This is a genomic window from Prevotella sp. HUN102 (assembly GCF_000688375.1).
Taxonomy (GTDB): Bacteria; Bacteroidota; Bacteroidia; order Bacteroidales; family Bacteroidaceae; genus Prevotella.
Genome location: NZ_JIAF01000004.1, coordinates 921,564 through 979,234 on the forward strand (window position 1 = coordinate 921,564; position 57,671 = coordinate 979,234).

At 43.8% G+C, this 57,671-nt stretch carries 50 protein-coding genes and 2 pseudogenes (1 of these 52 only partly in view); 38 read left to right on the plus strand and 14 right to left on the minus strand.

What is annotated here, in order from left to right; all coding sequences use genetic code 11:
• Positions 1 to 1,367: the 5' portion of an aspartate ammonia-lyase gene (locus P150_RS0108785; RefSeq protein ID WP_036932154.1), read on the minus strand. The gene continues 52 nt to the left of window position 1, outside the view; only the first 1,367 of its 1,419 coding nucleotides appear in the window; its start codon is at positions 1,365 to 1,367; the stop codon falls past the left edge of the window.
• A gap of 70 nt (positions 1,368 to 1,437) precedes the next feature.
• On the opposite strand from P150_RS0108785, the gene P150_RS0108790 reads away from it, so the two are divergent.
• The 6 genes from P150_RS0108790 (at position 1,438) to P150_RS0108820 (ending at position 5,709) form a co-directional block, all read left to right on the plus strand.
• Complete coding sequence (locus P150_RS0108790) at positions 1,438 to 1,686, plus strand: hypothetical protein (protein ID WP_028897360.1); 249 nt, start codon at positions 1,438 to 1,440, stop codon at positions 1,684 to 1,686.
• Between the two features lie 249 nt (positions 1,687 to 1,935).
• Positions 1,936 to 2,400: a thioredoxin-dependent thiol peroxidase gene (gene bcp, locus P150_RS0108795; protein WP_028897361.1), complete on the plus strand. Its 465-nt coding sequence runs from the start codon at positions 1,936 to 1,938 to the stop codon at positions 2,398 to 2,400.
• A gap of 3 nt (positions 2,401 to 2,403) precedes the next feature.
• Positions 2,404 to 3,210 carry a TIGR02757 family protein gene (locus tag P150_RS0108800; protein ID WP_028897362.1) on the plus strand — a complete coding sequence of 269 codons (807 nt, stop codon included), beginning with the start codon at positions 2,404 to 2,406 and terminating at the stop codon, positions 3,208 to 3,210.
• A gap of 863 nt (positions 3,211 to 4,073) precedes the next feature.
• The gene (locus P150_RS0108810; protein ID WP_028897363.1) at positions 4,074 to 4,934 is read left to right on the plus strand and encodes an OmpA family protein; all 861 of its coding nucleotides are present in this window, start codon (positions 4,074 to 4,076) and stop codon (positions 4,932 to 4,934) included.
• Positions 4,935 to 4,936: 2 nt separating this feature from the next.
• The gene (locus P150_RS17605; protein ID WP_155952980.1) at positions 4,937 to 5,080 is read left to right on the plus strand and encodes a hypothetical protein; all 144 of its coding nucleotides are present in this window, start codon (positions 4,937 to 4,939) and stop codon (positions 5,078 to 5,080) included.
• A 287-nt stretch (positions 5,081 to 5,367) separates the two neighbouring features.
• Positions 5,368 to 5,709, plus strand: coding sequence for a hypothetical protein (locus P150_RS0108820; RefSeq protein WP_028897364.1), 342 nt, complete (start codon positions 5,368 to 5,370; stop codon positions 5,707 to 5,709).
• A gap of 138 nt (positions 5,710 to 5,847) precedes the next feature.
• Here P150_RS0108820 and P150_RS0108825 read toward each other — a convergent pair whose 3' ends face one another.
• A complete protein-coding gene (locus tag P150_RS0108825) occupies positions 5,848 to 6,477 on the minus strand; it encodes a helix-turn-helix domain-containing protein (RefSeq protein WP_028897365.1) in 630 nt (209 codons plus the stop codon).
• Positions 6,478 to 6,692: 215 nt separating this feature from the next.
• Between P150_RS0108825 and P150_RS0108830 the strand changes: the two genes are divergently transcribed.
• The 8 genes and pseudogenes from P150_RS0108830 (at position 6,693) to P150_RS17115 (ending at position 20,153) form a co-directional block, all read left to right on the plus strand.
• A complete protein-coding gene (locus P150_RS0108830; protein WP_028897366.1) occupies positions 6,693 to 8,939 on the plus strand; it encodes an inorganic phosphate transporter in 2,247 nt (748 codons plus the stop codon).
• Positions 8,940 to 9,927: 988 nt separating this feature from the next.
• The gene (locus P150_RS0108840; protein ID WP_028897367.1) at positions 9,928 to 11,202 is read left to right on the plus strand and encodes a glycosyltransferase family 4 protein; all 1,275 of its coding nucleotides are present in this window, start codon (positions 9,928 to 9,930) and stop codon (positions 11,200 to 11,202) included.
• Positions 11,199 to 11,981, plus strand: a complete 783-nt coding sequence (locus P150_RS0108845; RefSeq protein ID WP_028897368.1) for a glycosyltransferase family 2 protein — start codon at positions 11,199 to 11,201, stop codon at positions 11,979 to 11,981. The genes P150_RS0108840 and P150_RS0108845 overlap by 4 nt, the downstream gene beginning before the upstream one ends.
• A gap of 16 nt (positions 11,982 to 11,997) precedes the next feature.
• Positions 11,998 to 12,414, plus strand: a complete 417-nt coding sequence (locus tag P150_RS0108850; protein ID WP_028897369.1) for a hypothetical protein — start codon at positions 11,998 to 12,000, stop codon at positions 12,412 to 12,414.
• Between the two features lie 803 nt (positions 12,415 to 13,217).
• Complete coding sequence (purL, locus tag P150_RS0108855; RefSeq protein ID WP_028897370.1) at positions 13,218 to 16,961, plus strand: phosphoribosylformylglycinamidine synthase; 3,744 nt, start codon at positions 13,218 to 13,220, stop codon at positions 16,959 to 16,961.
• Between the two features lie 377 nt (positions 16,962 to 17,338).
• The gene (locus tag P150_RS0108860; protein WP_028897371.1) at positions 17,339 to 17,950 is read left to right on the plus strand and encodes a chromate transporter; all 612 of its coding nucleotides are present in this window, start codon (positions 17,339 to 17,341) and stop codon (positions 17,948 to 17,950) included.
• 14 nt (positions 17,951 to 17,964) lie between these two features.
• On the plus strand, positions 17,965 to 18,540 hold the full coding sequence (locus P150_RS0108865) for a chromate transporter (protein ID WP_028897372.1): 576 nt from the start codon (positions 17,965 to 17,967) through the stop codon (positions 18,538 to 18,540).
• A 50-nt stretch (positions 18,541 to 18,590) separates the two neighbouring features.
• Positions 18,591 to 20,153: pseudogene (locus P150_RS17115) on the plus strand (endonuclease).
• Positions 20,154 to 20,310: 157 nt separating this feature from the next.
• On the opposite strand, the gene P150_RS0108875 reads toward P150_RS17115, so the two are convergent.
• Both P150_RS0108875 and P150_RS0108880 read right to left on the minus strand, forming a co-directional pair.
• The gene (locus P150_RS0108875; protein ID WP_028897373.1) at positions 20,311 to 20,679 is read right to left on the minus strand and encodes a desulfoferrodoxin family protein; all 369 of its coding nucleotides are present in this window, start codon (positions 20,677 to 20,679) and stop codon (positions 20,311 to 20,313) included.
• A gap of 166 nt (positions 20,680 to 20,845) precedes the next feature.
• Entirely contained in the window at positions 20,846 to 22,174 is a 1,329-nt protein-coding gene (locus tag P150_RS0108880; protein ID WP_028897374.1) for an ATP-binding protein, read from the minus strand.
• 365 nt (positions 22,175 to 22,539) lie between these two features.
• Between P150_RS0108880 and P150_RS0108890 the strand changes: the two genes are divergently transcribed.
• A complete protein-coding gene (locus P150_RS0108890) occupies positions 22,540 to 23,055 on the plus strand; it encodes a hypothetical protein (protein ID WP_155952981.1) in 516 nt (171 codons plus the stop codon).
• A 504-nt stretch (positions 23,056 to 23,559) separates the two neighbouring features.
• Here P150_RS0108890 and P150_RS16275 read toward each other — a convergent pair.
• The 3 genes from P150_RS16275 to P150_RS0108900 all read right to left on the minus strand — a co-directional run bounded on the left by P150_RS16275 (position 23,560) and on the right by P150_RS0108900 (position 27,233).
• Positions 23,560 to 24,687 carry a thiol-activated cytolysin family protein gene (locus P150_RS16275; RefSeq protein ID WP_051617611.1) on the minus strand — a complete coding sequence of 376 codons (1,128 nt, stop codon included), beginning with the start codon at positions 24,685 to 24,687 and terminating at the stop codon, positions 23,560 to 23,562.
• Between the two features lie 10 nt (positions 24,688 to 24,697).
• A complete protein-coding gene (locus tag P150_RS17825; RefSeq protein WP_197018070.1) occupies positions 24,698 to 25,006 on the minus strand; it encodes a hypothetical protein in 309 nt (102 codons plus the stop codon).
• Positions 25,007 to 25,328: 322 nt separating this feature from the next.
• Entirely contained in the window at positions 25,329 to 27,233 is a 1,905-nt protein-coding gene (locus P150_RS0108900; protein WP_028897376.1) for an Omp28-related outer membrane protein, read from the minus strand.
• Positions 27,234 to 28,398: 1,165 nt separating this feature from the next.
• Here P150_RS0108900 and P150_RS0108905 point away from each other — a divergent pair.
• The 9 genes from P150_RS0108905 to P150_RS0108945 all read left to right on the plus strand — a co-directional run bounded on the left by P150_RS0108905 (position 28,399) and on the right by P150_RS0108945 (position 41,343).
• Positions 28,399 to 28,881, plus strand: coding sequence for a T9SS type A sorting domain-containing protein (locus P150_RS0108905; protein WP_028897377.1), 483 nt, complete (start codon positions 28,399 to 28,401; stop codon positions 28,879 to 28,881).
• Complete coding sequence (locus P150_RS0108910; protein ID WP_028897378.1) at positions 28,878 to 30,188, plus strand: hypothetical protein; 1,311 nt, start codon at positions 28,878 to 28,880, stop codon at positions 30,186 to 30,188. The genes P150_RS0108905 and P150_RS0108910 overlap by 4 nt, the downstream gene beginning before the upstream one ends.
• A 162-nt stretch (positions 30,189 to 30,350) precedes the next feature.
• Positions 30,351 to 30,635, plus strand: a complete 285-nt coding sequence (locus tag P150_RS0108915) for a transposase (RefSeq protein ID WP_255327171.1) — start codon at positions 30,351 to 30,353, stop codon at positions 30,633 to 30,635.
• A gap of 255 nt (positions 30,636 to 30,890) precedes the next feature.
• Entirely contained in the window at positions 30,891 to 33,905 is a 3,015-nt protein-coding gene (locus P150_RS0108920; protein WP_028897379.1) for a T9SS type A sorting domain-containing protein, read from the plus strand.
• Positions 33,906 to 34,039: 134 nt separating this feature from the next.
• Positions 34,040 to 35,818, plus strand: coding sequence for an Omp28-related outer membrane protein (locus tag P150_RS0108925; protein ID WP_197018075.1), 1,779 nt, complete (start codon positions 34,040 to 34,042; stop codon positions 35,816 to 35,818).
• A 64-nt stretch (positions 35,819 to 35,882) separates the two neighbouring features.
• Positions 35,883 to 38,435: a C10 family peptidase gene (locus P150_RS0108930; protein ID WP_028897381.1), complete on the plus strand. Its 2,553-nt coding sequence runs from the start codon at positions 35,883 to 35,885 to the stop codon at positions 38,433 to 38,435.
• 271 nt (positions 38,436 to 38,706) lie between these two features.
• On the plus strand, positions 38,707 to 39,411 hold the full coding sequence (locus P150_RS0108935) for a NigD-like C-terminal domain-containing protein (RefSeq protein ID WP_028897382.1): 705 nt from the start codon (positions 38,707 to 38,709) through the stop codon (positions 39,409 to 39,411).
• A gap of 22 nt (positions 39,412 to 39,433) precedes the next feature.
• Positions 39,434 to 39,997: an RNA polymerase sigma factor gene (locus P150_RS0108940; protein WP_028897383.1), complete on the plus strand. Its 564-nt coding sequence runs from the start codon at positions 39,434 to 39,436 to the stop codon at positions 39,995 to 39,997.
• On the plus strand, positions 39,994 to 41,343 hold the full coding sequence (locus P150_RS0108945; protein ID WP_028897384.1) for an outer membrane beta-barrel protein: 1,350 nt from the start codon (positions 39,994 to 39,996) through the stop codon (positions 41,341 to 41,343). Before P150_RS0108940 ends, P150_RS0108945 begins: the two co-directional genes overlap by 4 nt.
• Before the next feature lie 414 nt (positions 41,344 to 41,757).
• Here P150_RS0108945 and P150_RS0108950 read toward each other — a convergent pair whose 3' ends face one another.
• On the minus strand, positions 41,758 to 42,759 hold the full coding sequence (locus tag P150_RS0108950) for a relaxase/mobilization nuclease domain-containing protein (protein ID WP_028897385.1): 1,002 nt from the start codon (positions 42,757 to 42,759) through the stop codon (positions 41,758 to 41,760).
• Entirely contained in the window at positions 42,725 to 43,153 is a 429-nt protein-coding gene (locus P150_RS0108955) for a ribbon-helix-helix protein, CopG family (RefSeq protein WP_028896756.1), read from the minus strand. Before P150_RS0108955 ends, P150_RS0108950 begins: the two co-directional genes overlap by 35 nt.
• Before the next feature lie 41 nt (positions 43,154 to 43,194).
• Here P150_RS0108955 and P150_RS17610 point away from each other — a divergent pair, with 41 nt between their 5' ends.
• On the plus strand, positions 43,195 to 43,389 hold the full coding sequence (locus P150_RS17610; RefSeq protein ID WP_155952947.1) for a hypothetical protein: 195 nt from the start codon (positions 43,195 to 43,197) through the stop codon (positions 43,387 to 43,389).
• Here P150_RS17610 and P150_RS0108960 read toward each other — a convergent pair.
• Both P150_RS0108960 and P150_RS16280 read right to left on the minus strand, forming a co-directional pair.
• Positions 43,386 to 43,892: a DUF3408 domain-containing protein gene (locus tag P150_RS0108960; protein WP_028896755.1), complete on the minus strand. Its 507-nt coding sequence runs from the start codon at positions 43,890 to 43,892 to the stop codon at positions 43,386 to 43,388. The two genes, P150_RS17610 and P150_RS0108960, sit on opposite strands and share 4 nt — an antisense overlap.
• Positions 43,893 to 43,895: 3 nt before the next feature.
• Positions 43,896 to 44,846: a toprim domain-containing protein gene (locus P150_RS16280; protein WP_036932156.1), complete on the minus strand. Its 951-nt coding sequence runs from the start codon at positions 44,844 to 44,846 to the stop codon at positions 43,896 to 43,898.
• 251 nt (positions 44,847 to 45,097) lie between these two features.
• On the opposite strand from P150_RS16280, the gene P150_RS0108970 reads away from it, so the two are divergent.
• From P150_RS0108970 to P150_RS0109015, 10 genes are all read left to right on the plus strand, one after another.
• Positions 45,098 to 45,304 carry a hypothetical protein gene (locus P150_RS0108970; protein ID WP_028897386.1) on the plus strand — a complete coding sequence of 69 codons (207 nt, stop codon included), beginning with the start codon at positions 45,098 to 45,100 and terminating at the stop codon, positions 45,302 to 45,304.
• A 209-nt stretch (positions 45,305 to 45,513) separates the two neighbouring features.
• Complete coding sequence (locus tag P150_RS0108975; protein ID WP_028897387.1) at positions 45,514 to 45,786, plus strand: helix-turn-helix domain-containing protein; 273 nt, start codon at positions 45,514 to 45,516, stop codon at positions 45,784 to 45,786.
• 8 nt (positions 45,787 to 45,794) lie between these two features.
• Positions 45,795 to 46,082, plus strand: coding sequence for a helix-turn-helix domain-containing protein (locus P150_RS0108980; RefSeq protein ID WP_028897388.1), 288 nt, complete (start codon positions 45,795 to 45,797; stop codon positions 46,080 to 46,082).
• A 179-nt stretch (positions 46,083 to 46,261) separates the two neighbouring features.
• Positions 46,262 to 47,830, plus strand: a complete 1,569-nt coding sequence (locus P150_RS0108985; RefSeq protein ID WP_028897389.1) for a rhomboid family intramembrane serine protease — start codon at positions 46,262 to 46,264, stop codon at positions 47,828 to 47,830.
• A gap of 67 nt (positions 47,831 to 47,897) precedes the next feature.
• Positions 47,898 to 48,290 (plus strand): hypothetical protein, encoded by a 393-nt coding sequence (locus tag P150_RS0108990; RefSeq protein WP_155952984.1) that lies wholly within the window; start codon positions 47,898 to 47,900, stop codon positions 48,288 to 48,290.
• Positions 48,291 to 48,310: 20 nt separating this feature from the next.
• Positions 48,311 to 48,916 (plus strand): hypothetical protein, encoded by a 606-nt coding sequence (locus tag P150_RS0108995; RefSeq protein ID WP_155952985.1) that lies wholly within the window; start codon positions 48,311 to 48,313, stop codon positions 48,914 to 48,916.
• Positions 48,917 to 48,952: 36 nt separating this feature from the next.
• Positions 48,953 to 49,165 carry a hypothetical protein gene (locus P150_RS0109000; RefSeq protein WP_028897392.1) on the plus strand — a complete coding sequence of 71 codons (213 nt, stop codon included), beginning with the start codon at positions 48,953 to 48,955 and terminating at the stop codon, positions 49,163 to 49,165.
• 244 nt (positions 49,166 to 49,409) lie between these two features.
• Complete coding sequence (locus P150_RS0109005; RefSeq protein WP_155952986.1) at positions 49,410 to 49,964, plus strand: hypothetical protein; 555 nt, start codon at positions 49,410 to 49,412, stop codon at positions 49,962 to 49,964.
• A 199-nt stretch (positions 49,965 to 50,163) separates the two neighbouring features.
• Complete coding sequence (locus P150_RS0109010) at positions 50,164 to 50,667, plus strand: Imm26 family immunity protein (RefSeq protein ID WP_028897394.1); 504 nt, start codon at positions 50,164 to 50,166, stop codon at positions 50,665 to 50,667.
• A gap of 68 nt (positions 50,668 to 50,735) precedes the next feature.
• Complete coding sequence (locus tag P150_RS0109015; RefSeq protein WP_155952987.1) at positions 50,736 to 51,302, plus strand: DUF416 family protein; 567 nt, start codon at positions 50,736 to 50,738, stop codon at positions 51,300 to 51,302.
• A 124-nt stretch (positions 51,303 to 51,426) separates the two neighbouring features.
• Here P150_RS0109015 and P150_RS0109020 read toward each other — a convergent pair whose 3' ends face one another.
• Positions 51,427 to 52,332: an IS982 family transposase gene (locus tag P150_RS0109020; RefSeq protein ID WP_028897396.1), complete on the minus strand. Its 906-nt coding sequence runs from the start codon at positions 52,330 to 52,332 to the stop codon at positions 51,427 to 51,429.
• Positions 52,333 to 52,459: 127 nt separating this feature from the next.
• Here P150_RS0109020 and P150_RS0109025 point away from each other — a divergent pair, with 127 nt between their 5' ends.
• From P150_RS0109025 to P150_RS0109035, 3 genes are all read left to right on the plus strand, one after another.
• A complete protein-coding gene (locus tag P150_RS0109025) occupies positions 52,460 to 52,900 on the plus strand; it encodes an Imm12 family immunity protein (RefSeq protein WP_028897397.1) in 441 nt (146 codons plus the stop codon).
• A 3-nt stretch (positions 52,901 to 52,903) separates the two neighbouring features.
• A complete protein-coding gene (locus P150_RS0109030) occupies positions 52,904 to 53,302 on the plus strand; it encodes a hypothetical protein (RefSeq protein WP_155952988.1) in 399 nt (132 codons plus the stop codon).
• Positions 53,303 to 53,467: 165 nt separating this feature from the next.
• On the plus strand, positions 53,468 to 54,346 hold the full coding sequence (locus P150_RS0109035) for a hypothetical protein (RefSeq protein WP_155952989.1): 879 nt from the start codon (positions 53,468 to 53,470) through the stop codon (positions 54,344 to 54,346).
• A gap of 228 nt (positions 54,347 to 54,574) precedes the next feature.
• Here P150_RS0109035 and P150_RS16285 read toward each other — a convergent pair.
• A pseudogene (locus P150_RS16285) lies at positions 54,575 to 55,737 on the minus strand (tyrosine-type recombinase/integrase).
• Between the two features lie 123 nt (positions 55,738 to 55,860).
• Positions 55,861 to 57,090, minus strand: a complete 1,230-nt coding sequence (locus P150_RS0109045) for a site-specific integrase (protein WP_028897400.1) — start codon at positions 57,088 to 57,090, stop codon at positions 55,861 to 55,863.
• Between the last annotated feature and the right edge of the window lie 581 nt (positions 57,091 to 57,671).

A 57,671-nucleotide genomic window follows, 5' to 3' on the forward strand; every position in this document is an offset into this window, starting at 1 on the left:
TCGAGCTTTTCTTTTGTGAGAATACCCTTCTCAAGAACGAGATCGTAGACAGAACCACCTGTTTCGAGTGCTTCCTTGGCAATCTTTGTGCTGTTCTTGTAGCCGATGTATGGGTTCAAGGCTGTAACGATACCGATAGAATTCTTCACGGTAGCAAGGTTGTGCTCGCGATTTACCGTGATTCCATCGATACACTTCTCGCGCAATGTATCCATAGCATTGCCCAACCAAGTGATGTCTTCAATCAAGCACTCAATGATAATTGGCTCCATAACGTTCAACTGCAACTGACCTGCTTCGGCAGCAATCATTACTGTTGTATCGTTACCAATCACCTTGAAGCAAGTCTGGTTTGTAATCTCAGGAATAACTGGGTTTACCTTACCCGGCATGATGCTTGAACCCGGTGCCATTGGAGGAAGATTGATTTCGTTCAAACCACAACGAGGACCTGAAGCCATCAAACGGAGGTCGTTACAAATCTTAGAAAGCTTAACAGCCAAACGCTTCAAAGCACTGCTGTAACTTACGTATGCACCTGTGTCAGGTGTAGCCTCAACGAGGTCTTCGCCTGCAACAAACTCCATACCTGTGAACTCGCTCAGCTTTTCAGCACAAATCTTTGGGAAACCCGGTGCTGCATTCAAGCCTGTACCGATAGCTGTACCCCCCATATTGATTTCGTGGAGAAGCGCAGCATTACGGTTGAGGTTCAATACCTCTTCCTGCAATGTGTTCGCATAGGCTGTAAACTCCTGACCACTGGTCATTGGAACTGCATCCTGCAACTGTGTGCGACCCATCTTGATGGCATCCTTGAACTCTTCACCCTTCTTACGGAAAGAAGCAATCAGCTTTTCGAGCGTTGCAGTAAGGGTCTTGTTCATACGAATCAAGGTCAGACGGATGGTCGTTGGGTAAACGTCGTTGGTAGACTGGCCGCAGTTTGCGTGGTCGTTTGGAGAGCAATACTGGTGTTCGCCCTTCTTGTGGCCGAGGATTTCGCAAGCACGGTTGGCAATAACTTCGTTTGCATTCATATTAACAGAAGTACCTGCACCACCCTGTACCATATCTGTAACAAAGTCTTCGTGCATCTTGCCGTCGATGATTTCGCGGCAAGCCTGTGCCATAGCGTCGCAAATCTCGTCGTTGATTTCGCCGAGTGCGCGGTTTGTCTCAACGGCAGCGAGCTTTACATAAGCAATTGCGATTACGTAGTCAGGATAATCGCACATTCTCTTGCGGGAAATGTGATAGTTGTTCACTGCACGCTGTGTCTGCACGCCATAGTAAGCATTAGCCGGCACTTGGAGTTCACCTAAAAGGTCGCTTTCAACGCGGAAAGCCTGTTCGTTGTTGTTCATTACGATAGTAATTTAAGATTATAAAATGTAAATTCAAATTTTCATAGTTACTTATTCCTCCCACTTTAAAGTGGTACAGGTTTTCGTCTATTTCATCGACTTCAGCCCCTCTTTTCGTAAAGCACATTCCCCTGTTTCAGCCTATTGGCGCACGCTTCTGCAAACCGCGCTTTCCACGCAGGCAAATGTATCTTTCGGCAGGCTGACATTCACGCTGAAGAATAAGGATATAGCTTTTTCTTCTACGCAGGGATTAAACTTCAGTCTGTCGATATGCAAATATAGCCATTATAATGTTTCGGCACTCTATTTAATCTAAAAAAGATGATGCGATTAACACTGTTTAACGCCAGATCGAAAACAACAAAACAACCATAAGTTCAAGAGACGAAAAAGAAGTGTGCAAAACGTAAGGCTTTTAGGGATAAAATTAGTTTTTTATAGCTCATTCGCCACAAAGATTAACTTTCTTTCAAAAGTATGAAAGTTTCATTATAAAGTTTGTAAAGTATACAAAAGAGGAAGTTTTTGCTTATCTTTGCACAAACAACACTAACATTTTAAAATTATGAACATAGGAGACAAAGCACCCGAGGTTCTCGGCACAGACCAAGACGGTAAGGAAATCAAACTTAGTGATTATAAAGGCAAAAAGATTGTCTTGTACTTTTACCCGAAAGATTCCACTTCGGGCTGCACAACACAGGCCTGCAACCTGCGCGACAACTATGAAGAGATGACGAAACGAGGTTTTGCAGTAATCGGCGTAAGCGTTCAGGACGAGAAGTCGCACAAGAAATTCATCGAGAAGAACAATCTTCCCTTCCCCCTGATTGCCGACGTTGATAAGAAACTCAACGAAGCATTCGGCGTCTACGGCGAAAAGAAAATGTACGGACGCACCTATATGGGCACTTACCGAACCACGTTTATCATCGATGAAAACGGCGTTGTTGAGCAAATCTTCACACCGAAGCAGATCAAGGTAAAGGAGCACGCAGAGCAGATTTTCGCCTTTGCAGAAGCAAAATAAGCAATGGCGAGAAAAAGACGTTTGAGCATTACGGTAAAAGAACACCTTATAACCTTCGCCAGCTTCTACGAACGGAAAGACTTTCTAAACGGTGATCCATCGTGGTTTATGCACCAAGTGAAGGGAAAGAACAATCAGGAGACGATGGCTTTCATCGCCTCCTGTTTAAGTTATGGCTCCCGCACGGTCTTCCTGAAGAAAATTCAATTCCTTTTGGACGTTTCCAAGGGAGAACCTTACGATTGGATTAAAAACGGCGGTTTCATCGATGAAATTCCTGATAACTCCGTTTGTTTTTACAGACTATACACCAACCATACGATGTACGTTTTCTTTATGGCTCTTAGAGAAATGCTCCTCACGTATGGCAGCATCGGAGAATACGTAAAGGCGTATGCACAAATTGCCGATGACGCTGAAAACGGAAAGAAAACAGAAGCCATAACAGCCATCGAAGCTATCTGCTCGTTCTTTGCTGAAAGAAACATATCGGGCATTGTGCCTAAAAATGTAAAATCGAGCTGCAAGCGTGTGTGTATGTTTCTCAGATGGATGGTGCGCGATGGATCGCCCGTTGATTTGGGAATTTGGTGCGATTTCATCGACAAAAAGTCATTGATTATTCCGCTCGATACGCACGTGGTAAATCAAGGAATAAAACTCAACCTCATCAACAGCAGAACTTCCTCTATGTCTGTCGCCCGAAAGCTCACCGACGAGCTTCTCCGAGTTTTCCCTGACGACCCTTTGAAGGGCGATTTCGCTTTGTTCGGTTATGGCGTGGCGAACAAAGGGAGATGGGAGACGTGAGATGGAAAATGGGAGACGTGAGATGGGAAATGGAAAATGTGAAATGGGAGAGGGAAGATGGGAGATGGAGAAGGAGAAAGAGGAAATAAAACTATTTTGAATATGAAGAAACCTACTGCTCCACTCGTATTCTTGTCCACTCGTGCAACTATCCCAATCTTGGCAAAATATTGTCATAATCTTTTACAATAGTGCTTTCATAACTTCAATATTTTGAAAAAAATATTTTTTGTTTGCAAATATGCGAGTTATACGCCTTGCTGCAAGCTGCTATTATTCAGGGATTTACAAAAATGCAAGGTTTAAACGAAAAAATACTTCTTTATTTTAACCAGAATATAGAACAAAAACAGTCTCAAATTGTCCCATTTCGCACTTCGCTTATCGCTATCTTGCACTATATTCTTCGCAAAAACGCATTCCATTCTTCGTAAGATTGCATTGCAATCTTCGCAGTTTTGCATTTCAATTCTCCGAAAAACGCTTTATGAACGATTGAGAAGGACTTTATTTTCTCTGGATTGATGAAAAATAATGTGCGTTTTTTGGTAATTGTTTATTACAAATCAACAAAGAACAGGCAGATGTTCGGAATCAGATGCATGCCTATTTATAATGCCGAAGCATCTTGTCCGTTTTTAAGAATATGTGCAGACGCACGCTTCCTGTTATTGTCTTGTTTTTTAAGCAAATAAAGTAAAAAGAGCAGGAAAGAGGTTAAAATTACCTAAAGGCTTTATGCTTTCCTTGTAAATTACAGTCAAAAGAATAACTTTGCAAAAGCATACCCTGCAACACGTGTTGTGCTGAGTATGGAAAACAGGCATCAACTATTCTAAAACATTAACAAATAAAGACAGTATATGAAAAAGACCCTATTAACTTTTACGTTGGTTGTCGGAGCATTGGTACTTACCGGCTGCGCAAGCAAGAAGGATTTGGAAAATTGTCAGACGGAAAATCAAAGATTGTCCGGCGAATATCAGAGTGCTAAGGAAACTATTGCAGCCAACAACGCTCGAATCAAGAGTCTCGAAGACCAGTTGGCGCAGGCTAAGGAAAGTGCTGCTGCGTTGCAGGGCAGTCTCGATAAGAGTTTGAACAATGCCAATTCAAACAATATCAACATTTCCAAGTTGGTGGACCAAATTAACGAAAGCAACCAGTACATCCGTCATTTGGTGGAAGTGAAGAGCAAGAGCGATTCATTGAATTTGGTGTTGCAGAACAACCTGACGCGCAGCCTCAGCAAGGAAGAGCTGAAAGAGGTGGATGTTCAGGTGCTGAAGGGTGTTGTCTACATCTCTTTGGCAGACAATATGCTCTATAAGAGTGGTTCGTATGAAATCAACGACCGTGCCGAGGAAACACTGAGCAAGATTGCAAAAATCATTACCGACTACAAGGACTACGATGTTTTGATTGAAGGTAATACGGACAACGTGCCTGTAAACACACAGAGCGAAAAGATGAAGAACATCCGTAACAACTGGGATCTTTCTGCTCTCCGTGCATCTTCGGTAGCACAGTATCTCCAGACTCGCTTCGGTGTTGATCCCAAACGCTTGACTGCCGGTGGTCGTGGCGAATACAACCCATTGGTTTCCAACGACACGGAATTCGGAAAGCAGCGCAACCGCCGCACGCAGATTATCATCACTCCTAAACTCGACCAGTTTATGGATTTGATCGGCGAGGCACCTGAGACAGAGGATACCAAGTAGTGATGGGAGTAGTGGTTAATCGTCTGCTCGAATGGGCTTATGATAATCCCCGTACTTCAAAGTCTATCTTGGTTTTTCTTTCCGCTGCTGCGATTTTCAAGGCAGGAGAGGCTTTCGGAGAAGCCTTGTGGTATATGCTGCATTGATTAATTAGCACATAAAATATCGACCTGCACGCTGCTCGTTTCAATTGAGTGGGTGCAGGTTATTTTAATTTGAGCGCATTCAGACAGTTAGTTGCAGTACGTGTAATCCTGTTACACTATTCAACATTGGCTTTGCCGGTGGCACAATATAGATAAAATAATTAACAAAACTGGCACTGAAAAATCTGCAATAAAACTGTGTAAGGCAATAGCTATGCTAAATATGGGTATGGTGGGAGTTGCTTTCGCGATTTATAGATTTGTGGATTGTATAAATTAAATAATCTATGGATGAGCAAATTCACGAAGACGAGCATCCTATTTGGGACGCTTTGCTGATTGTCGATATTTTCACAGCACTTGGAATAGATATATCGAGGTATATTAGAAACTGGACGGTGGTGCAGGTGTTCCTTGTGATTCTGATGTTGGTGCTTGTTTCGTTGGCGTCCGTAGCTCTGTATGATGCTTATAAAAGTATAGCTGCAAAGAAACGTTTAAGAGCCAAAAGAATGAGAACCGTATTGGGATCATTCTTAGGAGCCATTTTCCTTGTGTATTTAATTGCCCGTTCGATGATAGATGGTCAAGTCTTTTGGCCCAGTCTTGACATATTAACGTACAGATAAGACAAAGATAAAAAGAAAAAAGTATAATGGTTGCAGATTGCAACCATTATACTTTTAAAAACAGCATCAGTACCTCATTGAGGGATTGATATAACTTCTTGCTCTTTTACAAGGACAATTATTTATAATCTTGTGCAATTACGCTATCTCAAAACTGAATTTATCGTCGGCATAATTGCATTTGACGATACCGTATCTTACGAGGCGTGCAAGCGTGGTAATGACCGTATATCGGTTTATCTTGGACAGGCGCACCAGTTTGTTTAAGGTTTCGTCAGGATGTTCTTTGATTATTGCCAGCAAGTGCTGTGTCTTTTCCGTGTATTCCATCATACTCTTAGGCTGCTGTTCCTGTTTCCACATCTCCAAATGAAGCGACGAAGCAGCAATATTCTCGTCCTTAATACGGATATATGCGCATCTTTCGCCCGTTTCATCAATGGCGTGAATAGGCTTATCGGGGGTCGGAGGAATCGTTGCAATAACAACAGTGCGACCTTCCACGTGGAGCGTTGAGAACGAAATGTCGCTTTCCGGCGAACAATATTTATATGCTGCCGCGTGCATCATAAAGATTTCCTCTTCCGATTTCACGCCCGATATATGGCCGTCGTCGCGCACACCTATCAATAATCGCCCTCCTTCCGTATTGGCAAAGGCTGAAACGGATTTAGCCAACTTTACTGCGTCCTGTATTTTATACTTGAAGTCCTGCTGTTGGTGCTCGCCTTGGGCAATGAGCTCATGTAAATATTTATCCGGTAACATTGTCTATTGTCATTATTTATCTGCAAAGATACTTATTTTTAGATTAAGACCGATTCCAAAAGCTGTATTTGATGTATTTTTGTTTTCAGTCGGATGGATTTCAGCAACTAATTCCCGTTGTAACATAATTGTAATATGTGTTTAATCGTCTTGTAATATGCGCTGTATAACTTTGCCGACAAAAGATTTTAAAAGTATTACAGTAAAGTTACAAGATGGAAACAGTGTATCTTTGTATCGTCGTCTTTCTGCTCTGTTTGGCAGTATTCGACTTGTTTGTGGGCGTCAGCAATGACGCAGTTAATTTTCCTCAATCTTCCGTGGGTGTGAAGGTTGCAAATTACCGTACAATCGTGATAATTGCTTCAATCGGTGTTTTCCTCGGAGCCGTGATGTCGTCGGGAATGATGGACGTGGCCCGACACGGCATTATGACACCGAGTCAATACTCTTTTGAGGAAGTAATGACGATATTTTTGGCTGTGATGGTTACTGATGTCATCATTCTCGACGTGTTCAATACGCTCGGAATGCCTACATCAACCACGGTTTCGCTTGTGTTTGAGCTGCTTGGAGGTACATTTGTCATTGCCTGCATCAAGATGTTTGGCGACGGCGCCCTGATGTTCTCCGACCTGATGAACACCGAACAGGCATTGAAGGTAATCATTGCCATCTTCGTTTCGGTGGCGATTGCATTCGTTTTCGGTGTCATCGTGATGTGGCTGTCGCGTCTTGTCTTTACCTTTAATTACAGAAAGCACTCCCGTTACTCTATCGGAATCTTCGGTGGCATTGCCTTCACGGCACTCTCCTATTTTATTTTTATGAAGGGTCTCGGCAAGAGTCCGTATATTTCTGCCGAAGTAAGAGAATATATCGATGCAAACACAAAGTTTCTTCTGCTTGCTATCTTTGTGGTTTCCACGATTCTGATGCAGATTCTTCACTTCTGTAAGGTCAATATATTCAAGTTGGTGGTTCTTTTGGGCACCTTCGCCCTTGCGATGGCATTTGCCGGAAACGACCTTGTGAACTTTATCGGCGTTCCTCTCGCAGGTTTGTCTTGCTATCAGGACTTTACTGCCAATGCAAACGGAGCCAGCGACACAACATTTATGATGACTTCGCTGATGGAAAGTGCGAAGACCACGCCGATATGGCTGCTGGGGGCTGGTGTGATTATGATCATTGCAATGGCAACATCGAAGAAAGCGCAGAACGTTATCAAGACAAGTGTCGATTTGAGTCGTCAGGACGAAGGCGACGAAATGTTCGGAAGTTCGAGAGCTGCCCGCGCAATCGTGCGTTTCTCACAGAATATGAATGGTTCAATATCGAGCGTTGTTCCGGCCGGCGTGTCCGATTGGGTGGACTCTCGTTTCTCAAAGAAGGAAGCTGATCCAAAAGATCAGGAACTGGCATTCGACGTTGTTCGTGCTGCCGTAAACCTTGTACTTGCTTCAATGCTCATCACAATCGGTACGAACCTGAAACTGCCTCTTTCAACGACTTACGTTACCTTTATGGTGGCAATGGGTTCAAGCCTTGCCGACCGTGCTTGGGGACGTGAAAGCGCAGTCTTCCGTGTAACGGGCGTGCTCTCGGTAATCGGTGGATGGTTCATCACGGCAGGTGCGGCATTCATTGTCAGTGCAGTAGTCTGCCTTGCAATGTTCTATGGAGGCATCGTCATCAAGGTTGCATTTATGGCATTGGTCATCTATCTGCTCATCCGTTCCAATCAGGCTTACAAGAAAAAGATGTCTTCTGAAAACACAGATAACATCTTCCAGTTGATGATGCGCACACGCGATCCGGAACTGGTTTGGGATATGCTTCAGCGGCAGGTGTCCCGCACGCAGTCCTACGTCTGCAAATTCTCCCTAGAACAGTTCAATCTCATCGTGGACGGATTCCAGAATGAGAACCTCAAAGACCTTCGCCGTTCGGCAAGAGAACTGAAACAGGAGACCAACGAACTGAAGAAGTTCCGCCGTCAGGAAATGCTTGGACTGAAGAAATGCCCACCTGAAGTGGCAGTAGAGCGAAACACTTGGTTCCATCTTGGCGCAAACAGCAATCAGCAGTTCGTCTATGCCCTGCGTCGTATGCTCGAACCCATCAAGGAACATATCGGAAACAGCTTCAATCCTGTTCCACAGGAATTTGTAGACGAGTTTGAGCCTATTCAGCGCAAGATAAACGAGCTGATGAAACTGACGGAAAACTTTATATCCACCAACAGATTTGAAAGCTATCGTGATGTCCTTGCCGATGCAGACCAGTTGAAGGACGAGCTTTCAGTACTCCGCAAGCAGCATTTAGACCGTATGCAGAAAGCAAACGGCAACGCAGATTTCCAAGTTTCATTGGTTTATCTGAACTTATTGCAGGAGAGTCAGCAGTTCCTCAGTGCTATGCGCCATCAGTTGCGTGCAGCCAAGAAGTTTGCAGAATAGGATTTTCAGAAGTCTGCAAATCAACAATAAGCAGAAATAGTTAGGTAAATTTAGATATGAATTTGTATCTCGGATAATGCGAAGAGGGTTAAGACGTGATGTCTTAATCCTCTTTTTGATTGCACGATGCAAGCCATCCCGCCCTGTTCCAACCTCTTCTATTATATGTTTCAGTCAAATCTGAATCTAAGTTAGCACATTTACATTCTTTGTTTTGCAAATCATTGAAAATCAGCGTATTGAAAACTGATTTCCAAACGTGCGAAGATTGCCGTGCAATCTTCGCAAAAACGCAGCGCATTCTTCGTACGTTTGCAACGCATTTATGCGAAGATTGCAAAACAACTGTACGGAAGAGAATTTCTGACGGTATTTCCGACTGAAAAGTTTGTTAGCAGACAAGAAGACAAGGGAAGAGGTTCAGGGATGGATTTGCCTGCATATAATAAGGTAACTTATGTGCAAGTCCGCACCCCTGTTCCTTCATTAGCGTGCTTTCTTGGCAGAAAAGGCAAAAAATAAACGCTGAGACTCTCAACGAGTTTCAGCGTTTGATTATGTTTAACTAAAATGTTCTTTTGTTGAAGGGGGCCTCACAGCAACCTTTGTTATCCAACTTACAATCGTTAAACTTTACCTTAAATAACTAAAAACCTAAATCTATTACTACTAACCTAAACAATCTATTAACCTTTTGACGATGCAAAGGTAGTAGGTTTTACACTTCCTCGCAAAACTTTTAATGCAAAAGTTCAGAAAATCTGCGCATTCTTGACATACGTCAAAGGAGAGGAAAAGATATAAAGGCAACAAGGAGACAAGGGAGAGAACGAGCGAACAAGGAGAGTTCTTTGGAATACAAAAAGCAAAACACCCATTCACTCGTTTACGTCTTAACCCGTCTGCTATCATAGTTTCAGCTTAATTAATATTCATTTCGTATGTTTTTTCCCTCTTTCTCCGTATCTTTGCAGAAATACAATAACAGATGCGTGTACTGATTGTAAATACAAGTGAGAAGACGGGAGGCGCCGCCGTGGCTGCAAACCGTCTGAAAGACGCCCTCAACCAGAATGGAGTGAAGGCAAAAATGCTGGTGCGCGACAAGACTACCGACGACATCACCGTGGTAAGTATGAAGCAAGGCATCGTTTCGCAATGGCACCTGCTTTGGGAAAGATGGTGCATTTTCCGGCACCTGCGCTTTTCCCGCAAGCATCTTTTCGAGATAGACATTGCCAATGCCGGCACGGACATTACGAAACTCAGGGAGTTTCAGGAAGCCGACATCATTCATCTGTCGTGGATCAATCAGGGAATGCTCTCGCTTGGCAGCATCCGTAAGATTCTAAATTCGGGCAAACCAGTTGTATGGACTATGCACGATCTCTGGCCGGCATCGTCCATCTGCCACTACGCACACGGTTGCGACGGCTTCAGGAAAGACTGTGGGCACTGCCCTCTTCTGCCAAACGGAGGCAGCACGAACGACCTTTCGGCAAAAGTTTTCAGACAGAAGAAAGCCGTTCTGAAGAACCACAGCATCTGGTTTGTGGCTTGCAGCCAGTGGCTGGCAGGTCAGGCACGCAAGAGCAGTCTGCTCACTGACCAGTTCGTAACCAACATCCCCAACCCTATCGACACGCATTTCTTCTGTCCTCAAAACAAAAAAGAAGCACGTACACGCATCGGACTGCCTACCGACAGGCGTATCATCCTCTTCGTTTCGCAGCGCGTTACGGACAAACGTAAGGGTATGGACTATTTTATAGACGCCGTGGGCAAGTTCGCCGAGCAGCATCCGGAATGGAAGAACAGCACGGGCATCGCCATTCTCGGCGGACATTCCGAGGAACTGGAGCATCAGCTCGCACTCCCGGTCTATCCGATAGGCTACGTGAGCGACCCAAAGAAAATCAGAGACGTGTATAATTCGGCAGACGCATTCGTACTGCCATCTCTCGAGGACAATCTCCCGAACACCATTATGGAGTCGATGGCGTGCGGAATCCCCTGCGTGGGTTTCCGTGTGGGCGGCATTCCCGAAATGATAGACCACCGAGTGAACGGCTACGTAGCTGCCGAGAAGGACGCCGACGACTTGGCCGTGGGCATTCACTGGGTGCTCGACGCTGAAAATTACGAAAGACTATCTGCCGCCGCCGTGAGCAAAGTGCTCCGATGTTATTCAAGGCACAGCGTGGCAATGAAATACATTGAAGTTTACAATCAAGCTATGGCCATCAAGAACTACCAACTATGATTACAATATCCATTGTTACGATAACCTACAACGCCTCGAAAGTGCTGCAACCTACGCTCGACAGCGTGCTGATGCAGGACTTTCCCCACGTGGAACACCTTATTATAGATGGTGCTTCCACCGACGACACGGTGCAGATGGCGCAGGCATACAAGCAGATTTCCGATGAAGCCGAGAACGAACACGTGGTAAGAATCCAGAGCGAACCCGACAAAGGGCTATACGATGCGATGAACAAAGGACTGCGAATGGCTACGGGCGACTACATTCTGTTCCTGAACGCAGGCGACAGACTCGCTGCTGCCGACACATTAGAGCAGGTTTCGCTCTTCTGTGAGGGTGGCGACGGAGAAGAAAGCCCCGCCGTGGTGTATGGCGATACGGACATTATCAACGAAGACGGCATATTCCTCTATCACAGAAGGCTTCAGCCGCCCGAGACACTCACGTGGAAATCGTTCAGGAATGGTATGCTCGTATGCCATCAGGCATTTTATGCCCGACTGGACATTGCTCAAAACATTCCTTACGACACACAATATAAATACTCTGCCGACGTTGATTGGTGCATCAAAGTGATGAAAGCGAGCGAGGAGAAAGGACTTTCGCACAGAAACGTTCACGCCGTTGTGGCAAACTATTTGCAGGAGGGGCAGACAACCCTCCATCACAGTGATTCGCTCAAGGAGCGTTTCCGAGTAATGAGCCGCCATTACGGACTTCTCAACACCGTCTTTCGGCATGCGTGGTTCGTAATAAGAAAGTTTATCAGGAAATAAATTAAAACAGAGAGTTATGAAGAAAAACATCGTATTTGCAGCACTCATCCTCGCTGCATTGTTGTTCGCATCCGAGGCATCGGGTCAAACCAATGCCGTGCTGAACTATCCCGTAAAGAAAACCACTACAAGGACAGCCGTAAGAACAGAAACTTCAAAGAGCGCATCCGTTTCCGACAGTACGAAAAAAGCCTCCAAAGCAGTTGATGAAAGCAAGGAGGCCACGAAAAACAGAAAAGATTCAGCCGAACTTCAGATAAAGGAAGGCTTGAAAAACATATCTTCCGGTGCCGAAAAGTTCTTCCAACGCGAGGGCGAGGCCATTGAAAAAGTGGCAAGGAAAGTAGGCGATGGTGCCAAAAAGCTGTTCAAGAAGATGGGTCTGTCTGGAAAAAAGGAAAAGAAAGAAGACAAGAAAGCTGAAGAAAAATAGTATAAACATCTTAGTCCGGAGTTAAAACCGGACTAAGATTATCTCCCCCATTCCATTACGCTTTTTCATCATTATCTCATTGTTTTTGTAAAAATCAATTACTGAAAAACACACAAATATTTTTCTCATCATAGAAAATTCCGAACCATTTTCGGAGCATCAGATTGCGTTTTTCGCTCTTTCCTTATGCAATTATCCGAAGAAAGGTCTGCATTCTTGCGAAGAATGCAAACCGTTTATCGCAAGATTGCAGAGCGTTTGTCGCAAGAATAGAAGGGAAAAATACGTTGAATAAGCGTTAAAACAAGTTCATTATGTCTGTTTTATTATCCTAAATAGGAACCTTTTTTCCGTGTAGGACTGCACAGGTGTATGTCGGGAGAATACATGTCTCTTTTATTCAGCAGGTTGCGATTGCACACGCAAAACTTGCGTATTTGAAAACAAAAAATATTTTATACAAAATAATCGAATTATGGAGCGTGTTTTGTAAAGAATATTCACAACAGACATCTGTATGATAATGTAAACTGTGTCCGGAAGAGTAGGCTTAGATCTGTGATTTTGCAAAATGTGTGCGAAATCTTCCAGTCATCCTATCCTGAACTCGATGTAAAATGGAGTCCGAAATATCCATTCGTGCCGTCTGGGTTGCAAGTATCAGCCTTGTGTCCTCGCTGACTGCGCAGCTATTTGCAAAGAATGTTGCTGGAAAAATAATATTTTTATTTTGCGTTTTCCTATTATTAATGTATCTTTGCAACAGAAATCATACACCTACTTATATTATACAGAACTTCAAAATGATTCTATTTTTCCAAGCGTTCAGTGATACAGTGATTGCGACTGAGATAGACCATCAGCCCAGTCAGGAAGAAATCAGCAAGTTAAGTTGGCTCTACGGAGACGCAAAATTATTAGACGACAAGGAATTGTCGGGCTTTTATTTGGGTCCGCGCCGAGAAATGATTACTCCTTGGAGTACGAATGCCGTTGAGATTACTCAGAATATGGGTCTTAACGGCATTTCGCGTATAGAGGAGTACTTCCCCTCGCAGTCTATGGATGCCAATCCGGACCGGATGATATTCAGAAACTACGACGGATTGGACCAGAACATCTTTGCCGTAGACCTTCAGCCGGAGCCTATCAAGCAGGTAGACGACTTGGAAAAGTTCAACGAGGAAGAGGGTTTGGCACTCTCGCCCGAGGAAATGGAGTATCTCCACAAGGTGGAGAAGGAGAACGGCCGACCGCTGACCGATTCAGAAATCTTCGGATTCGCACAGATTAATTCCGAACATTGCCGACACAAGATTTTCGGCGGCGAGTTCATCATCGACGGAAAAGTGATGGAGAGCAGCCTTTTCGCAATGATCAAGAAGACCACGAAGGAGAATCCCGGCAAGATTCTCTCTGCCTACAAGGACAATGTGGCGTTTGCCGAAGGACCGGAGATTGAGCAGTTTGCCCCAAAGAATCAGAGCACGGCAGACTATTTCCACGTCAAGCCCATCGAGAGCGTTATCTCGCTGAAGGCTGAAACGCACAACTTCCCTACCACGGTGGAGCCTTTCAATGGTGCTGCCACGGGTACGGGCGGCGAAATCCGCGACCGTATGGGTGGAGGTGTAGGCTCGTGGCCTATCGCGGGTACGGCTGTCTATATGACTTCTTACCCCCGACTGACCGACGGACACGGAAAAACGCCTGCATTGCGCGATTGGGAGGAAATTCTTCCGATGCGCGAATGGCTGTATCAGACGCCGCAGCAGATTCTCACGAAGGCTTCCAACGGTGCGAGCGACTTCGGAAACAAGTTCGGTCAGCCGTTGATTACCGGTTCTGTGCTCACTTTCGAGCATCAGGAGAACGGCGAGAAATATGCCTACGACAAGGTGATTATGCTTGCAGGCGGCGTGGGCTACGGTGCAAAGCGCGACTGCCTGAAGGGAGAACCACAGCCGGGCAACAAGGTTGTCGTGGTGGGTGGCGACAACTATCGCATCGGTCTTGGCGGAGGCTCTGTTTCTTCCGTTGATACCGGACGATATTCAAACGGCATTGAGCTGAACGCCATTCAGCGTGCCAACCCGGAAATGCAGAAACGTGCCTACAATCTGGTGCGTGCATTGGTGGAAGAGGACAACAATCCGGTGGTTTCCATCCACGACCACGGTTCGGCGGGACACTTGAACTGCCTGAGCGAGTTGGTAGAGGAATGTGGCGGGAAGATTGATATGGGTGAGTTGCCCATCGGAGACAAGACATTGAGCGCAAAGGAGATTATCGCCAACGAATCGCAGGAGCGTATGGGACTGCTCATAGACGAGAAGCACCTCGACCACGTGAAGAAGATTGCCGAGCGCGAACGTGCGCCTATGTATGTGGTTGGCGAAACTACGGGCGATGCACACTTCTCTTTCGTTCAGGCTGACGGCGTGAAGCCGTTCGATTTGGACGTTGCGCAGATGTTCGGACACTCTCCCAAGACTATAATGAAGGACGAAACGGTGGAACGCAGATACGAGAACGTGTCCTACGATATAAATAATGTGGAGGAATACCTCAAGCGTGTGCTCCAGTTGGAGGCCGTGGCGTGCAAGGATTGGCTTACTAATAAGGTCGATCGTTCCGTTACGGGCAAGGTGGCGCGCCAGCAATGCCAAGGACAGATTCAACTGCCATTGTCCGACTGTGGCGTCGTGGCACTCGACTACCGTGGTAGAAAGGGTATCGCAACGGCATTGGGACACGCTCCGCAGGCCGGTCTTGCAAGTCCGGAAGCAGGTGCGGTGCTCTCTGTTGCCGAATCATTGACCAATATTGTGTGGGCACCGCTGGCTGACGGTATGGACAGTCTCAGCCTTTCAGCCAACTGGATGTGGCCCTGTCGCTCACAGAAGGGCGAGGATGCACGACTGTATAGTGCCGTGAAGGCGTTGTCTGACTTCTGCTGCGCTATCGGCGTGAATGTTCCTACGGGTAAGGATTCGCTTTCATTGACACAGCAGTATCCTAACGGCGAGAAGATTATTTCTCCGGGAACGGTCATCGTTTCAAGTGGTGGCGAGGTAAGCGATATACGCAAGGTGGTTTCGCCTGTCTTGGTAAACGACAAGAACACCCGTCTGCTGCATATCGACTTCAGTTTCGACGAGCAGCGTCTCGGTGGTTCAGCCTTTGCGCAGAGCTTGGGCAAGGTGGGTTCGGATGTTCCTACGGTCAGGGAGGCGCAGTATTTCTGCGACTGCTTCGATGCCGTTCAGGAAATGATTCGCCGTGGATGGATTCTCGCCGGCCACGATATTTCTGCCGGTGGATTGATTACCACATTGCTCGAAATGACTTTCGCCAATCCGGAAGGTGGACTGAAGATAAATCTGCACGACATCGGCGGCAATGACGTTATCAAGAAGCTCTTTGCCGAGAATCCGGGCGTGGTTGTTCAGATTGCCGACGCTCACATCGACGAGGTAATGGCATTCCTTGAGGACAACTGCATCGGCTTTGCGCGCATCGGTTCGCCCGATACGAAGAAGCGCACGCTGTCTGTTACCGATGGAAACTTCAAGAAGGAGTTTGATATCGACGCTATGCGCGAGACTTGGTACGAAACTTCGTACCTCCTCGACCGTAAGCAGAGTTTCAACGGCACGGCAGACGACCGCCATAACAACTACAAGAAACAGGCTGTTGAAATGAGGTTCAACGAGAACTTCACGGGTACGCTCGCACAATACGGCTTGAATCCAAATCGTTGGAAGGAAGCAGCCGACACGCATCAGCCAACACCAAAGGCAGCTATCATTCGTGAGAAGGGAACGAACGGCGAGCGTGAAATGGCTTACTCGCTCTATCTTGCAGGTTTCGAGGTAAAGGACGTGATGATGACCGACCTTATATCCGGTCGCGAGACATTGGAAGAAGTGAATATGATTGTATTCTGCGGCGGATTCTCTAATTCCGATGTGCTCGGTTCGGCAAAGGGCTGGGCAGGTGCGTTCCTTTACAACGAAAAGGCTAAGAAGGCTCTCGATAATTTCTACGCCCGCGAGGATACGCTTTCGCTGGGTATCTGCAACGGTTGTCAGTTGATGGTGGAACTGAATCTTATCAATCCGGAGCACAAGTACCGTTCGCACCTGCTCCATAACAACAGCCATAAATTTGAAAGCAGCTTCCTCAGCCTGAGCATTCCGCAGAACAACAGCGTGATGTTCGGTTCGCTGAGCGGCAGCAAACTGGGTATTTGGGTGGCACACGGCGAAGGCAAGTTCCAGTTGCCTGAATCCGAAGACAAATACAACGTTGTTGCCAAATACAACTACGCCGAATATCCGGCCAATCCAAACGGTTCTGATTACAATGTAGCCGGTATCTGCTCGGCAGACGGCCGCCATCTGGCTATGATGCCGCACTTGGAGCGTGCCATTTTCCCTTGGCAGAACGCTTGGTATCCGCTCGACCGTCGCAATGATGAGGTTACTCCTTGGATTGAAGCCTTTGTGAACGCTCGCAAGTGGGTGGAAGAAAGAATTAAATAATACAGCGTGGGTTCGATGATTTCATTCAAGAATATCAAGCATTGACAACGCCAACTGCATCTAATGGGACACTACGGACGCATCCGGCCCGTTCCTTTTGGATGTACCAATCCGTTGGTGCCGCTCAAACCCTACTCGTAGGGTGTGATAATACCCCACTCGTGGGGTGTGCTGATACCCTACTCGTGGGGTAATAAAAGCACTCTTGACTCATCGAACTCGCATTAACACAAGGACGTTATCAGGAGTTCAGGAAGATTGGACTTTCAATGAGGAATTATTGGCATTGATTCAATGAAACAAGCCTTAGATTCAATGAAGCAAAACCTCGGTTCAATGAAACAAGACTTCAAGACACCGATAACCACAGTCTTAAAATGACGGAAGAAAATAACAAAACAGCAAAGGAGAAAGCTCCCTCTGTTCCACAGAATGGAGGAAGCGATTTCTCGCTTTATTGGGACGCTTTCAAGACGTTCTTCAAAATCGGCGCATTCACGCTCGGTGGCGGATACGCTATGATACCGGTTATAGAGAGCGAGGTGGTGGACAAGAAGCAATGGATTCCCAAAGACCAGTTCCTCGACCTTATTGCCATTGCACAGAGTTGTCCCGGAGTTTTCGCTGTAAACATCAGCATATTCATCGGCTACAAACTGCGCAATGTGAGGGGAGCACTCTGCACTTGTCTTGGCGCGGTGCTGCCGTCGTTCCTCATTATTCTTGCCATCGCCCTCTTCTTCCACAGTTTTATGGAGATTGGTTGGGTAGCGGCAATGTTCCGCGGCATTCGTCCTGCTGTTGTTGCATTGATTGCCGTACCCACATTCAATATGGCAAAGAGCGCAAAGATAACATTTACCAACTGCTGGATTCCTGTGCTCACGGCCTTGCTGATATATGCGCTCGGCGTAAATCCGGTATGGATTATCATCGCAGCAGGCGTGGGAGGCTATCTGTATGGTAAGTTTGTAGTGCCGACAGAATAAAAATGCAGAATAATATGATATTCATTCAACTCTTTTACACCTTCTTTATAATAGGTTTGTTCGGATTCGGTGGTGGCTACGGAATGCTGTCGCTCATTCAAACCGAAACTGTCGTGAACCATCATTGGCTTTCGTCGGCTGAATTTACAAACATCGTAGCCATTTCGCAGATGACGCCGGGCCCTATCGGCATCAATTCCGCAACCTATTGTGGCTATACGGCAGTACACAATGCTGGTTTCGGCACGGCAATGTCGGTTCTCGGGAGTGCTACTGCAACTTTCGCGCTCGTGCTTCCGTCGTTGATATTGATGCTTCTCATCAGCAAGATGTTCCTCAAATATATGAACACGCCCATCGTTCAATCCGTATTTTCAGGCCTCAGACCAGTTGTTGTGGGGTTGTTGGCAGCAGCAACGCTCCTGCTTTGCAATGCCGAGAACTTCTCTGCTCCCAATATCAATCTCTGGCAATTCTCAATTAGTGTGGCATTGTTCGCAGCAACCTTTGTAGGTACGATGTGGTTGAAAATCAATCCTATCAGAATGATTTGCTACGCAGCAGTAGCAGGACTGGTATTGCTCTATTGACAAGCCTTCCTTTATCGCTATTCAGGAAATTAATTTCAACAAAATAACTTATGTTTAATCATCGTAAAATTTTACTTGTGCTCGCAGTAAGCGTCGCTGCATTGGCGTGGGCACAGGCTCCCAATAACACAGGCAGCTACTACGCAAGTGCAAATGGATTCAAGGGCAAGACGCTTAAAACCAAACTCTATCAAATCATCGGAACTCTCCAAGTTACATCTTATGATGGATTGTGGAAAACCTATCATACATCAGACAAGCGTCCAGATGGGAAAGTTTGGGATATGTATTCCAACACAACGAGTTACAGACTCGGCCAAGGCCAAGCCGGCAGCTACTCAAAGGAAGGCGATGTTTACAACCGTGAACACTCGTTCCCAAAGAGTTGGCTCAACAGCCAATCGCCAATGGTCAGCGATGCTATACACGTAGTTCCTTCAGACGGCTACGTAAACGGAAAGCGCAGCAACTGGCCGTTCGGCGAGAATAACGGAGAGAAATACAAGTCGCACAATGGCTTCAGCAAGTTGGGCAACTGCACCACTCCGGGTGGAAGCGGTACGGTGTTTGAGCCGGCAGACGAATACAAGGGAGACTTTGCGCGCATCTATTTCTATATGGCAACAGCTTACGAAGCTGCGATTACAAACTGGAATTCATCCATTCTTCAGAGAGACGAATACCGTCCTTACGTGAAATGGTAGATGGATATGCTGATGCGTTGGGCAAAGGAAGCCCCAGTGAGCCAGAAGGAAATCCTCCGCAACAATGCCGTTTATGCAGTTCAGAAGAACCGTAACCCATTTGTTGATTATCCGAGACTCGAAGTTTATATCTGGGGCGACTCTACCGAGGTGGCTTTCAGCTATGACAACTACGCAAGCCCGATTCCGGCGAATCTCAACGGCATCGGCGGTGTATATCCGGGAAGTGAAAATGCAAATCCAACCGACCCGACAGAGCCTACGACCGACCCAACCAATCCTACCGACCCGACGACAGATACCGACATCCGTGTCTTCAAGAAGGTTACAAACGAAAGCCAGTTGGAAATCGGCAAGCAATACCTCATCGTCTGTGAATCCAAGAACGTGGCTCTGGGCGAGCAGATAAAGGCTAAAAACGAATACCGAAAGCATATCGGCATTACCATCAGCGGCGACCAAATCACTACTGCCGTCGATGCAAACGACAAGCCACATCAGCTCACGTTGGGTGGAAAAGCAGGCGCATACAGTCTTTATGATGCTTCAGAAAAGCAGTATCTGATGATTAATTCCGATAAGAATACGCTGCAAAGTTCTGCTGACGTGTTCAACAAATGGGAAATATTAATCTATAATGGCAGTGCGCAAATCTCCACCAACTGCAGACTTATCAGCTACAACTCCGATGCGCCTCGCTTCGCTTGCTATAAGACGCAACAGAATGTAGTGCAGCTCTACAAGTTCGACCCTGTTGCAACTGCAATCAATAGCACATCAACAGCTCCAAAGACGGCTGACGGCTATGTATATTCCGTCTCAGGCCAGCGCATAGGAACAGCAGAGGCAGTCTCTACTCTTCCACGTGGCATTTACATACTGAATGGTAAGAAGTTCGTTGTGAGATAAAGCCCACGGAAACCACAATAAATAATTCTCCTCATCTTTTGTTTAGCAGCAAGAGATGAGGATTTTCATTTATCCATTGCGTAGTACCTGACAACAAAGAAACAAAAAAGCCACCCTCTGAAAGAGGATGGCTCCGTATTCTTTATAAGCAATTTGCTTACTTAGATCTCCAAAGACCGTGGAGGTTGCAGTATTCGCGGGCGTAAACATTCTTAGCGTCTGTCTTAAACTCAGCAACCGGCTTCTCTGTTGGATCAAGATATTTGCGCAGAACTTCGTTGTTCTCTGTAATCAATTCAATCCACTGTATAGAGTGAGCTTCGGTCATTGGGTGCTCAACTTCGCCAACAGTTACACGATAGCCGCCTTCAATTTTCTCCACTACTGGTACGTGCTTTTCTGTTGCAGCATCTGTTGTGTTCTCTGTCAGCTGCTCGAAACCACAAAGTCCCTTGTCAGAAGATACGAGAACTTCTACCAAATTACCACACTCACTACACTTATATACTTCGTTTCTCTTTGCCATAATAATTATTTTTTTAAATGTTTTTGTATGTTGCAAAGATACATATAAAATCAATACATTGCAAAAGTTTTTGTAATAAGTACAACTTTCCCTTGAACATTTAAACTTTATTTGCATTTAATATCCATTGGAAACGATTTGGCAGTAAGGAATGCCTTGTTTTGCATCAAGGTTTAAAGCACATTACATAATAAATGGGCAGATAGGTAATGCCGTTTTCCACAAAAACACTCCGTTCATTGGAAAACACAAAGGCATTCTTTATGCCATAATGCCTGTTGCTGATGAACTTTGTCAGCGCACTATGCACTGTATAATCCTTGCCAGACTTTATCTCAAGTGGCATAACCGAAAGATGCTCGGTATCATCTATCAGAAAATCCACTTCTCCGTTTTGCTTGTTGTCATAATAAAACAACGAGAAACCGTGTGCTTTCAACTCCTGTGCAACCACCGTTTCATACACAGAACCAAGATTTATACTTGCCGTATCATCGAGAATTGGCTTGGGATTGTTACGATAATAGATGTTTGTGAGCAATCCGACATCATTCAAATAGAGCTTCATCAGATTCTTTCCACTATTCTCTATCAGAGGATAGGTGGGCGTACTGATAGCCTTCACTTCCAAGGCAATGCCCGATGCTACCAGGTATTCGAACTCATCGTCGTAATTAGCCATTCGTTTCCCCACCTTATTCTCTATTTCCTTTGCCACAATGCGCTTCTTTGTTCTTTCCAAATTAGATGGAATTATATCATAAATGCGCTGCACTTTGAGTCGCCTGCTGCTTTCCTGTTCATATTTTGCGGCATCAATACTGTAATTCTTGTAGACAGCTTCCTGTGCCAGACGCATTGTAGAGATATTTTGCTGAGCAACAAAATTATTTACAGCATCTGGAAGTCCGCCGGTAAGAAGATATTTCCGGAAATAATCCATAAGTTTGTTGTGCAGGGATTCGCTCATTTCCCTGCGCTCTTCAAAGTTTTTCCGAATGTTTTCTATTACCAGTTCTCCGACTCCATTTGCCAAAAGAAACTCTTCAAAGTCCAATGGATACATCTGCCTCTGCAAAATACTCCCCAAAGGCAACGAACTGGTCTGCTTCAGGGCTATTCCCAACTGTGAACCACTGGCTATGTATGTGAAACGCTGGTCTTCCTTGAGAAACTTCAATAATGTCAGAAGATGGTCGTATGCCTGTATTTCATCGATAAACACCAGCGTATCGGCTGCATTTCCCATCTTTTCGCCGTGCCTGATACTCAAGGACAAATAGAAATCTTCCACCGTTTTGGCATCAGCAAATATCCTGTTGCCAAGTTTGTCTTCCTCCATATTAATCTCTATATAATTTGAATATAGTTTTCTACAGATATGGCGAATGATAAAAGACTTTCCTATCTGTCGCGCTCCATCTATCAGAAGAATCTTTTCATCTCCTGATTTCAAGTGATTTTCAATCACTTCTCCTATTTTCCGATACAGCATAAATGTACTTTTCCTTAGTTTTTGATACTGCAAATATACACTTTTCCTATAAAATAACCAAGCAAAACATACACTTTTCCTATAAAAACAAGGCTTTTAAAATACACTTTTCCAAAATTAAGGTGCTGATTTGGGAACGCTGACAATAGTATTTTGCAAAATATGAAAGGATATTTTATTTGGGAAATTCAGGAAAAATGATGATATTTGCATTGTGAACAATACGTAAGTTTTCCCAAAACAATAAAAGCTATATGCCACAGAATAATTTTTTCACAATAAGCAAGGAATCGTTTTCTCGCCTGAAAATAGCACTGCTCTGTATATTTTCAGTACTGCTTTTTCGCCAGTTCCGTGGAATTATAATGGAAAAAGGACACTACCACGTCTTGCTTGTCCCATTGCACGCACTTCTGCAAACAGCAATATTCAAGCATCTGACAGACTTTCTTCTGCTCCTTGCCCAGAGCATATTTTACTGTGAGTTCCTGATTCTGTTTCGCAAGAGAGAAAGCAAAGCCCAGTATCTGTGTGGATTGCTTATTGTTCTGCTATTTATAATATTCATTCTCGGTTTCGTCAGCCCTGTGCCGTGGTTCAATACAGGTATTTATCTTCCGAGCATATTCTTCCTTTCAAAGGAAATCATCATCTTGTCGCTTTCCATCTTTTTCATCGTGCTCTTCCGAGGATATGTCAGATTGTCGGGATTTGCCGCTTCAACATCTATCATTCTTCCCAATCTTATCCTTCCCGCGATGGCTTCTTGTGCAAGTGCCAATGCTCTAAACATCCTCGTTGAAGTTATAAATCCGATTACAACGCTTTGTTTATTCCTCTCGTATCTGTTCTGTTTCAAATCGTTTAAGCCAAGGGAATAACTCCCTGTCATCTTGTATCAGGAGGGAGGGCAAGGGAAAGGGAGCAGAAGTTAGTTTCTGTAAATCCTGTTCATTCTGTGTAAATCAATCATTTTTGTAAAATTTGATTACCTGAAAACGTACAAAATATTTCAGCAATTTGGATATATTGACGGCTTTTCCGAACGTTTGAAATTGAACATTTGAAGCATAAAAAACTGTTGTGGGAAAGTGAGATTGTAATCTTGCGACAAACGCATTCTATTCTTCGTATATTTACATTGCATTTTTGCGAAGAATGCAATGCGTTTTTGCGAAGATTGGAATTTGAAAGAGGTTTCTTTGTAAATATTTGTAAATCAGTTGTTTATAAAATGTGCTAATATTTGCTTACCAAAAAGTGTAGTATCAATTTCTTTTGAGTTTAATGAACCTGTGATAATGTATAAAAAAAATCAGCGAAACTCTATGTATGAATAGAGAATCGCTGATATTTTTAAAATATTGATTGTCTTTCTGAGTTATTTATCTCAGTTTAGGATTGACCAGACCGAGGGTCAATGTCAATTCGCCATTGTGGTTCTTAGACTTCAATCTGAGAGGGTTGTCGCCATCGTAAAGGTTTGCACCCTTCTTTGCCACGCAAAGCTCCATCAGAGTTTGAACCTCAGGCAGTTCAAAGATATATTCCTTGTTGAATCTGTCGCCTTTCGCCTTACGGTCGAATACAAGCTGAACCTTGTCGCCTACCTCCAGATTAGGAACCAATTCTGCAACGCCTCCAAAACTGAACACAAGGTTGTAGATGTTCGGTGTAGGATTGCCTTTGCGGTAGATGCGAAGTGTGCTTACACCAACTTCGTTGAGTGTGCCCTCCGGAGTGAAGAGAGAGTTGGGAGAGAATGTCAGCGTGAAGTCAAGTTGATTGTCCTTGAAGCGGTCTTTGTTCTGTCCACCCTTGTGGTACTTGGAGTAGATGGCAGTCTTGAACGGCTTGTTGGTACCCAGCTCACGAAGTTTGTAGGCAATAGGAGCACCGGGGTTCTGGCGACTGAACTTTGCACCTTCCGACAAGAGCGTCGCAACCTGCTTGATATCTGTGATGGCGCGTGCGCTCAGCTGTGCGTCGCCACCCAATACGCGTGCGGTAATCTTGGAACTCTTCTTCAATTCGTTGAAAGCTGTTTCCGCTTCCACTCCTACACCGCCTGAAAGGAAGGATGCCTGTATCTTTGCTTCGGCGTCAATCTTCTTCAGTGATGTCTCTATACCGAGGAGGAAGACGCGTCCCATCTTGATGGAAGATACATAGATGGGCTTTTCCTTGCCCAATTGCTGCTCGTATTCGTTGTCGGGCACCGTGATGAAATCTGCCGGAGTGCGTGGACGGTCCACGTCGATGGTATAGAACACCTGCTGTATCTTTACGAGATAGCGGTTCTTGTCGTCCTTATACTCGAACAAACCCTTTCCCTTGAACGAATTGCCTGCACCGCTGTAATTGATGCCGAGTGCAATTCTCAAGTGCTCTTCGTCGTAGATTTCCTCGGAAGAGTAGGTAATGTTTGCAGGAGGTGCGTCGTATTCCTTCGTCAGCAGCTTGCTGATACCGGCGCGGACGCTTGAGAGCGTCGGTTTATCGACCGTAACCACAGAACTTTCCTTACCCAGAAGTGTGGTTGAGAGTGTGATCTTCCACTTCCTTCGCCTGTTCGTATTCTTCTTCCAATGCGGCTGAAGCGCGTGTCTTCGGCAAAGCCTTGAAATAGGCAGGTGTAGCACCCGGTACTGCACGTCTTTCCTTGAACGGACTGATTTGATGTATCGAAGGTAAACTGTACACATATTCATTAAGATCTTTCTTGGTGTCTTGCTTCACGTTGTCATCGATTATGTCTTGTGAGCAAGATGAGAATAACATCACGCCGCAGCTCATTGCGGCCATCGCTTTCATTAGCATCGTCTGTTTCATAATGTAGCCTTTCTTTTAGTAATTAATTTTTCTTTTGTTTATAAGCTAAATGCAGATGTTGCGGTTTTACTGCACGAAACATCTTGCTTTTAATATATATATAACATTTTGGCACTCTGATTCTCCTTATACGATGCTTGATGGGTAACTTAATAATGTACTGATTGAAGTTTGACAATGCCATAAAAATAGGCTGAACTCCTTGAATTGGAGTTCAGCCTTCTGTCGCTTTTCGTTTTGATGCAATACGTTTGTTTTGTCAGCGATAGCACACATCGCTATCTGAGCGCAATGATATTTCTATATTGCATCCTTGCTATTGTTATTTTACAATGACTTTCTGAGTCTTGCCATTCTTGTACTTAACAATGTTCACACCCTTTTGTGGAGCATCAAATTTCTGACCTGCGATGTTGTAGTAAGCTACGATTTCATTTTCTTCGCCTATTGTTGCGTTCTCAATACCAGTAGCAGCAACCACCTTAGCCTTATTTGTCTGATTTACTACGAGGTTGTTTACTGTAATTGATGGGTCGCCCAATTTAGGAGCCACAAAAGCGATAACGTTCATATTCTCCGCTTTATATTTAGCAGGGATAGTATAAGTGAATTTGCTTTCAAAGTTGTTTCCACTCCAAGTAATGTTATCACCCTTGACATCTGTGAGACAATCGCGGAATACGTTGTTGTGAACGTAATCAGGAATCCACTTACCATTATCAAGCTGTCTTTCAACGATACCGTCTTCTGTTACATAAACATAGAGTGAGTAGTTCTTAAGCAATTCAGCTGCTCCCTCAACACCTGTACCTTTCACATTGATAGCCAATTTGTTGTCCTTTTCGTTTGCAGTCAAGTCGATATTCACGAATGCAGGTGCCTGCTGCTCTTCCTGTGCAAATATCTGGCTAAAGTATTTGTAAAGTTCCTCATAATATTTCTGATCAAAACCAATTCCTGCTACAAGAGAGTTTGCGATGACCATTCTGTCGAATGACGCTGATGGGAAACTTGTTGCATTGAGCAATTCCTGTATTGCCACAGTTTTTTCTGTCTGCATTGGATCATCAACATTCATTTTGCAATGGATAGCTATCCAAGCTAAATCCTTACGCTGGTCTTCCAACTTCTGCAAGAACTTAGAACCTAAAGGACACCATGTGCATCCGATAGCAGTAAATTGCTCTACAAGATGTTTTTGTCTCTTAACTGCCTCTTTATAGATGTTTATTTTTGACTCGTAAGCATCGTTTTCTGTATTGCCGGTTGGAGCTTGATTGTCTACTTTTGAAATGTAGAATTTAATCTTATGCTCGCCCAAGTTCAATCCTGTTGTTGGGAATTCGAATACATCGTTTCTTACTTCTCCTGTTAAAGCACCTGTCTTCTGCTGTTCTTTTACTATCTTATTGTCGATTTCGGTTACCAAAGTATAGGAATTGATAGGCTTGTTACCAAAATTGCTGATTTCTATTGTAACTTTCTTATTGTTTTCAGCCTTTGAATACCCGTCGAATGTGGCACTATGAAGAATAATATCCTTTTCTGGATAATTCTTTTCCACGATTGCCTGAACACTAAGGTTGCCGTGCTCTGTTGAACCAAATTTGTACCATTTGCCTTTCATATTAACTACTGTCTCAACGATAGTTCCTTCCTTTATCAATGAAATTGGGAAACAATCCGTTGTCTGACCTTGCTTCTGTGTATAGGTGTATCCCAACATAAACCCATCAACATCCTTGAGCTTAATTGTGTAGGGAGTTGAGAAAGTAACATCATTCCAACCTTTTTTAGTGGTTGCAAGTTCTTGTTTAGCTACTTCGGTGATTTCCGGATTTCCATTAACAATCTTAATGGTAAACAGTTTAGCTGTAATGGCACCAACACCATCAGATGCCAGTCCTACACGCATACCGATAACTTTTCCTTCATCATACGAAGTCAAAATTTTCTGATGAACCTCTGTGGCAAGGGTCAGTTCGCCCGGAGCTGATGTAAAGCCCAATCCTTTTTCAGCTACCGTCTCGCTTGAGTAGTTACCCATATAACGCTGGTTTTGAGCCAAATTAGCTTTTGCAGCTTTACTTTTGGCTGGAGCGTAGTTTACGGCACTTTTAGCTTTAAGGCTACTGAGGTTTGCCTCTTTCAATTTTAAGCTACTGCTCTGTGCGATAGCCATGACTGCCAATGCAAATGCAGCACAAGATAATAGAATTCTTTTCATTTGTTTTTTTGTTTGGTTAGTATTTCGGTTATCTAATAATTGTTGTCTATTTGGTGTTTTAGTAGTCTTTATGCCAATAAGACTTGATTAACAATGGGGTTTGTTTATAGTTCTGTCAGGTCATAAAATTTACTTGGATTTAATGCTGTTGTGCTTTAAATTTACGAGTATTATACGACTAACATCGCAAAGATAGAAAAAAAAATCGAAATAACTATTATTTTAAAAGTTTTTTTTAAAAAAATCCTTTAGATTTTAAAGTAATGAGTTTTGCAAATGGGCAATATCTTATAATTTATAAAAATAATGCAAAACAAAAACGGAGATTTTTCAGTGCGCTTTTGACCTCTATGCCAAGTTGTGAGAAATCTATGCAGTCTGTAAGTGTTTGAGAATCAGTAGATAAATTGTGCGTTTCCATTTTTGCGAAGAATGCGTTGCAATCTTCGCAAAAATAGGATACAAACGTGCGAAGATTGCAACGCATTCTTCGCAAGATTAGAAAACGTGTCTTCAATAGCTCGAAACCGTGCTTACATACCTCCAAGTTTAGGGTAAGCTCGTTCCCGGAGAAGTGAGATAGGCAAATAAATAGATAAACTGCCAAAAAACTGTTGTATGCTCAGAAGCTAACGGGATAGTTTGAGGATTTTATGCTGAAAGGATTTACTGCTAACGAGAAATTATTGATAGAAAACTATATCTGCAATATGATTTATTGTAGCTGTTTTACGTCCTAAACTTGAAATGGAAACAAATCTTTTTGCAAATGACAGTTACACCTTATTTATATATAGCTTTTCTGCCAATCCTTGCGGCCATCTTCAGACCACATTTTATAAATTGGGATATAGAATTTCATTCAAAATCGCCTTCTTTCCCTCACTTTCTTTTCTTCTATGAAAAAGCATGTTTTTTAGAGAGTTTAAAATAAAATATGGTATAAATATACCAATTACATATCAATAACCACCCTGTACTGTTAATTTTTTAAAAATATAAGATAAAAATGAATAGTTAATCAAAATATCTTTGTAAATTTAGACAAACTTCTGAATCATTAACTTTAAATGATTCTTGAAAATCGCAAACAATAACCTAAAATTATAATCTAAATGATTATCCAAGTAAAACATTTTAAATATTAACTTAAACAATAATCATTATGAAGAAAAGACTAATCTCAAATGTCTTAACTGCCATAATGGCAATGGGCTTCTCGCAAGTCCATGCGCAGACGCAGCTTGTGGTTACGCCACATTCGGGTGATGTTGGCAAATATGCCATAACAGACATCCAGAAGATAACTATCGCTGCTGATGGTTTGCACATCGTGGGAAACACTTTCGCAGTAGAACCCGTGTGGAAATTATCTGCCATTAAAACTATCAGTTTTGTTAAAACAACAGATGGGATTGAGACTGTAAGTGATCGCGGAACAAGTGGAATAAAAATATTCCAACGAGGCGAAATGCTTTACGTCAATGGATTGGACGGACAAGCAAATGTTGCAATCTACGACCTTAATGGTCAGACAATGCTATGCGCTACAACCGTTAACGGAGAAGGCATTGACATTTCAAACCTGACACGTGGCGTATTTATTCTTAAAGTTAAAAACACAACCTTTAAATTTATAAAGCAATGAAAAAAAATATATTCCTCTGCCTTATGATGGCAATCTTCAGTTTGAATACATTTGCTCAAACAGAACCAAACAGATTGGTAGTATTGGATAAGAATAAAGTCCAGAAAGGATTTATAGTTGATCAAGTTGATAACCTTTTCTTCGCAACCGTTGAAGGACGCGTTGCAGCCGAGGTTACCTACAAGGACTTCAAGAGTGGAGCTACGGGCGATACACTTTGGCTCGCACTGCAAAAGACACCGGCTTGTGTGTCATACAAGATTGCTTGCATCCCTCAGACAATTTCAAGTAGGATTACTTCCGATGAAATCGCTGTTTCTTACTTTAACAGCACTAACCCACCTATGCAGAGCGATGAGTTCACAAATGCACAGATGACTGGTTTTGCAGAACCATTTAAGGATAACACTCCTTATACTATCATTACGCTCGGTTACGACAAGTATGGTGTTGCCTGCAATATGTCAAAGGCTGAATTTAAGACTCCGCGCAAGCCACTCGTTGGAACACCTGAGGTAAAGGGACAGAGTGTGGAAATAACAGCTACTACTGCAAAGCTTCAATTCACAGCCAACAAGGACGTTAAGGGTTATGCTATCTGTATCTTCCCTAAGGGTAAGGCTGAAGAGCAGTTCCAGCAGTTTGGTCCTATGATGAGATTGAGCAGCATGGGCGATATGATCAAGCAGTTTGGTATCAAATGCACTGGCGAATTTACTTACGAATGGACGGGCTTGGCTCCTGACACGGACTATGAGGTTTATGTTCAGGCATGGGACGTAGCCGATACTTATGCTGATATGGTTATCATTCCTGTTAAGACAAAGAAACTTGGCGGTACGGGTGTTGCTCAGGTAAGTATCGAAATTAAAGAATTTGCAAAGAGAGGCGAAGGATACTATCAGCGGGTAATTTACACTCCAAACAGCGAATGCTCATTGCACAGAGATATTATCATTGAAAAGAAGGCATTTGACAAGGCTGATATGGGCGAGGCAGGTGTAACAGCATTATTGAAGCAGGACTATCCGAAAGATCCTTATTGGAATCAGTATGGTGTTGATAATGCAACTTGGAATGCTGATCCTAACACAGAATACTACGCTTGCTCTATCGCAAAGAATGTTAATGATGAGTGGGGGCCGCTCGTGAAGGTAGCGTTTACAACAGGAGCTGGCGAAGCAAAGGGCAATGTTGCTCCGACACGCATCGTTCAGGGAACTTCTTATGGTGTTACCCAGTTTCCTATGATTAAACTTGCCGATAGGGTACAGGCAAAGTTCCAGATGATTGAAAACGCAAAGTAAACTAAACACGAGTTCGACGATTTTATAGTTTCAAATATATATGAATATTGCAAACTGAAAATCGTCGGACTTTCAAATACCAAACACATAAAATAACGTGAGTTCGACGAATTATAAGTCTTTGTAAATTTGGTGATTAGCGAAATTTGTTGTAACTTTATAGTGTTGAAATACAAAGAATTACAAACAAAAATAGCTATGTTCACCGAAGACAAAGTTACGGAAATATTTTGTATTTCGGATAAACTGCTGCTCAGAAAGAGGGCTATCATAGAAACGGTAAATGATGAGCTCAAGAACATTGCACAGGTAGAGCACTCCAGGCATCGGTCCTTTGACAATTTTATCGTCAATTTATTGGGGGCCATCGCTGCCTATTGCCTGTTTCCAAAGAAGCCGTGTATCAATGTACAAAGGACATTGGACACACAGCTTGCTTTATTCTGAATTCGTCGAACTCACGTTAAAATAGCAACACAAGCACAAAGAGACTTTTATATAAGAAATATTTAATTCTATTTTATCTTTAAATTACGATTCAATTATGAAAATTAATTATCTAAAAACCTTTATGCTCTCGCTGTTCTCCGGAATATTCACGATGGTGGGAGCACAAAATGCAAGTCAAGTACCGAACCGGTAGATGAAGGGAATCCCACTCGCCTGCCGATTGCGAAAACCGTAAACCCCAAAGGTGTGCTGATGTATGGTGTAACCTATATGGATTGGACAAACGGACGCAATTATGTAAGCTTTTACAGTAACACAGAAGAGGAAATTAATCGTCTGTGGAATGTAGACCCGAACTTTTCCGGAAACTTCAATGTGTACGGTATCCGTGCCGGAGCGATGTGCGAAGATGGTTACTATGGCTATCTGGTTAGAATGTATACAGGTTATCCAGAACAGCCTGATGCTTTCGTAAAAGTGGATTTCCAAACTCAAAAGATTGATACGCTCAACGTTTATCCGGAAATTTCCGAGAAATGGGAATGGATTTATGATATGACCTACGACCCTACGAACAAGAAGGCTTATGGTATCGGACGTTTGCTGACCGATAAGAATGAGGCTTTCTCCTCTCTCTACACCGTAGATATTACAAATGGTGGCTTGACAAAGGTAGCCGACCTTGATTTCTACGCATGGGCTTTGGCAAGCGATTACGAAGGTAATCTCTATGCTACGAGAGGTATTCCTAATGCGCAGGGAGAATATTATCAAGTAGAATTGGTAAAACTCAATGCCAACAATGGATACAAGGCTGAAAAAGTAGTTACTTTGACATACTACGGAGCTGATATCAAGCCCATCTTATACCATTCTATGGAATTTGATCATTCCACGGGCGATCTTTGGTATTTGTTCAATAATGCCAACTCTTCACGGAAACTGATGAAGATCAATGTGAAGACAGGCGAATACAAGGTTACAAGAAGTTTGGCATACGACTTGATAGTTGGTTTGACCATTCCATACGAGAAAGCTGATTCTCGTGAAGCTGCCGGTAGGATTACTGATTTAACCTGTGTCCCCGGTGAAAATGGTAAGGTGGAAGCAACTTTAAAATGGACGAACCCTGCCATTAATTGGAAGGGAGACAAACTGACTGAACTGAAATCTATCAAGATCAGCCGTGGCACAAGAGACAATGTCATCGCTACCGTAAATGCCACAGGTGTGGGCAAAGCTCAAACTTGGGTGGACAATACTGCAAAGAACGGCTACAATACCTATTATTTAACTACTTATCGCAAAGACAATGAGAAAGGCTTGACGGATAGTATTACTGCCTTTATCGGTGTTGATGTTCCCGGAATGCCAACCGACGTCGTGCTTACAGCTACTGGAACTACCGGGACAGTTACATGGAAAGCTCCTGAAGTGGGCAAGAACGGTGCGTGGATTGACAAGGCTTCCTTGAAATATCGTGTAGTCCGCTATCCAGGAAAGATAACTGTTGCTGAAGCAACAACTGAAACATCTTTCACTGAAAAGTGCGAAGAGCGTCAAAGCTACTCTTATGAAATCACGGCTTTCAACAATGCAGGTGAAAGCGAACCGGCTGTTTCAAACGTTCTTCCTTTCGGAGAAGGCTTTGCAATTCCTTATACCAATGATATTCGTACTCTTGAAGACTTTAATCTTTGGACTTCCATTGATGTGAATGGTGATGCAGACGACGAGGGAGCTGAATGGAGATGGCAGCCGGAAGATGATAAGGCTATCTATAATGGCGGTTTCTGCAACAACAAAGCAAATGACTACTTGATGTCTCCTCCTTTAATGCTCAAGAAAGGCAAGAAATATCTCGTGAGATTCAAATATCAGTCTTCTTCTTGGATTGACACAAAAGAAAGCTGGGAAATTGGTGTAAGCCAGACTGTGGATCCTGCTTTGATTTCAGAGAAGTTCAAGAAGGTTTATGAAAGAGACAATATTCATACTATTCAGTATGTCTATGATGACGAATGTATCTTCACATCCGATTTCGATGGCGAAGGATATGTTGGCTTCCACGTTACCTCTGATCCTATGATGGGTTGGATTACCGTGCGCAATTTCTCTATCCGTGAGTACACTGATAAAGATATAATGGTAAAAGACGTTACCGGTAATACATTGGTAAATCAAGATAAGGAAACAACGGTAAATGTAACTGTATATAACAGCGGAAGTGCTGCCGTTCAAGATTATAAAGTGAAACTGATTAATCAGGAGACCGGCGAAGTAATTGAAGAAATGTCTGGTCTTCCACTTGAACCAAAGCAGACGGAACTCATTCCTGTTTTGTGGACTCCAACAGAGCAGCAGCAAATAAAGATTACCGCTGAAGTGGAATTGGAAGGCGATGCTTATCCACTTGACAACAAGACTGACAGGTTTATTGATGTGAAAGTACAGGAAACGGATGCGCTTGACTGGATTTCTCTTTATAGCAGAAAAGACAATAATGGCTGGACGGTACCTTTCTTTATGCACTTCAATTACAACCAGAACCAAGTGCTTTATTTAGCAAGAGAGCTCCAAAGCAAGAAGAACATACAGCTTACTGGTATGCAGCTTGTTTATGTCGGCAAGCCGGGTGGTGATGTTCTGATTGATATCCCTGTTCGCATCAGTTTGATGAACAGTCAAAAGACCAAACTGGATCCTACTAAGGACTTTATGACAACTGGTTGGACCAATGTGTTTGACAAAGAAATCTGTGTAGATCAAGTTGGTGATGCTTGCACCGTGGAACTTATGTTTGACAAGGCTTTCGATTATAATGGCGAAAACCTTATGGTGAACTTTGAAAAACGTCCGGGCAGAGTGAGAGCCAACGATGATAATCACCCAAGTTGGTGGTTCTATGACAACCGAAAGGGTGAAAATCGTGTTCTGTGTTACAGAAGCTCAAGCGAAGGCGACATCGACCTTGAAGCCGTTGGTGTTTACGAGTTCTTGCCATTCGTTCGTTTCTCTTATAAGGAAGCAGGAACAAGCGGAATCAAGACTATCAGTACATTGGACGTACCGGCTCAGCTGATAGGCCACACTATCTATTTGCAAAAGACTTGCGACAGAGCTGAGCTCATTTCAACCTCAGGTGCTGTGGTTGCAAGAGTAGAGAACGCCGCCGAAATGAATGTTGCTAATGTTGCCAATGGCATCTATTTGCTGCACATCACTTCTGAAGGCAAAGAGGCTACTGTCAAAATGATTATTAAGTAAATTCCAATCAAACAAGAGTGTACCTGTAAATCAATAGCAGGCACACTCTTGTGCTTTTTCTGCCTGATTTCAATGACTTGCCAAAGTCTTTTGAAAGAATGATAATTTTATTATCAATTATAAAAGCATATTTTATGAAAAAAAAAATATTATCCATTTTCATATTTTCCCACGCTCTTTTCTCCTATGGACAAGACTGTTTGAATGTGGGATATTGCGGTGGAAAAAACTTAGATAATATTTCCATTAACGTAAAAGGCAAACAATGGGTGGATGCTGCTATCTATCTGCCGGCAGAGTATCTGAAGGCTTATGCTGGTGCAGATATTACTTCAGTTCGTGCTGCGCTGACAAATCGAATCGGGATAGACACGCTTCGTGCGTGGGTAAGAACCGATTTGAAAGCCGAGAACATAGCAAGTGGAGAAGTTACAAACAAGAGTAACCCTCAATTGAAGAAAAATTGGAACGACATCAAGCTGAATATACCTGTTAAGATTGCAGAAGGAAAAGGTCTTTACATTGGTTTTTCTTATTATCAGAACCGGGATGCAGATGTAATTTCATTTGTCGGCAATGGTATGCCTAACACATTCTTCTTCCATCGTAGTCAAGAAGCAGAGTGGGAAGATATGCACGCAAAAGGAATTTTGAGTGTTGAGGCTGTTGTGAAAGGTCAGTCTCTTCCCACTTATGACGCATCTGTAATTGATGCAACAGTAAAAAGAGGCGATGATGGTTTGTCTATGAAAGCCTTTGTTTATAATGCCGGAACGAAAGATATAAAAGGATTCGACTTAAGAGTAAATGGACCCGATGGTTTGGAACCGGTTTCTAAGCATTTCGACAATGAAATTGCTGTGGGGAAAGTATCAGAGCTTACCTTTGACTTGCCTTATACTGATATGAATACCGGCCTTGATTTTCCATTGGACTTGAGTGTTGTGTCAGTAGCAAATGGAGAGGACGTCAATAGCAGTAACGATAGTCGTCAGGCTGCTTTCGTTTTTGCCAAAAAAGTATTGCTCGAGGAATTTACCGGTATCGGATGTGGTTACTGTCCGGGATTGGTGCATCATATTTCCGAAGCCTTGGATGTGGAGAAATATCGCCAAAATACTTATGTGGTGTGCCATCATTCAGGTTACAGAAGCGACCGTTTCACACTTCCAATAGATGAAGAATATCTTTGGCTCTACAATGATAATGGCAGTTATGGAGCTCCAAATATGATGTGCAACCGCCAACCTTATGTTATGCATACGGGTGGAATGTCTCCGGTTTGGAAACCACAGAATGGAAATGATGTGAAGAATGTTATCGAAAGGGAAATGAAATCTGACGCTTATGTCACTTTTACCAAGGTGGAAGGTAAACATGACGAGGCGAACAAAAAGATAACTGTTCGTTTGGAAGGCATGAAAAGTCGTGAATTTAGTGAGCACCCTGTCAGACTTACGGTTTATCTGACTGAAAACGGCATCAATGGTTCTGACCAAACTGATTATTTCAACCTCTATGGAGGGAATTTTATCCACAATCACGTGGTACGTGGATATAACTCAACGTGGGGCGAGGTAATTGATTGGAAAGATAAAAGCTTCGATTATGAAGTTTCCTTCCCAATAAAAGACGAGTGGGTTAAGAACAATTTGGAAGTGATTGCCGTTATCAATGCTTATGATTCCAAAGACCCTGCCAACTGTCGTGTAGAGAATGTGGATGGAATTACATTCCCCGCTATCACAGGTATCCAACACGTGAACAATACTTCTGATGCTTCCACAGTTGTTAAGGAATATTACAACATAGAAGGCATTAAGATTCAGAATCCTGAAAATGCGCACGGCCTCGTTATTATCAAGGAAAAGATGACTGATGGACGTGTCGTAACTAAGAAGATTATGCAATAAAGTGATTAAAGCACTTGATTGAAATAATCAAACAACCAAGTAGAATTTTAAAATAAAACAGACTATGAAATACGGAAAAAAAATACTCATCCCGATTCTGTTGCTTGCCTGCAACTTTTCCGTGCAAGCAAAGCCGAGGAGTGAAGCGCAGATTCAAGCTGCAATCTCACAAATATTTCAGAATAAATCATCTTATCTGAAAGCTCCTCGCAAGGGAAATCTTAAAATGCTGAAGAAAAATGAGTCTCTTCGCATCTATGGATATAATCAAGGTGGGTTCGTAGTGGTTTCAACAGACGATGTAATGCCGGTTGTGCTGGGTTACAGCGACTCTCAATATAATGTTTCGAACGATAATCCGGGCTTCAATTGGTGGCTCAACACCGTGGAAGAGGTTACGAAAGCCAGAATCAAAGCCAATGAACCGGCAAAGGTTACACGTCCTAAATCGCCTTATCCTGCCAATGTTCCTGAGCTGATGACTTGTGAATGGGGACAGCAAGAGCCTTTCTATAATCTTTGCCCATTGGGTACCAGCAGCGGAATTGGCGGTTGGCAAGGCTATACCGAATCAGAACGCACGCTGACCGGTTGTGTTGCTACTGCTATGGCACAGATTATGTATCATCATAAATACCCTTTGACAGGTGATGGAACTTCAGGTGTAGACGTAAAACAGCCGGATAAACTCAATACTTTCTTCAAATATGACTTTGACAATGCCATTTTTGATTATGAAAATATGCTCGACACCTATAATCCGGGGCAATATACGGAGGCTCAAGCCTATGCGGTAGCAAATCTTATGGTGGCGTGTGGTGTAGCCTGTGCTATGGAATATGCCACAGATGGTTCCGGTTCTTGGACAGAAAAGGATGTTTCTGGTTTGATTCGCAATATGGGTTTCTCAGCCGACAAGGTGAAAATGAAGACCCGTGACGAAATTGACGAGCCTACTTGGATGAACCTTATTTATGAGGAATTGAGCAATAACCGTCCTATTCTGTATGCTGCTGCCGATATGAATCAAAATTTCGGGCACGCCTTTGTCTTAGATGGCTACAATGCCGAAGGACAAGTCCACGTGAATTGGGGATGGAACGGTATGGAAGATGGTTACTACGATATCGCAACTTTGGCAGTTAGATCTTTTGCATTTGGTCGTCAGCAAGATATGTGTATCGGTATGTCGGGCGAAAAAGTTGATTTGACCGATAAAACTATCAATTTGTCTGCTCCGGGCACATTGGCAACAAAACTTCCTGAAGCAGAACGCCTCAACGTTAAGGCTTTGAAACTATCAGGAAAGATAAATTCTTCTGACTTCAAAGTGTTGTGCGAAATGGCAGGACGCACTGTTGCAGGCTCACATACCAAAGGACATTTGGCTTCACTCGACCTTACCGATGCCGAGATTGTTATGGGTGGAGAAACCTATCTAAGCAAAGACGGAAAAGATTATACCATTACAGCGGACAACGCCTTCCCTGAACTGGCTTTCCATAAGTGTACTACTCTTCGGAAAATCAAGATGCCTAAGACTTTGAAAGCCGTGGGCGACGGAGCTTTCTCACAATGCCGTATGAGTGAAATTACATTTGTCGGTAACAAGACGGAGAATTATTGCATCGAAGACCACTTACTCTATAATGCCGACAAGAGCGAAATCATATTTGCGTTGCCCGGTGTTGCTAAGGAGTTGCACGTTGCCAAGACCGTAAAAGCTCTGCGTCCTTACAGTTTCGCCGGCAACAGCGAAGTGAGAAAGATATTCCTTCCTTCTACTGTTGTATCGCTCGGCGATGAGGCTTTCTCTCATACTATGGGGCTTGCAGAAATCAAAACGTTCGCTAAAGAAGTTCCGGCAGCAGGTAAGGAATGCTTCTCGTTCATTCCTTCCACCTTGCTCAAACTTTATGTTCTCAGAGGAATGTATGACAAGTTTGGTCAGGCAAATGAGTGGAAAGAACTTCTTGACTACGATCAAAAGGGAATCATAGAATTTGGTACAACTATCAAGGCCCGCAACCTTACTCGCTCTTATGGCGACGAAAATCCATCTTTCATTTGGGATATCGAAGGAAACAACGTTGAAGGTACGCCGGTAATTACCTGTGAAGCTGATAAAAAATCGCCAGCCGGCAATTATACCATCAAGATTGATTATGGAACTATTGACCCGGACGGAGTGGAATTGAAAAATGGTATCCTCATCGTGAACAAGGCAAAACTCAAAGTTAGTGTTGAGGATTGCGAACGCTTTGAAGATGAAGAAAACCCAGAGTTCAAGATATCTTATGAAGGTTTCAAGAACGATGATGATGAAAACTCTCTGAACAAGAAACCAGTCGTAACGACAGACGCTCAAAAGGGCTCCCCTGCCGGCGAATACGTACTCAAGGTTTCGGGTGCTGCTTCCAAGAACTATTCTTTCAATTACCGTAAGGGAAAGATGACGATTAAGGTTGGAACAGGCTTTGAAAAACTGCTGGAAGAAGGCAAGCAGTTTGATATCTACTCTATACAGGGTGTTAAGGTAAAGAGCAATGCAACCGACTTCAACGGATTGGGCAGAGACATTTACATAGTCAATGGAAAGAAGGTTATTATTGAGTAATGATAGACTGAAAATAGTCTTTAGTGTTAGCTAAAACCTGTAAAATGATGTTGCAGGTTGCAATAGACGTTTGATGGTTTTAGAGAATGCCATAAATTGAGGATAGGCTCTTTTGCATAGCAGAAGAGCCTATTTTTTTGTTTCAAAGTAATGGATTGTTCCGTTTAAAACTTTTTTAACTATTTGTGATGCAACCTTTTGCGTGTATTCTCATTTATTCGGTGAGTACTCAAAAAATTAAATCTAAGTTTAACCAAAATGAATTAGAGCAATGAAAACAAGTAGAATTTTATTGGGAGTTATTTCAGCATTTGCTGTTTGCAGCTTTTTTGCTTCGTGCGAGACCGATGAAAGCAAGAACGAAACAATATATCCGAATGCCATTGTAACGATAAAGCCCATCAACGATGGTGCCGGTTTCAACGTATGGGTGGACGATAAAGTGCAGGGACCGGCGAGCAACATTACCAAATCGCCATACGGCAAGAAGGAAGTAAGGGCGATTGCCAATATCAGACAGGAGAAAGATGAAAAGGGAATGAACAAAATATACATCAACTGGATGGACAGTATCCGCACCAAGAACGCCATTATGCCCGAGCTCAAAGCGATGGATTGGAAGAAATACGGCGAAGACAGATTGGAAATCATCAATGGTTTCGGCACCGTGGTCGAGGACGGCTACCTCACTTTGAGGTATAGCACCGCAATAACCAACCCGAAGGCGAAGCGGGATATGAACCTCATTGTGCAGCATTCGGAGAAAGAACCCTATAAACTGGTGCTTGCATACAATGCTCACGGCGACAATAAAGGACGGTTTGCATCGGGGCTTATCGCCTTCAGGCTGTCCGAAATTGATAAGATAGCACGGAAAAACGGAAAAAAAGATGTAACTTTGCAGCTACATTGGAAATCTTATCAAGGAGATAAGCAAGCCTCTTTCAAGTATCACGTAAGGAGCGATACTGAATAGGGGAGAAACGATTAAGCACTAAATGATAAAAAAAGACGAGAAAGAAGAAGCAGGCATCGCTGAAGGACTCCTCAAGAGAGATGCTTCAGCGATGAGAACTTTTTACAACCAGTATGCCGGAATCTTCCTGACAATATGCGCCCGTTACGTCTCGGACAGCGACGACGCAAAGGACGTGCTGCAAGAGGCATTTATAAAAATCTTCACAAGAATCGGCAGTTTCGAGTACAGAGGAAGCGGTTCGCTGTTTGCTTGGAGCAAGCAGATAGTGGTAATGGAGGCATTGACCTTTCTGCGCAAGAAGAAAACCGTGCCCTTGGTGTATGAGGAGCAGCTTCCCGAGCAGGACGATGAATCGGAACTGACGGTGGAAGACGTGCCCGAAGAGATGCTCTTGCAGATGATACAGTTGCTGCCCGAGGGATACAGGCTCGTGTTCAACCTCTACGTGCTCGAAAACAAATCGCACAAGGAAATAGGAGAGATATTGGGAATAAGGGAGAAATCTTCTGCCTCGCAGCTATCTCGTGCGAAAGCCATACTTAAAAAGCAAATTAACTCATATCGGAAAGGATTGAAACTATGAACGAGGAATGGAAAGAAGGATTTCATAATAAATTGGACAATTATGAAATGACACCTCCTGAAGGATTATTTGACGAGATTTTAAAAAAACTTCCATCATCCGAAGAAGGCGAAAGTCCGGAGATAATACCGATGAAATCGCCTGAAACAGTTGCAGACACCAACAGAAGGAAACGAGGCAAAACCGTGGTTTGGTTTACCTCTATGCTTTCGGCTGCTGCCGTGGGAACGCTCCTGTTGCTGAACAGTTCGATTTTCAACGTTACTGATAGCGCAGGCACGAATGGTGGCAATGCAGACGTATCCCGTGGCTTGGCAAAGAACAGTAAAAGAGACGTCAGAAATAGACTTGAAAGCACGGAAACATTTGCTTCCGAGAAGATATACACGAGCGATAACGGCGAAGAATACACTTCGGATATGAATATGGGCGACAGATTGTTGGCCTCTGCAAAGACAGCCTTCAATGCCATTGCGTCGAGCATTCTGCCACAAGAGAACGGCAGCGGGCCACTGGTGGCAATGACGGAACAATCAGCCGTTGCCACCGAACAGCCGATTACTGCGGCTGACCCGACGGACGCCCCGGCAGTACAGGCAGAACCGACAGCAGCTGACAACGGAAAGCCTGATGAAAATACAGAACGAACGGAGCAGAGAAAGCGACAGCGCTTTACCGCGCCTGTGGTGGATAATCGCCCCCGACGTTCCGATAACCACGCCCAACTGGGCGTATTGGTTGCCGGCATGCCGGTTGCAGCGTCGTCCTCAAGCCTCAATCCGGTTTTGCCCACAGGAACGGGAGGCGAACTTGTGGTAACCAGACAAAATAAAATAGTGAAGAAAGCCAACCACCATCAGCCCATTACTTTTGGCGTTTCCATCGCCTTGCCGTTGAGCAGCAGAGCGAGCATCGAGACCGGACTGATGTACAGCTATCACTATTCGGAACTTACCTACGAAGTGGGTAGCATCAATCACGAAATCAAGCAGCAGTTGCATTTCGTCGGCATCCCCTTGAATCTCAATTATCAGTTGTGGAGAAAGAACAAAGTGGTATTGTACGCATCGGGAGGTGGAAGCGTTGAGAAGATGGTCTATGGAAAGCAGCGCGAACAATACGACGGCACGGAAACCGCCACCACGCATAAGGTGAAGATGAAGGAATTGCAGTGGGCGATGTCTGCCAGATTCGGCGCGGCCTACAAGCTGACACCGGGCGTCAGTCTCTATCTGGAACCCGGCGTGGCGTATCATTTCGGCAAGAAGTCCGAGTTGCAAACCATTTATAGCGACCATCCCGTTTCCTTCCAGTTGAAAGCCGGTCTCAGATTCAATCTGCGATAATGTGTTTGAGTTCGGGATAAGCCCGAACTCAAAGGTACAAGGAGGCGAGGGTACAAGTAGACGAGGAGGTTGCTTTGTTTAGTTCAAGAAAGCGATGGACGGAATTGCTGCTGATAAATTCCCCCAACTAATTTCTCGTTAGCGAACTATCTCATTGGATAATAGAGTGTTACCATTTCAGAATAGAGGATGGGTAACGATTTAAAAATGAGCGGAGTGCTTTGAGGCACATTGTTTTGAATAGCCAAAGAACGCTCACTATTATCACCTGCAAAGGTACACATTTGAGAGGGAAAGTGAGCGTTCTTTCTTGATTTTCTTTTCTGAGATGAAACAAATCGTATCATTCTCTTTACTCTTCAACCGTGAATTCAGGTCTTATGGAACTTGATGAGGGGAAAATAATTTTGTTTTCTACATCCTCCGTCCCCGTTTCTTTTTCTTGTTGGCTTCGTGGCGCAGTCTCCGCTGGAAGGCGGTCTCGGCATAATCTTCTCCATGGACTTGGAAATCCAACACACTGCCAATACCCGATGCAATCCTTTCGGCTACATCCACCACGCTTTCAACAAGACTTGGTGCGGGGGCTGGTTGCTGTAGCTTTTCTTCCTGTAAAGGTTCTTTCGGCTGATAAATCGGAACAGAAGAGTGGTAGGGAGCGGCATAGGACAACCCGAATTGTTTCAACAGAGAGTTGTATCCAAACTCTCGTCCTATCTCCGAAGCCTTGAACGTCTGCCCCTCAAAATGAAACTTCAGTCCATAGACTTTACCTTTCTTGTTCTTCATCTGTTCAACGGTTACTCCTTGTCGTCTCAAATCATATCGAAAGGAAGCATAGCCATTCACTCCGCCATTCGTATACTTTCCCAACAAGCCGTAAGCCATTGTGCGCAGTTTCTCCTTGCTCGCCTCCCGTGCCTGATTGGCTCTCGGCTTTTGATACCTTTTCTCTGCCCGTATCTCATTGGCAATCGTCAGACCGTGCTTGCGACTTAATTCCTCTGCCACCCGTGCTGCCTTGTTACTTACAAAGGTCGTATCATAAACCGCCCCGTTCATACTCATCCGATTGGCAATGACATGAATGTGCAGATTGTCGGTATCCTTATGCGTAACGGCTACCACCTGATACTCCTGCAATTTCATTGCTTGGATAAACTCACAGGCTATTTCTCGGAGCTTCTTCCAATTCATTCCTGCTTCATCTTTCGGAGCGATACCGATTTCCATCCGCAGGAATTTGTTGCGACAACGGCTGTTGAACCGATTGACAAGGTTCATCTCTTCGTATATTCTCTCTGCCGTATCTCTGCAAAGGTTCTGGATTAAGAGCTTATTCTTGAGCTTCGTTTCTCGGAAGATATACTCCAATGCCGTCTTACCGTGTGCTATGGCTTTGCACTTCGCTATCATTGCGCTTCATATTTAGAACATCATATATCTCGTCCGTAATCCGATACCGAGGACTGTAAAATCGCTCGAAAGCGTGTAGTGAAATGCAAGAAAGGTTCTTGGCAATGGCAACCCAAGAGGGGTCTTTCGTCTTAATCAAGTTGGAAATGTGACTGAAGAAGTAGCTGACCCGTTGCAATACCCGAATGGCTTCCCGTTCGTGTTCTCCCAATTGGGGAACGGCAACAATCTCTCCGGTAAGCAATGCCTCCCGACAGAACTCGGAGAGTTTCTTGCCCGTCCGTTCCGCTCGCTTTTGTATCCTTGCTTTCTCCTCTTCGGAGCAGCGTACCCGAAGAAGGCAGGTCTTATTGGACTTCTTCTTCCTTTTCTCTTTATCTGTTTTGGGTTTCATATTAGTTTGTTCATTAAGGCATTCCGACCGATGAGAACGAAGTGATTACGGCTCTCCCCCTGAGCGTAGCGGTAAAGGGGGCAAGCGCAGTTTGTGGCTACAAACTGACGTCTTGCAATGTTACCGATGGAATACCCTCGCATATACTATGCTTGGCTTTCATCTCCTGTGTTTCTCATCTTCTGAGAATGCCGATTATTCATTTCCTTACCGATGGCTCGGAATGCCGTGATTAAAGTTTGCGCCAGCGTTCTATGTCCTCGCTATATTCCTCCAGATGTCGGAGAGCTATGCACTCCAAGAAACTGGAAACATTCGCCCCGTAATCGCCCAAGCGACGGACAACGAACTCCAAGCGTTCCCACGTGGAGCGACTGAGATAGGTTGCTTTTCGGTCGATGATTTTATGGGGCAAGAGAAAGGCTTCCCGATAGCTCTCCAAGCTCTCTTGTCGTTGCTTGTGGCTGATACGTCTCGGAATGCTTGATATCGCTTGTCGCTTCTCCTGCTCGGAGTGCTCTGCTTTCACGGCTTCCTTTGCTTCATTCAAAGACTCGGAAGGCAATGTCTGCTCGGATACAGAGGAATGCTGTGAGCTTTCAGATTGCTTCATTGGCTCTGCTTGCTCAGTTTCTTGTTTAGTGGAAACGGCTTTACTGATAAGTTCAGAAAGTATCTGTGAGCCATCGGATTTTTCGGAATGGTTCAAATAGCGTGACAAATCAAATTCTTCTTTCATAGCTTATCTTATTTTGTGTTTGACAATAACAGGTTTCCGCTGTTGTTCTTTTTGTTCTTGCTTACATTGAGCAATATGGTAGTCGTTGAGGTCTTTATGTTGGGAATAGTGTCGGCTCATATCCTCTACCTTGATGCCTGAAGATTGGGTACCCTGAAGAGCTTGCCGTCCTGCTTGGTCGTTGTCGAGGAAAGCCCGAACGGCGTCGATGCCTTTTTCGTGGAGATAGTCAATGACTCGTGGTAGATTGCTGACGGAGTTCAGCACAAGGCAGGGAGCGGTTTCTTTTCCTTTCATCGTGAGATGGGAAAGGAAGTCCATAAAGCCTTCGAAGATGCAGAGAGGGGCGTTGTTCGCTTCTCCTGCTATCACGGAAATATCCTTCGGAGCGATTGTGCCCTTGAATGTCTTGTCGTCCCGAAGCTCATACCCTCCTGCACGATTAGCAAAGCCGATAGCGGAGTATTCTCTTCCTCCTACCTCGTAGCGAACGTGACGGAAATAAGGGTTTGGCACGGCAAGGTCTATCTTGCGTACCTCTCGGAGATAGTTCTGCAAGTGCAGGGGCAATGCTTCGCTGATGGAGAGAATACGCCTTGCATTACGTGGTTGCTGTTCAACTCTTATCTGTTCTATGTGAGCTTCACGATGAAAAGAAGAGGAAGCAAGGATTTGTGATTTCCCTTCGGCAAGATGCACCATTGCTTCGTAGGCACTGCACCCACGCATCTTCATCACAAGGTCGATGATGCTTCCGCCTTGGCTTGTCCCATAGTCGTGCCACAGGTTTCGCCGAAAGTCCACTTTCAAGCTGGCATTGGAGTCTTCTCGGTAGGGTGCGTGATAAAGGGCATAGCCCTTGTACCGCTTGGCAGGCTCGATACCGCAGGCGTGCAGATAGTCTGCTATCGGTATCGCTTTGATATATTGTAAATTGTAATATCTTGATTTCATAAGTTGTTTGGATAATTATTGAGTGATTAGAATTGGAATTTCAAACGGTGAAAGGAAAAAGCTTTTCTCTTACGGAGGACGAACTTTCTTGCCCTCAAAGCAAAAAGTCTGTCTCTGCTTTTTTCCTTTCACCGTATATTTCCTTTCACAGTGAAAGAAGAAAGTATCTATGGCATTTCTCATTCGCTCGTTTCTTTTCATTGTTCGTTCTTCCTTTCGTTGCTTGATTTTGAACTTTCACCCGAAATGGGATGCTGAAACCAAGTTACAGAGCCGAATACAGAGTCCCAAGGTTTGTGTTTCTGCTGCTTCGAGGTACAGAGAAATGCTCCGAGAATGGACGACACAAACAAGGGAAATCGGGACGAAAACGCTCAAAAGGAGAGAACGGAGAGGGGAACGGCTCGGAAACCAACTTCATCGGATTGCCAATGCCTGCTTCCTTTTTCTTCGGATGAAAGAGGAGAGACTGTTTTCATTGACAAGAGAGTCACTTCATACCGTATCGAAGCCACAAGTACGCACTTAGATAGAAGTGGGTGAAACAGGCGGCTGGTGCTTGTATATTTGCCTGTGAGTTCCCTCTATTTCCCTTGATTTCATCGGGTCTGGGAACAAGGATTTCGACTGCGTACATTTGCATCAAAAAGAGAAAAACGATATTGATATGAGATTTACCGCCATCGACACCTCCGCTTGGGAGGAACTGAAAAAGAGCATCGAAGAGCTGGCTCTTTGTATGAGAGAACAATTCGGCACGAAGCCCGAAGTCCCCGACCTGTTGCACAACGGGGATGTGTGCCGAATACTGAACATCAGCAAGCGAACGCTCCAGCACTATCGGGACACGTCCGTGCTGCCCTTTATCCAAATCGGGCATAAGTGCTATTACAAACGTGAGGATGTGGAAGCACTCCTTGCCAAGTCCAACCGCAAATAACCACAGCTATGGAATACGAAACCATCAACAAAGAAACGCCCGAGATGAAACAGCTCATCTCAGGCATCAGAGAAGTAAACAAACGCCTTCGGGAGATTGCCCAAACGCACCGTCCGCTCTTCGGGGGAGAAATCTACTTTACGGGTCGGGAGGTTTGCGAACGGCTTTTCGTCAGCCCTCTCACCTTGCAGGACTATCGGTACAAGGGTATCATTCCTTACACCCAAATCGCAGGGAAAATACTCTATCGACTATCCGATATCAACAGATTATTGCAAGAAAATTATCGGAGATAAAGTATTCGTAAGAAGCGTTTTCCTGCTGTTTGACAATCACACAGAAAGAACCTGCCGAATGGTTGTCCAAAAGATACCGAGCAATCTCATCATCGCTCGGTATCTTTTTGCTGATTACTCGGTATCTTTTTGCAATAAATCAAGTACATTTACGTTATAAACAGTAAAGATCCGCCCAAATGAAAGATAAGCTGCGCTTTGTTTTCGTGCCGTTCGTGCTGGCACTCGTGGGGCTGACGGTCGGCTACACGCTGCTGAACTGGCTGTTGGTCGTCAGGTTCGGCGTGTTCCACCCGAAAGAGGAGCTTACGGAGATAGTACTGCCCCTACTGCTCGCCGGGGCGACGGCATGGTTTTACATTGCCCCCAAGCTGAAGGTGCTTAAACTGAAAATCGATTTTTATCATACATTTCTGGCGTGTATCGGGCTGGTGATACCGATGGTGTTCGCACAGAAGTATATGACCGCAACCACAGGCAAGCTGACCATGCTGTCGTCTGTCGAGGATATAGAAAGCCGTGAGTCTACGAAGTATTACCAGTTGGGGACATACCATATCGACACCGCTGCCAGTCGCTATCACGCCACCTACAGGATAGAGGGCAGGAACGCCGACAGGTTCAAGATGTATTTCTACGCCGTCATACCTATCCGCAACACCGAGGCCGACACACTCTCCCACGATCCGACTGCTTGGCTGGGCATCGTCTATGAAGACGAGATAAGCAATCGCAACAGCCACGAAACGTTGGAGAGAGAATACAACACATTCATCAGGCTGAGTCAAGCCCGAACCGAGTCCAGTAACTTCTCGCACTTCCTCTGCTTCGAGCGGATAGGCAGATCGTCCAAGCATTATGAGGGCTTCGAGAACGCCATCGGTCAGGGCGTACATTTCCCCTCCGACCCTGTTATACTGCAGGGCATGAACGTGCCTTACGGGGTAAGAGCCGGCGACCTGCAGGAACGCTTTCTCACTGCCATCGCCATCGTCCTTGCCGTGTGGCTGCTGCTCTCCGTCATGCCCAAGACCAACGCCAAGGAACTCGAGCGCATCAAGGACGGTAAGCCCGACCTTATGGCACAGGCAGAGCGGCAGGAATGGCTTGACTTGATAATACCCCACGAGGGCTACTTCGTTACGCCCATCATCATGTACGCCAATATCGCCCTGTTCTTCCTGATGGTCTTTGCCGGGAAAGGCTTTCTTACCTTTCAGTCCGATGATCTTATCGCCTGGGGAGCCTGCTACGCCCCACGGGTGAGTGAGGGAGAATGGTGGAGATTGCTCTCTGCCACATTCCTGCATGGAGGGGTAGCACATCTGTTTGCCAATATGGTCTGCCTCTTCTATGTGGGTACACACCTCGAAGAACTGATGAGTCGCAGCCGATACCTCTGTGTCTATCTGCTCTCTGCGCTCGCAGGAAGTGTCGCAAGTCTATTGTGGCACACCGAACCGATTGTTGCTGTGGGAGCGTCGGGTGCCATTTTCGGTCTCTACGGAGCCTACATCGCCCTGTTGCTGGGCGGAGTCTATCCGAAGAGCCATGCGAAGTTCGTGCTTCGTGAGACGGCCATCTTTGTCGGCATCAACCTATTGGCAGGCATCGTGCCGGGTATCGACAATGCTGCCCACATCGGAGGACTGCTCTGCGGTCTCCTGCTCGGCTTCGCATTTCTCGCCCCGTGCAAGGCGAAAGCAGGGGGAAAACGACAAAAACGGGATGTAAAAACAAAAAGATAATACGCAATGGAAAATATTGGGGAATTTTCGGTATACTTGGAAATTTAATATGAATTCGATGACAAATATGATGATCATTGCACTGCTGCTTTTCATTCTTGCAGCTTACAGACTTCGCAGGATTAACAGCAGGGGCGACAGAAAGTATGATGTGTTTTGCATTTCTGAAGGCTGCATGACCGTTCATACCGGATTGTTTTCTCTAACCTACAAGATAGAAGAGATAGAAGAAATCAGATTTTCAAAAATAGCTCTAAGAAGAGGTTTTAGAGGTTTTTTAGGCATAATGTGGTTGAGAAAGAAGAGAAGCTTGATAAAAAGTCGCATGTTTCTCTTCGACTCAAGCTGGTATTATAGGAAGATAGTACTTATCAGTTCTGAAAGCGATATCTACCTTACCACAAAAGGCTTGATGGCAGAACTCAAACAGCACGGCATCAGATGCTCCATAAAGGAATAAATAACAACACCCGATAAACAATGATACAAGCAATCATACCCATACTATTCGCCATGATGTGCGACTCTACTCAATATGAACCTGTGGAACACCCCAAGCCGCTCTTCGAGCAGACTGAGCTGAACGTGTGTCTGCAAAGCGAAGAGGACAGCAAGACCTATCTGGAGCACGTAGCCCTCTACGCCCCCGTAAACTCCCTCACCTTTTTTGGGGGATCGAAAATGGAGGAAGACAAGTTCAGGGAACTCAATCCCGAGTTTACTCTCTATTGGAAATACAGGACGGAGGGGAACCAGGGCGGAAGCGAAAACACGGTCGTAGCCCATTTCGTCAGAGACGCGAAGACGAGGCACTACAACATCTACCAAGCGGAGTGGTTAGACGACTGTTGGTTCATGGAGCAGGTCCCTGGTATCGATGAAAACAACCCTCCGTATCTAGTACCGCGACCGATAAGTTTCGAACCTAAACGTGGCGAGTACCGACACGTAGGGAGGTCGGACAACGGGCAGTTGCTTGCCGTGAAAGTGTGGAAGTATGTGCAAAAGGAAAGAGAAAAGCACAAGAGGTCGAAAACGACCAGGACAAATGCGGGGAGGAAAGAAAGAAGGAAAACAAAGAAATAAAAGTGGATAAAATTGAACATTTGAAACATCATTAATATGACACACTACGCAACAGTTGATGATATTGCAAGATGCAAGTCTATCATAGAAATAGAGTTGAAGAAACAAAATATTGCATTAGATTCTGTGCAATTAGAAAAATTTGTTGTTGATATAATGAATTTGATATACGCAAAAGGAGGTAGCTATTCAAATGAAACTATACAGCAGTATTCAAAGACATATATAACTCGGTATTATAACGAATAAATTTTTATGGATTATTACCAGGCGAATATTTACAATAAGAGATATTCTGTTTTCTTATAAAAATTGTCGGTGGCAAGTCGTACAGCATCATAACAGACTATCTCGTGCCCCCCAATAACAACGATGTAAAAAAGTCTTGATATTTATGGTAGAATAAAGGTTGTAGATAGTATCTTTGTTGTATTTCCGTATCAAACAAATATTGCAGGAGATCTCCCCTTTAACAAGAAAATTTGGTAACAATATGGATGTATACAGAATAAAAAATGACTATCTATTTAAGGGAATATCAAGTAGAAATGAATTAGTTATAAATCAGTTTAACTCCTTTAGGGGGCAAAGTCTTGCTTTAAGTTGGGAAACCCCTATTTTCGAATTGCTTGAAAATGTCACAACAGTTGATTCAGAAAAAAGGGAAGAAGAGAGAAAATGTATTTCCTTCGATTCAAGATGTTATGGCAATATCTTTATAATAAATTCTATTTTTTCAGACCTATTCAAAGGATTGAATGTTGAGTTATTACCCATAAATATAGTTGGTACAATTCCTTCTTATTTATATGTAAATATATTAAATGTAGTTAGTGCAATTGACTTCTCAGGTTTAGACTATAACCAATCAATGGATATGATGAAAAGCAATGACATTCGTTTTGTAAAAAAAGAAATCAACGGGATTAAGATATTTAGAGATCTGAAAATCGTCAACTTCTACTACTGCACAAAAGAGTTTAAGGAGATGTTCGAATCTAAAATGATTTCTGGGATTATTTTTGAAAAGGTTGGAATAGCTCAATGAGACTTGGAATAATGCTGCGTATCACCTCTCACTATAGAAGTGCAAATTTTGTTGGCGAAGAAAATTTATGCCTTTCTCAGAGGTTATTTCTTTGACTATGCAATGGATACGAAGCTACTTTTGCTAATCCCGAAAATAATAAAACGGAGGTACTTGACAGCAATTTGACGAAAGGACATCATAAAAAAAATACATCAGTATGGCGAAAGGAGACAAAAAAAAATACGGTAGTGTGTATGAAATGTCATTGTTAAGTGGCAAATTCATTTATGTGTGCTGGATAAGAGAGTTTAGCTTTGGTATATTTAACTATATTTCAGAGGAGCCAATGAAAGATTTGGAGACTCTTTTGTCTCTTGGTTTTAAGACTTACAAAGCGTGCAAAGAAACGGCTGTAAGGAAGAAAATTTGGAAACTAATAGGGCAAGTTGATTTAGAGAAAGAGAAAATAACATGGCCTGATTTAGCGATTTTTTTACCATATAATAAAGAACTTTTCATTGAACAATCAAGGGTAATGAGAAATGGGAATCCTTTGATTGTCCCTCAAAAGGATTATATCGACCTATTAAAAAGGGGGTACATCTATGGTTTTTTTGATAATTACCAAGTTTTTGAACGTTGGCTGTCCAGCAATATAGAAGGCTATCCTGCAAATCAGGATATACTTCCATTGCCCAATAATATAGTCGAACAACCTTAAACAGTAGTGTTCTTGACTGTAAAGATTTCTGGGAAAAGAAGTAGAAACAGAATAAAAGGTTGTGGATCATGATTGAAAATCAAATTCAAAATAGAATATTGAACCTATCCCCCAATAAACAATTATTGTTTGGTGTCAGCTGTGTTATAAGAATGCAAGTGTATCTTGAACGTTACTTGATAAGCAAGGGACAGTTTTCTAGTTTTGCTATAATCAGAAACTTAATTGATAAAACTCTCTTCCGTTGTGCTATGGATCAGTTTAATCAAATTGTAAAGAACACCAATATTGAAGACATACATTTGATAGAACAGATAATTCCTGATACAGATGAAGACGGGAGTAATGAAGCTGTTCTGGCACAGAATGCTGCAATTGCATTGGCATACTGCCTAGATTTCACTGAAGAAAATAATGTCGATTTTATAAATTATTGTAGACTGAAAGCTATTGAAACTGCAGATATTATTGCATTGGGTATCCTGAATTTAGAAAATTCAGACTCACTGGTTTCTAAGGAACTTGCAGTTCAAAGTCAAGTGTTAGATATAATAAACTACATGAAGAGAGATTTTAATAGCATGGATATTCAGGAATTCAAACAAATAATTACTCAATTCAAAATGGAATATTGACAATTGAACTTGGGGTATCCCAGTATGAAAACATAAAGAGAAAATAAGGATTTTATACCCAAAGTTCCAAACTTCAAAATGGGAGGACTACAGCACATCATTAATTAACGTGAGTTCGACGAATTCAGAACAAAGCAAGCTGTGTGTCCAATGTCCTTTGTACATTGATGCACGGCTTCTTTGGAAACAGGCAATAGGCCGCAATGCCCCCCAATAAATTGACGATGAAATTGTCAAAGGACCGATGCCTGGAGTGCTCCACCTGTGCAATGTTCTTGAGTTCATCGTTCACCGTTTCTATGATAGCCCTCTTTCTGAGCAGCAGTTTGTCCGAGACGCTCATCAATGCTCCTTTCATGTTGCTTTTCAACTTGGTAATAAGTTGTATGCCATCAACGAAAAGTCTTTGGAAGAGCCCCTTGCTGATATATCCCTTGTCACCGACCAACTTGCCATGTATAAACTCTACAAAGGCTTTGTATTCCAAAGGCTTACGGTCATCAAGACCACCTGGGGTAATCATGAAGTTGAGAAGTTCTCCTCTCTCGTTGCAGATTAAATGCAACTTGAATCCGAAGAACCACCCCATGGAGCATTTCCCTCTTTGGGCAATGCCCCTGAAAACCTTATGAATGTGTATTCTCTGGTTTCGGCAGACGCGAAGAGGTGTACTGTCAACAAAACTGATGCCTGTGCATTTGCCCAGCAGGACCTTTTTGATAAACAAAGCCAAGGGGATGGCGACTTCCCTTTCCAATTCTACGAAACGGTTGTACGAGACTACCTCGGGAAACAGATGACGTAAATGCTTGCACACCTTCTCAAGATAGAAATGCTTCAGGCAACGATAGCCTGAATCGTGAAAGAGTATCATAATCAGCATGATTTCAGCCTTGGACATCGTGGAATCACGGTGATACTTCCTCTTGTCAGACGGTTTTAGCGTATATTTTGCCATCAGTGCGTCAAAAAACTTGCAGAAGTCATCTGCCATACAAAATATTTCTGTAACTTTGCCCTCGGTAAGCATAGCGATTTTTGTTTGTAATTCTTTGTATTTTAGCACTATAAAGTTACAACAAATTTCGCTAATTACCAAATTTACAAGAACTTATAATTCATCGAACTCACGTTAAATACGTAATATTATACTTGAGATGGAAATCATTTTAATCTCTGCTATTGGAGGAGACATTTCACCTGAGATTAAAGCAAAGAATATTCATCAATTGGTGATAGAGGTAAGGAAATCCTTAAAAACTCAATTTAAAGATAAGTTCTTCTATGGGGTTGATAAGATAAAGATTAACTTATATGTTAGTGGAGATATATCTGAGTATTGCACAGATTCTAGTGTTACAAAATGTAGATATTTTCAGAAAAAGCAAGAAATCGCTTCCGAATTTTGTATTGATAGGAGCTATTGGTTTTCTGAACCATTTCTTGACTACAAAAGAAAATTTCTTCTGTTTATGGAGGCTTCTTTGTCAAACTTAAATGCATTTATGGACAAACGGTTGAAGTCTGATGGACTAAAATTTGATAGCACTTTATTTCAAGAGACAATCTCTGAAAGCCTAATTTCTTTGACTATATAAAGTATGTTTATCCGACTTATTTTCAGTCTATTGCTCTATCTATTGAGTAGCTTCTCTTCGGAAGGAAGCATGATTGGAATACAGAATGGTCGCACAGTGCGCTTCGAGTACGACACGGAGGGGCGACTCTCGGGTATGCGGTCGTCAGGCTGGGAGGTCTTTATCGGTCGTGATAAGAGCGGACTGGAGATACAGCGGGAGCTGAGCGGTGGGGAGAGGGTTGCCACAGAGCGAGACCAACTCGGACGGGTGACGGAGCAGGGTATCTTTTCAAACAATGTGGAAAAGAGTTGCATGCGCTTTCATTGGGATATGGGTAACCGTCTGCTTCGGAAGACGAACCTGCTCACGAGTGAAAGCGACCGAGACAAATGCGGGGAGGGAAATAAAAAGATAATATAAAAAATAGAGAATATGGAAAGGCTTTTTTTAATTGGTGTGTTTGCATTTTGGAGCATTGTAATTGTTTTTACTATCTACTTTCTGTACAACTTTTATAGGAATACCATCGTCGATGGAAAAAGGCTGATTGATAAAGTTGTAAACTCAAGTACAAGAACGGATAAAATGGGAATAGGTGAAATTCTCAAATATGCCTTAATGTTTGCAATAGCCATTTTCTCCGCGATAAAGATTCTTTACTGGGGGGCGAATTTCCCATCAGCTACATCCGCTTTGATAAAGTTGGTCATTCTTGCACCGATTATGGCTTTGTTCAATGCGAGAAGGCGAACGAGAAAGGATGTTTTTGTACTTGCTGGCTTTCTGTTGTTTTTATTTTTCTGCGAGATAGCTTATATCACCATCGGCTTGCCCGTAAAAGCACCTGTTCTTGCCATAAACAATACGGAGATGAGACTGGGACATACCACGGTTCAGGAACTTATGAACGACGGCTTTGACATTTATGTGGAGAAAGAACGGACTTACGCAATGGATTATGATGACTTTCCCGATTCGGATAAATTTGTGAAATATTCCAGCGCAATGGACATATCCATTCCCGGAGGATACCATAGATACGGGCAGGTTCCGTACAGTGTCGGTGTCCTGGCAAAGAATGACCAGCCCATTGCAATAGTGACATTTTATGGAAGCATGAGCGAGGAAAGACCATTGAAAGACTGCAGTATTATTCTTTTTAATCTGTGGAGTAGATTCATTTCAGAAATAAGGAACAGCGGAATAACCTTGAAACTAAATGGAGTAGATCTGCTTGCCACTGTCAAGACTGAGACAATGAAGGAAACTTTTGGGAACAAGATATTCAGACACAATGAAACAGAAGAGGAAATAGAAACAGAGAAACTCTATATCATCTCTTGGGAAAGCAACAGCCATCATTTGTTTTATAATTCGTACTTTGCAACCATCCGTATGAACGACAATCATCTGATGAACTCTCTTGAGCTTGAATGCCAAATAGCAAGAGAGGCAGATGAGTGAGAGTGTCTGACCGTACAATCAGGAGAGGATATTGTCAAGGATTTGCAACCACGATTCGAGAACAGCCCGTATAAAAGATTCTTCAAGGACCTAATGTTTATTATCATTATATCCATAGGTTTCTTGGCTTTGCTGTACCGTCCTCGACGGTCGGCTGATATTTACATGAAACGAGTTTGTTACACACTAATGTAGCAAACTCGTTTCTATACATACCTATATACCACTTTATTGTATTAGCCTCTCCATATCCCGTGCAATCTTTTGGTCGGTGATTTGGGCATAGATTTGCGTGCTGGCAATGGACGAATGTCCCATCATCTTGGCAATGCTTTCTATCGGAATGCCTGCCTCCAAAGTCAGCGTGCCGAAACTGTGTCGACCAACGTGGTAGCCCAGCGGAGTACGAATACCACACGCCAACCCTACGGCTTTGAGATGGGTAAGCAGTTTGCCCTTGCTCATCGTATCGGGGAATATCTTATAATCCCCCTTGCTATTCTCCTTCGTGTAAAGCGAAAGTATCTGCTCTGCAATCGGATGCAGGGGTATCAAACTCTCCACTTCCGTCTTCTGTCTTGCCTTGCGGATATACCGCTTCCCCTCGTTGTTCGTTTCGATTTGCGAAGCTCGCAGGCTCTGCAAGTCGGCAAATGCCAAACCCGGACAGAGAAAAGAAACATCCTTCGGCTTAGTTCTGCCCCTTCGTCCTGCAACGGGAATGCCAAGAGCTTTGCCACATCGCCTTTGCTCAGGAAACGAGGTTTGCGCTCCACGGATTCATACTTCGCTTCTTCAAACGGATTGAAACGTATCGTTCCCTGACTGACGGCTCGATACATCAACCGACTTAACCAGCATAGATGCCCGTTTATCGTTGCAGGGGCATAGCCCTCCTTCTTCAAATAGAAACGATAATCATCAAAGAAGTCTATCGTAAGAGCCGTTAAAGGAATATCCTCCTCTCCACGACTTCGCACAAAGGAGTTTAGTTGTCTGTCGGAATACCGATTGTTGCTATATGTTCCCTCGCTCTTGCTTTCTCGTTGGACTTTCAATTCCTCCGTACTAAGGGCAAGAAGGGTCATTGGATTCCATCCGATGCCTTGCAGGTGGTTCTTCAGAAGCTCGGCACTCACCGCTCCATATTTGTAGAGCAAGGTGTTGTACCCCTGTTCGATTTCCTCCCGAAAGGTTTGCAGGCGTTGGTTGGTCTTCTTGTCCGTCGTTTCCCCTCGCTTCACGCTCCAATCGTGGGGAGTGGTGCTTTCGCCTGTGGTTATCACTGCGTTCGCTCCGTCTATGGTGATACGGCAGAAGATTGCTGTTGTGCCGTCTGCTTTGGTCTTGCTCTTATTGATATAGAATAGGATTTTGAAGGTACTGCGCATAATCTTTTCGTCTGCTGTATGAATGGTAATAACTTTACCTCTCAAAGCTCCTAAGCTTTCGGGCAAAAGCTTTATTGCTTTCTCGGAAAAGCTTAGGTGCTTTTGAGGGCATATTCTTGAATGTCACAAAGAGAGTTGTAAATCTTCGGTGAAAGAGAGAAATCGCTCGAACTCATCGAAGAGCTTCTTCGGGGTGACGTGGGCGTATCGCTCGGTCGTTTGGATGTTGCTATGCCCCAGCATTCGGCTTACCGTTTCGATGGGAACACCACGTTCCAAGGTTATCAAGGTTGCAAAAGTGTGGCGACCGACGTGTGCCGAAAGGGGAATGGAGATACCCGCCCGAAGTTGCAGGGCTTTGAGTTGGACAAGGTAAGCAGAATAAGCTATGGGAGCAAAGAGCGTACTACGTTCATCAGACTGATACCGCTCTATCAAACGCACCGCTTCGGATAGGAGTTTCACACGGCAAAGGGTATTGGTCTTTTGTCTGCGGAACTTCAGCCACAATGCTCCCTCATCGTCTGTAAAGAGATGTTCTTGATTCAGGGCAATCATATCGCAATAGGCAACGCCCGTATAACAGGAGAAGAGAAAGAGATTACGGGCGGTTTCCAGCTCCACTTCATACGGCTCAAATGTCAAGCCCAACAACTTATCCAATGAAGCCCTATCCAAGGCACGAGGTTGTTTATTCTCTCCTCGTTCTATCTCTATGTGAGCGAATAGTTGTCGTTCTGTCAAGCCCTCACGATACACCAAACGACAGACTTTCTTCACCGCCAAAACCATCTTACGATAATAACCTTGCGAATGCCCCAACTTCCCGACCGAGTAGTGTTGCAGGCATTCCAAGAAATCTTCTTCCATCTGTCCGAAAGGAATATCTGCCGTGTGGTACTTCTCGCTGATAAAGGCTTGTAAGTGCTTGCGAACAGTGTGGTAACTACTCATAGTTGTAGCCTTTATTTCGATGCCTACCTTTTGCTCCATATCTTCGACCATTCGGTCGTATCGCTCCAGAAAGGTGATTTGAGTTTGCATACTTCCTTGGAACAGCTCCTTGATGTCTGTTGCAGTAAACTCTGCACCTCGCTCACAAAGGGTTCGATAAGCCGACTGTACCGAGAGAAGCAAGCGTTCCAACTTGCCGTTAGTTGCCACCGCTTCACGGCTCTTGCCGTTCAGTCTGCTCTCACGAGCATTCCACAACTTGGGGTCGCACGAGAGCTTACAACTGAATTGGGCGATGGTTCGCCCGTAGGTTATACGCCCCATTATCGGAGCTTGCCCCAACTTGTCCAATCCGCTCTTTTTCAGGTAGAGCAACACCTTGAATTTGTCTGTTTGCATACGCTTTGTTTTTATGGGCAAAATTACCCGTTACCGAAGCGTTCTCAGCTACGCAAAACATTGTGTCACAATGCATCAGAACCACAATTACAGAAAGATGAGTTACCGAATAGCCTTCCGTCAGTTACCTTCTCTTACCTCTTCGTTACCATTCAAAGAATGGACTAACGATTTGGTAACGGAACTTCTGCATAAATCCACATCTTCTGCACTTTATCCCTCAATGCAAACCATAGAGATATACTGCAAATCTCTCTCATTTCCATCCACTTACCTCTCATCCTCACCCTAATGCCATTTCCTCTAATAGTTCCTAATCTTTTTCAAGAACCCGGGTTTGGAATAAAATAAAAGGTCTATTTCTCACAGATTTCTCTGAATCACAGATTTTTTCTCATTCCCGAAAATGCTAATCTGTGAATCCGTGCTATCTGTGAGAGATAAAACAACAATACGGCTCAATGAAGGTTAGAGCAACCTTGTATATCTAAATTCAGATAGAAGCTCTTTGACAGTTCCTTATAAAACTCTTCAGTCGTTCCTAAGGAAGTCCTTCAGTCATTCTTAAGGAAGGTCTTTAG

Coding starts and splice junctions, on each gene's coding strand:
- P150_RS0108935 (WP_028897382.1), top strand. CDS start 38,707: ATGAAAACAAGTAGAATTTTATTGGGAGTTATTTCAGCATTTGCTGTT.
- P150_RS0109020 (WP_028897396.1), bottom strand. CDS start 52,332: ATGCTTACCGAGGGCAAAGTTACAGAAATATTTTGTATGGCAGATGAC.
- P150_RS0108955 (WP_028896756.1), bottom strand. CDS start 43,153: ATGAAACCCAAAACAGATAAAGAGAAAAGGAAGAAGAAGTCCAATAAG.
- P150_RS0108810 (WP_028897363.1), top strand. CDS start 4,074: ATGAAAAAGACCCTATTAACTTTTACGTTGGTTGTCGGAGCATTGGTA.
- P150_RS0108860 (WP_028897371.1), top strand. CDS start 17,339: ATGACGGAAGAAAATAACAAAACAGCAAAGGAGAAAGCTCCCTCTGTT.
- P150_RS0109045 (WP_028897400.1), bottom strand. CDS start 57,090: ATGCAAACAGACAAATTCAAGGTGTTGCTCTACCTGAAAAAGAGCGGA.
- P150_RS0108975 (WP_028897387.1), top strand. CDS start 45,514: ATGAGATTTACCGCCATCGACACCTCCGCTTGGGAGGAACTGAAAAAG.
- P150_RS0108800 (WP_028897362.1), top strand. CDS start 2,404: ATGGCGAGAAAAAGACGTTTGAGCATTACGGTAAAAGAACACCTTATA.
- P150_RS0108950 (WP_028897385.1), bottom strand. CDS start 42,759: ATGATAGCGAAGTGCAAAGCCATAGCACACGGTAAGACGGCATTGGAG.
- P150_RS0108940 (WP_028897383.1), top strand. CDS start 39,434: ATGATAAAAAAAGACGAGAAAGAAGAAGCAGGCATCGCTGAAGGACTC.
- P150_RS0108875 (WP_028897373.1), bottom strand. CDS start 20,679: ATGGCAAAGAGAAACGAAGTATATAAGTGTAGTGAGTGTGGTAATTTG.
- P150_RS0108900 (WP_028897376.1), bottom strand. CDS start 27,233: ATGAAAAGAATTCTATTATCTTGTGCTGCATTTGCATTGGCAGTCATG.
- P150_RS0108930 (WP_028897381.1), top strand. CDS start 35,883: ATGAAATACGGAAAAAAAATACTCATCCCGATTCTGTTGCTTGCCTGC.
- P150_RS0108820 (WP_028897364.1), top strand. CDS start 5,368: ATGGATGAGCAAATTCACGAAGACGAGCATCCTATTTGGGACGCTTTG.
- P150_RS0109000 (WP_028897392.1), top strand. CDS start 48,953: ATGACACACTACGCAACAGTTGATGATATTGCAAGATGCAAGTCTATC.
- P150_RS0108985 (WP_028897389.1), top strand. CDS start 46,262: ATGAAAGATAAGCTGCGCTTTGTTTTCGTGCCGTTCGTGCTGGCACTC.
- P150_RS17825 (WP_197018070.1), bottom strand. CDS start 25,006: ATGAAACAGACGATGCTAATGAAAGCGATGGCCGCAATGAGCTGCGGC.
- purL (WP_028897370.1), top strand. CDS start 13,218: ATGATTCTATTTTTCCAAGCGTTCAGTGATACAGTGATTGCGACTGAG.
- P150_RS0108825 (WP_028897365.1), bottom strand. CDS start 6,477: ATGTTACCGGATAAATATTTACATGAGCTCATTGCCCAAGGCGAGCAC.
- P150_RS0108920 (WP_028897379.1), top strand. CDS start 30,891: ATGTATGGTGTAACCTATATGGATTGGACAAACGGACGCAATTATGTA.
- P150_RS0109010 (WP_028897394.1), top strand. CDS start 50,164: ATGGCGAAAGGAGACAAAAAAAAATACGGTAGTGTGTATGAAATGTCA.
- P150_RS0108970 (WP_028897386.1), top strand. CDS start 45,098: ATGCTGAAACCAAGTTACAGAGCCGAATACAGAGTCCCAAGGTTTGTG.
- P150_RS0108845 (WP_028897368.1), top strand. CDS start 11,199: ATGATTACAATATCCATTGTTACGATAACCTACAACGCCTCGAAAGTG.
- P150_RS0108840 (WP_028897367.1), top strand. CDS start 9,928: ATGCGTGTACTGATTGTAAATACAAGTGAGAAGACGGGAGGCGCCGCC.
- P150_RS0108960 (WP_028896755.1), bottom strand. CDS start 43,892: ATGAAAGAAGAATTTGATTTGTCACGCTATTTGAACCATTCCGAAAAA.
- P150_RS0109015 (WP_155952987.1), top strand. CDS start 50,736: ATGATTGAAAATCAAATTCAAAATAGAATATTGAACCTATCCCCCAAT.
- P150_RS0108850 (WP_028897369.1), top strand. CDS start 11,998: ATGAAGAAAAACATCGTATTTGCAGCACTCATCCTCGCTGCATTGTTG.
- P150_RS0108830 (WP_028897366.1), top strand. CDS start 6,693: ATGGAAACAGTGTATCTTTGTATCGTCGTCTTTCTGCTCTGTTTGGCA.
- P150_RS0108905 (WP_028897377.1), top strand. CDS start 28,399: ATGAAGAAAAGACTAATCTCAAATGTCTTAACTGCCATAATGGCAATG.
- P150_RS0109035 (WP_155952989.1), top strand. CDS start 53,468: ATGGGAATAGGTGAAATTCTCAAATATGCCTTAATGTTTGCAATAGCC.
- P150_RS0108890 (WP_155952981.1), top strand. CDS start 22,540: ATGGAAAAAGGACACTACCACGTCTTGCTTGTCCCATTGCACGCACTT.
- P150_RS0108995 (WP_155952985.1), top strand. CDS start 48,311: ATGATACAAGCAATCATACCCATACTATTCGCCATGATGTGCGACTCT.
- P150_RS0108865 (WP_028897372.1), top strand. CDS start 17,965: ATGATATTCATTCAACTCTTTTACACCTTCTTTATAATAGGTTTGTTC.
- P150_RS0108980 (WP_028897388.1), top strand. CDS start 45,795: ATGGAATACGAAACCATCAACAAAGAAACGCCCGAGATGAAACAGCTC.
- P150_RS17605 (WP_155952980.1), top strand. CDS start 4,937: ATGGGAGTAGTGGTTAATCGTCTGCTCGAATGGGCTTATGATAATCCC.
- P150_RS0108925 (WP_197018075.1), top strand. CDS start 34,040: ATGAAAAAAAAAATATTATCCATTTTCATATTTTCCCACGCTCTTTTC.
- P150_RS0108990 (WP_155952984.1), top strand. CDS start 47,898: ATGATGATCATTGCACTGCTGCTTTTCATTCTTGCAGCTTACAGACTT.
- P150_RS0108880 (WP_028897374.1), bottom strand. CDS start 22,174: ATGCTGTATCGGAAAATAGGAGAAGTGATTGAAAATCACTTGAAATCA.
- P150_RS0108910 (WP_028897378.1), top strand. CDS start 28,878: ATGAAAAAAAATATATTCCTCTGCCTTATGATGGCAATCTTCAGTTTG.
- bcp (WP_028897361.1), top strand. CDS start 1,936: ATGAACATAGGAGACAAAGCACCCGAGGTTCTCGGCACAGACCAAGAC.
- P150_RS0109025 (WP_028897397.1), top strand. CDS start 52,460: ATGGAAATCATTTTAATCTCTGCTATTGGAGGAGACATTTCACCTGAG.
- P150_RS0109005 (WP_155952986.1), top strand. CDS start 49,410: ATGGATGTATACAGAATAAAAAATGACTATCTATTTAAGGGAATATCA.
- P150_RS0108945 (WP_028897384.1), top strand. CDS start 39,994: ATGAACGAGGAATGGAAAGAAGGATTTCATAATAAATTGGACAATTAT.
- P150_RS0109030 (WP_155952988.1), top strand. CDS start 52,904: ATGTTTATCCGACTTATTTTCAGTCTATTGCTCTATCTATTGAGTAGC.
- P150_RS16280 (WP_036932156.1), bottom strand. CDS start 44,846: ATGAAATCAAGATATTACAATTTACAATATATCAAAGCGATACCGATA.